Here is a 57,047-nt window from a genome sequence, read left to right on the forward strand (position 1 = left end):
GCGGGTCAGACCCGCCGCTCCTGAAGGTGTTTTTGATGCTGTCTTATTTTCAAAAAAAAATCATCATGTTTTTGCAGGGCGCTTAACGACGCCCAAACAGATGGCTTTGCGGGATGCCACGGTTGGCGGTTTGCGGGCGCTGCGCAGCGCTCAAGCGCAGGTGCAGGCGCAGCAGGTCGGCGGCGATCTCCATCTGTCCGCGTTCGATCTGCGCGATGATTTGCAGGTGTTCGCGCAGGGCTTCTTGCAGGCGGTGCACGCTGACCGATGGCAGCAGGTTCGGCAGGCGGCGCAGGCCTTGATGCTGGAGCAGGGCGTCGCTGATGAAGCGGTTGCCGCAGCTCTGGGCCAGTAGTTCGTGGAAGCTGATGTCCAGTTCGCGAAACTGTTGGATATCGAAGTCTTCCACGGGGCGGGCGAGCAGGGTTTGCATGGCGCTACGCAACAGCGCCAGGCGCTGCGGGTCGGCGTTGAAGCTCGGGCTGAGCAAGGCTTCGGGCTCGAGGATCAAGCGGAATTTCAGGCTTTCTTCGAGGGCGGCCAGGCTGTTCAGCGACGGGCGAAACAGCCACGACTGGCCGGGGCCGCGCTCGATGGCCTGGCTTTCGCTCAATTGCTGCAGGGCTTTTTGCGCCGCAGGCCGGCCGATGTCGTAGCGGCGCATCAGTTCGCTGATGCTGATGCTGTCGCCCAGACGCCCGGCCATGCGGTCGCGCAGTACCGAAGCGGCCAGCTCTTCTTCCTCGGCCTGGGGCAGGGCGGCGTTGAACGCCTGGCCCGACGGCGAGGCCAGCAATCGGTAGCCCTTGCCGGCTTCATGGCTCAGCAGGTTCTCTTCCAGCAGCACTTTCAGCGCGCCGCGAATCAGCGTGCGCGAAACCTGGAACGTGCGGGCCAGGGCTTGTTCAGCCACCGGGTCGCCGGCCACCAGTCCGCTTTCCTGGGTGTGCTCGAGGATGCGGCGGGCCAGTTCCAGGTGATTGGTGCGCGGTTTTTTTTCGGCTGTCGTGCTCAAGCGTCTTTTCTCGTGGTGATCCGCTGTCGGACTCAGTTGCCCATCTTATGTCATGCGCTGGCCAGTCGTCAGGCCGGAAAAAAGCGTTGACATCTTTTGATACTGGTCCTAATTTCTAAAAAAAAACACCAGCAATCGTTTCTCGTTTTGCCGTACTGCCTTCGAACACAACAATAAACAATCGTCGGGTGAGTATTTATGAGCAAGCTGAATGATCTTCTGTGCGTGGGATTGGCCGTTTCCCTGGCGATCGCTTCACAGGCTGCAAGTGCGAAAGACATGGTGATTTCCATCTGGGACGGCTACATGGCCCCGGATGCACTGGAGAAGTTCAAGGCTGCCAGCGGTGTGGACGTCGACAAGGCGCTGCACGCCACCAACGAAGAAATCATGGGCAAGTTGATGGCGTCCGGCGGTGAAGGCTACGACGTAGTGTTCGTTTCCTCGCCCTTCGCCGAAGTCCTGCACAAACAGGGGCTGCTGGCGGACATCGATCCGGTCAAAGTCCCCAATCTGAAAAACCTCTACCCCGAAGCCACCCACCTGGAATATGACCAGGGCAACCAGTTTTCCGTGCCTTACACCTGGGGCACCACGGGCATCTGCTATCGCTCCGACAAGGTGACGCCGGTGCCGCAGAGCTGGAACGAGCTGCTTAATCCAAGCGATGCCCTCAAAGGCAAAGTGACGATGCTGGCCACCGACCGCTGGATGCTCGGTGCCGGTTTCCTCGCCAAGGGCTGGTCGGTCAACGATAGCGACCCCGCGCAAATCGCCGCAGTACGCGATCAATTGATCGCCACCAAAAAACGCATTCTCTCCTTCGACGACACCACGTTCTATTCCAAGCTGGCCTCCGGCGAATCGCTGATGGCCCACGCCTGGGACGGTTGGTGCAACTACGGCACACAAGCCAACGCGGCGATCAAGTTCGTGGTGCCCAAGGAAGGTTCCGACCTGTGGGTGGACACCATGGTGGTGCTGAAGAGCTCAAAGCACCAGGACGAAGCCTTCAAGTTCATCAATTTCATGCTGGCCAGGGAAAACCATGCCTGGGTCGCTGAAAACATCCTCTACAAAGTCCCCAACCAGGCGGCCATGGCCGGGTTGTCCGCGGACCTGCTCAAGCAATACCCCAACCTGACCATCGCCCCCGCCGAGCTGCTGAAAATGGAGCAATTGCGCGACCTGGGCGGCACCACGCAAAAGGCCTACACCCGCGCCGTCACCGAAATCATGGCGGCGCAGAACTAACGCCACGTCGATCCGAGGCATGCCCGGCATGCCTCGCCACGCTCGCAAGCCGCCTCTGTCCTGAGGCGGGAGGATAGGGTTAATGAGTGCTTTGCATGCTGACAGGCGTCTGTCGGCCTGGCTTCTTGCGCCCGGCTTTGGCTGGCTGCTGATGTTCCTGGTGATTCCGTGCCTGCTGGTGCTGGTCTACAGCTTCGTCGAACGCGGTGCCTACGGTGGCATCGACTGGTTGTTCACCTGGGAAAACTATCAGCGCGCGTTCGATCCGCTGTACCTGGGCATCCTGCTCAAATCGGCGAAAATCGCCGGGCTGGCCACAGTGTTTGCGGTGTTGATCGGCTACCCGGCGGCCTATGCGATTGCCCGGGCGCCACGGCGGCGCCAGGCGGTGTATCTGTTTCTGGTGATGCTGCCGTTCTGGAGCAACTACCTGATTCGCACCTACGCCTGGATCGTCCTGCTCAACCGCGAAGGCCTGATCAACCGCGTGCTGCAACTGTTCGGTTATAGCGGCGAACCCATCAGCCTGCTGTACACCGAAGCCTCGGTGGTACTGGGGCTGGTCTACAACTACATCCCCTTTGTGATCCTGGCGATTTTCTCTTCGTTGTCGCGGATCAACAACGAACTGTGGGACGCCTCGAAAGACCTTGGCGCCTCGGGCTGGATGACCTTTCGCCGGATCATTCTGCCGTTGAGCGTGCCGGGTATCGCCGCCGGAGCGGTGTTTGTCTTCGTGCTGAGCATCGGCAACTTCATCACCGCCGACCTGCTGGGCGGCAAGCAGGTGCAGATGGTCGGCAACCTGATCTATTCGCAATTCCTCACGGCGCGGGACTGGCCGTTCGGTGCGGCGCTGAGCTTCTTCCTGATCGCGATCATGTTGATCCTGTTGTTCATCCAGGCCCTGGTGGCCCGTCGTGCAGAAGGGGCGCGCTCATGAGTCAGCCACGTTCTCTCAGCGCCACCGTGCTGGGTTCGCACCTGGGCCTGGTGTACGCCTTCCTTTATATACCGATCCTGGTGCTGATCCTGCTGTCGTTCAACAAGTCCGGGTTGCCCACCGCCTGGGGCGGCGTGTCGCTGAAGTGGTACGCGGCACTGGCGCACAACACGGCGATCCTGTCGGCGGCGCTCAACACCTTGATCGTCGCCATGTCGGCCACCTTCATTGCCTGCGTGCTCGGTACGTTCCTCGCGCTGGGCATCGAGTTGCGCCGCAAGGGCAATGACAAGGGGCAGGTGGTCGACACCTTGCTGATGGCGCCGATGATCATTCCCGACATCGTGCTGGCGATTGCGCTGCTGAGTTTTTTCAACCTGCTCAAGGTTGGCCTGGGGCTGCACTCGATCATCATCAGCCACGCGGTGTTCAACATTGCCTTCGTCTGCGCGGTGGTGCGCACGCGGCTCAAGCACTTCGACTATTCGATCCTCGAAGCCTCGATCGACCTGGGCGCGAGCTGGTTCACCACCTTCCGCCGAGTGCTGTTGCCGGTGATTTTTCCTGGTGTACTGGCCGGTGGATTGCTCTCGTTCACCCTGTCGGTGGACGAATTCATCATTGCCTTTTTCAACTCCGGCTCCGGCCAGGCTTCGACCACGTTGCCTATGCAGATCTACGCCATGATCCGCTTCGGCGTCACTCCGGAAATCAACGCTCTGGCGACGCTGGTGATGCTGGTCAGCATCACCGCGCTGCTGGCTTCGCAGCGTCTCAACAAGGCTCCTCGCACCCATGAATAATTCATCTGCGGTACTGATCCTGGATAAGGTCAGCAAGTCTTATGGCAACGGTCTGGCGGTCAACGAGGTGTCGCTGAGCATCCGCGAGAACGAGTTCTTCGCGTTGCTCGGGCCGTCCGGTTGCGGCAAGACCACGCTGTTGCGCATGCTCGCCGGGTTCGAGACGCCCAGCGGTGGCTGCATCTACCTGGACGGCAATGACATCTCGCCGTTGCCGGCCAACAAGCGTCCGCTGAACCTGATGTTCCAGTCCTATGCGCTGTTCCCCAACATGACCGTGCGCAAGAACATTGCTTACGGCCTGGAAATGGAGCGCCTGCCCGAAAGCGAAATCCGCCGCCGGGTCGATGAAGTGCTGAGCACTGCGCAGCTGGGTGAGCTGGCCGAGCGCAAGCCCGATCAGCTTTCCGGCGGCCAGCGTCAGCGCGTGGCACTGGCCCGGGCGTTGGTCAAGCGCCCGCGGGTGTTGCTGCTTGACGAGCCCTTGGGCGCCCTCGACAAAAAGCTGCGGGAAAAGATGCAGCTGGAACTCAAGCGCCTGCAACACGAGAGCGGCATCACCTTCATCATCGTCACCCACGACCAGGAAGAAGCGCTGGTGATGTCCGACCGCATGGCGGTGCTCGACAGCGGCAAGGTGTGCCAGTGCGGCAGCCCGACCGAACTCTACGAAAACCCCAACAGCCGTTTTGTCGCCAACTTCATCGGCGTCAGCAACCTGCTCGAAGGCGTGCGCTCGGGCCAGCACTCGGTGCGCGTGAATGGCCAGGAGTTGAGCGTGGAAACCGACGCACCGCTGGTGTCCGGCCAGTCCGTCGCCGTGGTGGTGCGCCCCGAGCGCCTGCAAGTGCTGACGGAGCAGGGCAGGATTTGCCCCAATCAGGTCAGCGGAAAAATCGTCGAAGTCGCCTACCACGGCCTCGACACCAACCTGCACGTGCAGACAGCCCTCAGCGATAAACCGCTGATCGTGCGCGTGCCGTCTTCACAGTTTGAATTCGCCCATTTTGCAATCGACACGACCATCCGGCTGGGCTGGCAAGCCCGGCATGCCCGCGTATTGACACGCTGAACAATAAAAAGACCAGGCAGGAGCAGCACTCGATGAAACAGAAAGTGATCGCATTCTTTCCGGAAGCCGCCTACGGCCCGGCGCTGAACTCAGTCGGTATCGCCCAGGCGTGTGAAGCCCTGGGTCATAAAGCGGTGTTCCTCACCGACCCGGGCATGAGCGGTGTGTACGCCGGTTATGGTTTTGAAGAACACATGGTGAACATGTCGGCGCCGATGCCGGCCGAAGAGATGGCCCGTTACTGGGTCGACTTCATCAACGGGCACATCCCGAACTTCCGCAAGTCGCCACTGGATCAGATCGACAACTACGTCAAGGAATGCTGGGCGGCCATTGTCGAAACCGCCAAGTGGGCGCAAAAGGACCTGCCGGCGGTGCTGGACAAGGTCAAGCCCGACCTGATCTGTGTCGACAACGTGATCCTGTTCCCGGCGATCAAGCAATACGGCAAGCCGTGGGTGCGGATCATTTCCTGCTCGGAAAACGAGATCGAAGACCCGGATATCCCGCCACACCTGTCGGGCATGAGCATCGACGACAAGGCGGGCCACGCGCAATTCCGCGAGCGCTTCGAAGAAGTGGTCGGGCCGATCCATGAGGACTTCAACCAGTTCCTGCAGGCCCACGGTGAAGAGCCCTATCCGTTGGGGACGTTCTTTGAAGCGTCGCCGTTCATGAACCTGCTGTTGTACCCGGATGCGGTCAAGTTCGACCGCCGCCATCCGCTGCCGGCCGAGCGTTTCCATTACCTGCAAGGCTGTGTGCGCCACGACACGCCCTACGAGATTCCGCAGTTTCTCGCCCACAACGACAAGCCGCTGCTGTACGCCAGCTTCGGCAGCCTGGGTTCCGGTGATGTCGAGTTGCTCAAGCGCCTGATCGAGGCGGTGGGCAAGCTGCCTTACCGGGCGCTGTTCAACGTCGGCGAGCACCTCGACGAATACACCGATCTGCCGGACAACGTGCAGATTTCCAACTGGTTCCCGCAGCCGTCGGTGATTGCCCAGGTCGATGCGGTGATCCACCACGGCGGCAACAACAGCTTCACCGAGTGCCTGTTCTTCGGCAAACCGGCCATCGTCATGTCCTACGTCTGGGACGGTCACGACAACGCCATGCGCGCCGAAGAAAGCGGTCACGGCTTCAAGCTCGACCGCTACGAATGGAGCGAAGAGCAGCTCGCGGAAAAACTCCACGCCTGCCTCAACGATGAGGCGATGCGCCAACGCTTGCAGCGCACCAGCGCGCACATGCAATCACGCAAAGGGCCGCAAGACGCGGCCGCGATTCTCGACAAGGTGCTTAACCATGCCTGACTCATCCACCACGGCGGGTATCACGCCGTACCTCGAAGCCGTCAGCAGCCGCACCGACCTGGTGGACTGGGGCGTTCAGAGCGACGCCGTCGAAGGCGTCTCGCATTCCAGCGGCCGTCTGCTGTTCAAAGGCCCGAACAACAGCCCGGAAAGCGGATTGTGGGTCTGTACCCCCGGTCGCTGGCGGCTGTCGATTCCCCGGGACGAGTTGTGCCACTTCATCGCGGGTCACGCCACTTACCGTAACGATAACGGTGAAGTGATTGAAGTGCGCCCCAACACCCTGGTGCTGTTTCCGGCCGGCTGGACCGGTGAATGCGACGTCCGGGAAACCCTGCGCAACGTGTACATGCTGGCTTGAGCCTGCCCTTTGTAGGAGCGAGCTTGCTCGCGAAAAACGTCAGGACAACGCGATCATCCAGACAGCACGCGTCATCGTTGACGTCCATCGCGAGCAAGCTCGCTCCTACACACACAACCTGGAGAACAACACATGACTACCCCGTTTCTGTACGACCCGCTGAGCATCACCGACGTCAAGGATTGGGGCGTGATCCCGACCATGCTTGAAGGCCAGTCCCGTGTCTCTGGCGTGGTGCTGCACAAAGGCCCCGAAGGCCAGTCCGAATGCGGCATCTGGATCTGCACCCCGGGCAAGTGGTTTTGCCATGTCACCAGCGACGAGTTCTGCCACTTCCTCGAGGGCCGCTGCACGTACGTCCACGAGTCCGGCGAAGTGATCGAGATCAAGCCAGACACCGCCGCCTTCTTCGGCAAGGACTGGAAGGGTGTGTGCACCGTCCACGAGACCATCAAAAAGGTCTACATGATCCGGTGATCGCCATGACAGATGTACTGGCGTCATTGCCAACCCGTGAAGACCAGCGCACCGCCTTTCTGGCACGCGCCGGTTTCGCCGGGGCCTTGCTGGTCGCCTTGCCGGCGGATGCTTCGACCCGGCGTTACTTCCGCCTGGACGGCGCCGGCCTGTTGCTGATGGATTCGCCGCCCCATAGCGAACCCATCGGCCCGTTTGTGCGGATCGCCCGGCAATTGCAAGGGTTGGGCCTGTCCGCGCCGGCCTTGCTGCAAGTGGATGAAGAGGCGGGGCTGGCGCTGATCGAGGATTTCGGTCACGACACCTACACCCGGTTGCTGGCGGCCGGGCATCCGGAGTCGGAGCTGTATCACCTGGCGGTCGATACGCTGGTGGCGTTGCATCGTGCAGCGCCAGCCGCGGAGCTGGCGCCTTACGACGAGCAGCGACTGGCGGACGAGTACAGGTTGTTTATCGACTGGTACGTGCCTTTGCTTGTCGGCAAAGAGACGGCGCAGGCCCTGCGCGACGAGTATCTGGCGTTGTTTGCCGACGCCTGCCGCGATGTCGCAAAACGCCGCGAAGCCTTGGTGCTGCGCGACTTCCACGTCGACAACCTGATGCTGCTGCAAGGCCGCGAAGGTGTCGCCGCCTGCGGCTTGCTGGATTTTCAGGACGCCTTGGTCGGGGCGGCGGCCTATGACTTGATGTCGCTGCTCGAAGACGCCCGGCGCGATGTGCCCGAGGCGTTGCGGGTGGCACTGATCAATCATTACCTGTTGCAGCGCCCGGAGCTCGATGCGCGGCGTTTTCTCGAAGATTACCGGCGCCTGGCGGCCCAGCGTCACGCCAAGGTGCTGGGGATTTTTGTGCGCCTGGCCGGCCGTGACGGCAAGCACGGATACCTGGCGCATCTACCGCGCACCCTTGGTTTGTTTGTTCGGGCACTGGACGCCGAGGCCTTTGCGCCCCTGCGTGAATGGCTCGACCGGCATGTGCCGGGCTGGCGCGATGAGTTGCCCACCAAGACCCTGGCGACATTGCGTGAAACCCCTTATCGATTGGTTCAAGGATCATCCCATGGCCACGTTTAACAGCGATTCTGCCTTGCGTTTCATCAATCCCGAGTTCCTGCCGCTGAGCGATGGCCGCGTGCGCCAGGTGCTCGACCCTGCGACCCTGCAACCGGTCGGGCAGGTTGGTTTGTGTGGCGAAGCAGACGTACAAGCCGCCATCGATGCCGCCACCGCCGCGCAAAAACAATGGCGCGTGGTCGATGCGAAAAGCCGCGCCGCGCGCCTGCATCAACTGGCCAATGCCATAGAGCAGAACGTGGCCTGCAACCGCGAAGTCGCACGCCTGATGACCCTGGAAATGGGCAAGCCGTTTCCCGAGGCCATGGGCGAGTTGGCCAACTGTGCGCCGATCTTTCGCTACTACGCGGAAATGGCCCGGGACGATGCCGGCAAGGTCGCCGGCACCACGCAGATCGGCTCCTTCCAGCATGTGCGTTATGAGCCGTATGGCGTCAGCGTGCACATCATGCCGTTCAACTTTCCGATCCTGTTGATGTGCTGGACGGTCGCTGCGTCGCTGGCGGCGGGCAACGCCTGCATCATCAAACCGGCGGAAGCCACGACCCTGTGCACCCTCAAGTTCATGGAGCATTTCACCGCGTTGTTGCCGGGACTGGTGTCTTGTGTGCCGGGTGATGCTGCGACCGCGCAGTTACTGGTGCAGTCAGCGCAAACCCACGCCGTGGCCTTCACCGGCAGTGTCGCGGCGGGCAAAGCCGTGGCCGTGGCCTGCGCCGAACGGATGAAACCTTGCGTCATCGAGGCCGGTGGCAGCGATCCATTGATCATCTCCAGACATGCACCGCTGGATGTCGCGGCGGCGGGTGCCGTGACGGCTGCATTCCATCTCAGCGGGCAGATCTGCACGTCGGCCGAGCGCTTCTATGTCGTTGACGAGATCCATGACGAATTTGTCGCGAAGTTCGCCGAGCGTACCCGGGCCTTGCGCATTGGCCATGGCCTGGAGCGTTCGGAGATCGGGCCGATGGTCAGCGAAGCAGCGCGCAATAAGGTCATGCGCCTGGTCGATGACGCTGTGGCCAAGGGTGCGAAAGTGGTCTGTGGCGGGCGGATTCCACCCGGACACAGCGTGGGTTGGTTCTATGAGCCGACCATCCTCACCGGGGTGACTGGCGACATGGCCATACTTCAGGAAGAGTGCTTCGGCCCGGTGGCGGCGATCTGTCGTGTCAGCGATTTCGACGAGGCGGTGCGGCTGGCCAATGATTCGCCGTTCGGCCTTGGCGCCTCACTGTTTTCCACGGATCTGGCCGAAGCCATGGAAGCCGCCGAGCGTCTGGAGGCGGGGATGGTCTGGGTCAACAATCCGTTGATCGATAACGATGCGCTGCCGTTCGGCGGCTGGAAGATGTCAGGCCTTGGGCGCGAACTCGGGCGTCAGGGGCTGGAAGCGTTCCGCCGCTCGAAAATGGTCATCATCGACCATCAGCCAAAGATTCAGGACTGGTGGTACCCGTATGCCGACGACGTGTTCTTTCGCGATCCGGCCTGAAGCCGGGATGCACACAGGAGGATCGTGATGAGCGACAACTTTGGCTGGCCGACGCTGGCGGTGATTCTGGCGGCCGGGCAGGGCACGCGGATGCGTTCGCCGCTGCCCAAGGTCTTGCATCCGGTGGGCAATCGGCCGCTGCTCGGCCATGTGCTGGCGGCGGTGGAGGCGGCGGGTATCGAGCAACGGGCGGTGGTGGTGGGCGCTGGCGGCGGGCAGGTGGCCGAGTACCTGCAACAGGTCGCACCGACGGCGCAGGTCTTTACCCAACACGAACAACTGGGCACGGCCCACGCGGTGCTCGCGGCCCGACCGGTATTGCAGGCGCACGAACAGCAACAGCAACAGGGCTGTGTGTTGGTGCTGTTTGGTGACTCACCCTTGATTACCCCGCAGACCCTGGCCCGTTTACGCAGGGCATTGATCGATGGAGCGGCCGTGGCGGTGGCGGGTTTCCACACCCAACGACCGGGGCCGTACGGACGGCTGGTGATGGAGCAGGGGCGTTTGCGTGCAATCCGCGAAGCCAAAGATGCAAGCCCACAGGAGCTGGACATCGACTTCTGCAATGGCGGTGTCATGGGCCTGCGCGCCGATACCTGCCTGTGGCTGCTGGAGCGTATCGGCAACCGGAACGCCCAGGGTGAGTTCTACCTCACCGATGCGGTGGCGGTGGCCAACGAGGCGGGGCTGACGGTTACTGCGGTGGAAGTGGATGAAAACGACGTACTCGGGGTCAATGACCGCGAGCAATTGCAGGTCGCCGAACAGCTGTACCAACAGCGTCGACACCGGCGGATCAAGGAGTGTCCCATGGGTGACTATCAGCGGTTGTACATCGACGGTGAATGGGTCGCCCCGGTTCAACGCGGTGTTTTCGACACGCTCGATCCGAGTGACGAGTCGGTTCTGGCGCGGGTCGCTTCTGCCACGTTCGAGGACGTCGACCGGGCGGTTGCGGCTGCGCGTTCGGCGTTTGATGAAGGGGACTGGCCGCGCTGGTCCGGCGCACAACGGGCCGAGGTCTTGCGCCGGATCGCCGAGGGTATCCGCAACCGTCAGGATGAGTTGGCGGCCATCGAAGTGCGCGACAACGGTAAGCCGTTGCCGGAAGCATTGTGGGACATCGCCGACACCGCCGGTTGCTTCGACTTTTATGCCGGGCTGGCCGAGCAGTCGGATCAACAGAGTGAACAGTCGATCGATCTGCCGGATGCGCGCTTCACGTCATCGGTGATCAAGGAACCGCTCGGTGTGGTTGCGGCGATCATCCCGTGGAACTTCCCGATGCTGATGGCCTCCTGGAAAGTCGCCCCGGCGCTGGCGGCAGGTTGCACCGTAGTGCTCAAACCTTCCGAACTGACGCCGTTGACTGCTCTCGAACTGGCGGGCATCGCCGACAAGGCAGGATTGCCGGCCGGGGTGCTGAACGTGATCACTGGCCTGGGGCGCGAGGCGGGAGCGCCGCTGGCCAAACACCCGTATGTCGACAAAGTCGCCTTCACCGGGAGTGTGCCGACCGGACGCAAGATCATGCAGGCGGCTGCGAACGATATCAAAAACATCAGCCTGGAACTGGGCGGCAAATCACCCTTCGTGATCTTCGCCGACAGCGACATTGAAGCCGCCGTGGAGTGGATTCTGTTCGGGATCTTCTGGAACCAGGGCCAGGTCTGTTCAGCCACTTCGCGGGTGCTGGTGGAGCGCGCGTTATACCCGGCACTGCTGGAGCGTCTGATTACTGCTACCAAGCAGATTCAGATTGGCCAGGGCTTCGAGGACGGGGTGAAGCTCGGGCCGCTGGTCAGCCAGGGGCAACTGGACAAGGTGCTGGCGGCGATTGCAGCCGGTCAGCAAGAGGGGGCGCGGCTGGTTTCGGGCGGTGTGCGACCGGATTATCCGGAAAAGGGTTATTACCTGACGCCAGCGATTTTCGCGGATGTTCCCGAAGACAGTTCGGTATGGCGTGAGGAAATTTTCGGCCCGGTGGTGTGCTTGCGCGCATTCGACACGGAAGCGGAAGCGGTCAGACTGGCCAATGACTCGCCGTTCGGGTTGGCGGCGGCTGTCATGTCTCGGGATATCCCGCGCTGCGAACGGGTCGCTCGCGGTTTTCGCGCAGGCATCGTGTGGGTCAACTGCTCGCAACCAACCTTCGTCGAGGCACCCTGGGGCGGTTACAAGCAGAGCGGCATTGGTCGCGAATTAGGGGAGTGGGGCTACAACAACTACCTGGAAACCAAGCAGATCACCCGCTACAACGGCGAACCCTGGGGGTGGTATCTGAAGTGAATCGAACGCAAACCGGCCTGCCTCAGAACAGGGGCAGGTCATTTATCCCGATCTGTGTGCCATCACTCCCTGTTCAGCGCATCGATGATTGGGCAAACGGCCCCGCCGTCGCCTGCACCGCACTCTTGCACCAGTCCACTCAGCACCTGCCGCATGGCGGCAAGATCGGCTATCTTTTGCTCGATCAGGGCCAGTCCGCCCAGCACCTGCCGCATGGCGGCAAGATCGGCCATCTTTTGCTCGATCAGGGCCAGCTTGTGCACGGCCAGTGCCCGAGTCTCACTACAAGTGCAGGCCGCATCCAGTGTCAGTAGTGCGTCCACCTCATCCAGCGTAAATCCCAGCACCAGCGCCCTCTTGATGAAGCGCAGACGTTTGACCTGTTCCGGTAGATAGCATCGATAACCGCTGAACGGCTCTGGCGGCTCAACCAGCAAGCCACGTCGCTGGTAATAGCGAATAGTCTCGACGTTCACCCCGGCAGCTTCCGCCAACATGCCAATACTCAGCCCTGTCTCCATCGCACGCCCCTTGATTCTGTACCTAGGTACGGAGTGTAAAGTGATTCTAGGTTAGATCAGTTCAATGGAGAGAGCGATCCGTGGTTATAGGAGGTGTGTCATGTGGAGTCAGCCTCTGATGCTAGTGTTGATCTACCTGATTATCACCCTCAGCATCGGCTTGTTGTATACCATTGCGCTCATGTATTGGCTTTGATCCAATTGGTGACGATCGGTCAGTCTGCATTTGATACCGTTTTCGGCAGGCAGCTTAGTCCCGATCACAGTCGTTGGGGAGTGCCTGAAATGGGGCGGTTTCAGCCGGTCGTGGCAAGCAGAAATCGGCCAGGAGCAGTCACTGTGGATTTCCAGGGCAGTGCGAGCAATGGCCCCTGATCGTCCTTCTGCAGATACGATCAACTGCCAGTCCTGATCTTGCTCCAGAGACGGGTACGTACACGCTCCATTTTCAGCGATATCGGCTCCAGCGGGAACAGAGTATCCAAAACCTGCTTCGACGGATAAACGTCAGGGTTATTGCGAATATTCTCCTCGACCAGCGCGGTGGCGTCCTTGTTGGCGTTCGGATATGCCAAATAGTTGGAGGACTTAGCGATGACCTCAGGGCGAAGCATGTAATTGATGAAGGCCATTCCTTCCGCCGGATTCGGGGAATCGTTAAGCAGCACAAGGTTTTCCACCCAAACCGGAGCACCTTCGCGAGGAATGCTATAGATGATCTTGCGGCCGTTACCAGCAAGTCTGGAACTCTCTTGTGCCCCGAAAACTCCGCCAGCCCAGCCGAGCACAACACAGACGTCACCATTGGCCAGGTCAGCGCTGAATTTAGATGAGTCGAAGTAACGGATGTACGGGCGCAGCTTCAGCAACAGCGCCTCAGCTTTGCGGAAGTCCTCAGGATTCTGACTGTTATAGGGCAGGCCAAGGTAATGCATTACTATCGGAAAAATCTCGCCCGGTGCGTCCAGCATGGCCACGCCGCATTGGCTTAACTTGGCGAGGTTCTCCTCTTTTAAAATCAGATCCCATGAATTGACCGGAGCATCCGGACCAAGGATCGACTTGACCTTGTCCGCATCATAACCAATCCCGGTGGTAGCCCACATATATGGAACTGCGTATCGATTACCTGGATCGTTAGCTTGTAACTTGGCAAGGATATCCGGGTTGAGATGGTGATAATTGGACAATTGCGCGCGGTCTATTTCCTTGAGGACACCGGCCTTTATCAGGTTCGGCAACAGCCCATCAGTAGCAATCACCACGTCATACCCGCTACGACCGGCCATGACTTTACTTTGCATGACATCGGCGTTATCGAACGAGTCATACGTCGCTTTGATGCCGGTTTCTTTGTGAAAATCTTTCGTCGCATCCGGTGCGATAAAGTCGTACCAGCTGTAGATATTCATCTGGGGCTCAGCAGCCTCAGTGCAGAGGATACTTGTACTCAACAGTGAGGCAAGGACTAGCTGTAAACCGACTTTCGGGTTCATCTGGAGACTCCGGAGCGGTAGCGCTGTTTAAAAAAACAGCGCTGCGTCTGCTGATTGTTAGATTTATATGGCAGGGCCGACATCGGCAAGATCAACAACGTATTACTGGGGAAAAGATTTCGAGCGACTCAAGGAATCAGCAGCTCGCGACGACCGTCCGTATGCTCAAGTTGTACACCTGTCAGATGCAGGCGACGGTCGTTGAGATAGTCGTAATTCCGACGGGACTCCTTGAGCTGGTCAAGGTCAAGTGTGACCACCTGCTGACACTCCTCGCGGCCGGCCTCAAACATTACTTGTCCGAACGGATTGACCACTGCGCTGGCCCCCGCGAACACCAGGCCGTCATCCCCTTCTCCCACCCGATTCACCATGACAGCAAACGCCTGGTTTTCCTGGGCGCGAGCCATGATTGCCGTGCGATGGACCGGGCCGTAGGGATCCATGTTGCCGTTAGTGACCAGTATCAGCTCGGCGCCGAGCTGTCCGAGGGCGCGGGCGCTTTCCGGGAGTTCGATGTCGTAGCAAATCAGGATGCCTACACGCACGCCTTTCCACAATGCCGTGACATAGCGGTCACCCGGCTGGAACAGACCACGCTCCGATGGCCACAGGTGGGTCTTGCGGTAGCGCAAGGCGATACCTTCGGGCGTCATCAGTACCGAGGTGTTGTAAAAGATGCCGCCATCATTCTCCGCAATGCCGACGACGACCGAGACATTACGCTTGCGCACCAACTGCTCGACGGCCTGCAAGGTGGGGCCATCCAAGGGTTCGGCCACACTCGCCAATTGCTCGGCATCGACAAATCCCGTCAGGTGGGTTTCCGGGAAGATCAACAGATCCGTGTCAGCCGCGCAGGTAGCGATGGCCTCCAAGGTACGTCCGAGGTTGTGAACGACATCGCCGTCACGGCCAGCCAGTTGCACCAACTCAATCTTCATCTCTGTTCCTTGCACAGTTAAGTAAGGGCCCAATCCGCCAGGGTTGGCCAGAGTATGGAGCGCGGTAGAGCGACACGTAATTACCCCCCTGGGGTAACCACAAATGAGTAGTGACGTGAAAGCGACATTGCAGGATGGGGTCGAAATCAAGTGAGCGCCCGCTAATCCGGACGGGGATCGCCCCAGTTTCTGATTGGTTCAATCGCACTGCTGGACTCTACGTCCACATTAGGAATGGCAGCTATGGGATAGCGGACATTCACGAAGGTCTGCTTTCGGCTATCAGCGGCAGTACAGTGTTTGCCCTGCGCTCGCTGGACGCTGCCAACCTCGCCACCCGCGAAGAGCATCTGGCGAGCGAGGCGCGGTTACTGGCCGATCAACTGAGCACTTTTCACGGCACGTTGCGTGAAAGTACCCAGCGCCTTAGCGGTCTGCTCGCGATGGCATCGACTCAATTTTCCGGTTTGTCCCAAATCTTTCTTGGCATTTGCCGGCGTTGTGTCGCTTTTAAGCTTGCTGAAACGTTTCATCAAGTCTATAAAAATGGCACAACTCCAAGAAAGGCTGCTGCCATGACCCCGCTCAAACTCTTTGTTGCCCTCAGCGCACTGTCCGCTGCCTCCCACGCCATGGCCTGGGATTACGTTCTGCTCGACACCGACAAAGCCGCCCGGAACTGGCAGATCACCAGCCAGCAACTCGGCATAAAAACCGACAAACCCTTCAGCGTTACCCTGCGTACCTTGCACGGCGGTCGGCAGGAGGGCGTCAGCATCGTCGACATCGATAACGGCACGATGAAACTCTCGGTAGTGCCGACTCGCGGAATGAACGTCTTGCAGGCCTCGGTCGGCAATGTGCGCATGGGCTGGGATTCGCCGGTCAAGGAAGTGGTCAATCCGTCCTTCATCGAACTCAATGGCCGCGGTGGTCTGGGCTGGCTGGAAGGTTTCAATGAGCTGGTCACCCGCTGTGGTTACGAATGGGTCGGCCACCCCGGCGTCGACAATGGCGAACTGCTGACCCTGCACGGTCGGGCCGCCAACATTCCTGCGAACAAAGTCACCCTGCACATCGATGAAAAACCACCGTACGCCATCACCCTGCACGGCGAACTGAAAGAGCAGGCGTTCAAGAAGGTCGACTTCTCCGTCGCGACCGAATTGGTCACCGAACCCGGCAGCGTAGTGTTCGCCCTCAACGACACCCTGACCAACAACGGCGACTATCCGAAGGAATACCAGGCGCTGTATCACAGTAACTTCAGCACCCCGTTCCTGGAGCAGGGCGCTCGTTTCGCTGCGCCGGTGAAACAGGTGTCGCCGTTCAACGACAAGGCCAAGGGCGATCTGCCCGGCTGGCAAACCTACCGCGCACCGACCAAGGACTACGACGAAACGGTTTACAACGTGGTGCCGTATGCCGATGCCAAGGGCGATACGTTGACCGTGTTGCATAACAAGGCCGGCAGCCTGGGCGTTTCGGTCGGCTTCAACACTCAGACACTGCCCGTGTTTTCCCTGTGGAAAAACACCGATACCCAAGGCCAGGGCTATGTCACGGGGCTGGAGCCGGGGACAAGTTTTTCCTACAACCGCCGTTATCAGCGGCCACTGAACCTGGTACCGACAATTGGGCCGAAGGAACACAAGCAGTTCCGCATCAGCTACAGCTTGTTGGCGGATAAGGCGGCTGTGGATAAGGCCTTGAAGCAGGTAAGCGAGATTCAGGGTGGGCGGGAGACTGAGGTGCGGCAGACGCCGCTGGTTGATCTGACCAAGGGGTGACACCGGCTAGAGCATTGTCGACCGATCTCGATCAGTCGCTGCAACTGCGCGATCAGGTCGGTTCACTGAATCGGCAACTGACCCAATCCAAGGATTGAGCCAGTTGCTATCGTTGCAGGGTTAGTGGAACGGAAAGATGTAGTTCATCCATGCAGCCATGCGCAGCAGGATCTTGCGCATCATCGCGATGTGATGGAAATGCTGGCTGTACAGCGCCGCCTGGCCGTAGGCCCCGCCGGGCATCTGGTCGGCGTACTGGGCATAGTCGGGATCGGTGATTTCAATGATCACCGGAACCCGGCCGGCCGGTGGTGAACCGGTGAAGCCGATCAGCGTGCCCGACGGTTGAACCTGGCCTTCGGCGATGACCGAAATCACGTTTTTGACCTTGCCTTCGAACACCTTCCCGGGAATGCCGTCGAAAGCGACTTCGGCCTCGTCGCCCTCTGTCAGGCGCAACAGGCTGTTCTGCCGCATCCACGCGGCGAAGTAATGCCCTTCGGCGGGAATGAAGACCATCGAAGGGCGCAGCGGCAACTTGGTCGCCATCATGCCTGGACGCAACGAAACGTGGGTGACGAAGCCTTTGCTCGGCGCGCGGACCGTGGTGTTGTCGAGTTCGTACTGCACGTTGTCCAGTTGTGCCTTCAGGTCATCACTGCGAGCGACCACGACGTCCAGTTCCCGTTGGGTGGCGAAATTACGCTTGATCAGTTCGGTGATCCGGGCGCGATCGGCCTGGGCGACAACCAGTTGTGCCCTGAGGGATTTCAGACGGTATTCGAAAGGCGTGGGATCGATGCGAAACAGCACATCGCCTTTTTCCAGGGGCTGGTTGGTCTTGACCGGCACGTCGATCACCTGGCCGCTGACCACGGGTATTACCGGAACCGATACGAAATAGGAGCGTGCCACCTCGGAGTAAGGGTGGTTGTAGTTCATCGTGAAAATCAGCGCGCCAATAATCACGATCCCGCCCAGCACCGCCGTGGGCACCGTCCATTTGTTCAGGGGGATGCGGAAGATCTTGAAGATGGCAACGCAGAGTGCGGCATACGTCAGAATGAGTAAAAGATCCATGGCTCAGAGGCCCTCGCCGAGATTGTCCGTTGGCAGTCTGCTCTGTGCAGTGCCGGTTGCCGCCTCGAGGCGCTCGATCCGCCCTTGCAGTTCGGCAACCTGTTGTTCGAGGTGAACCACATGACTTTTTGCTGAATGTCCGTCACTGAAACCCCAACCCCGGTCCTCCCGATAGGCCATCGCCCAGATCCACAGGAACGGCCAGAGTGCGTGCAAGGTGAACAGGCTGACCCAGCCGGTGGCGTGGATCGCATCCTGGTGAGGGTGGTTGCGGTGGACGGCAATTTCATAGGGGATGTCGTGGAGCAGGATGATCCCGTAGAACAAGACGAGCCCGACAAATATCAGTATGCCCAGCGCGAAGTAATCAAGCATGAATCACTCCTTTTGAAACAGGTGACGTGTGCGCATGAGTGTAGCCGTTCAATCTACACTTGACGGGAACGCGGATATCCAGCCTGAGCGACCGGTGCCTGGCCGAAGCGTCGACCGGTATCGTGCAGGCAGACCCCAGCGAGGTGAAATCATGCCAGGCAATAGTCAATTCGAAAGGGTGCCTGTACTTGACCCTGTCGAGCGCATTACCGAGGTGATCTTCGGCCTGCTGATGGCCATGACGTTCACCGGCACCATCAGTGTGGCCACGGCAGACCAGGCCGCCGAGCGCACGATGATGATTGCCGCACTCGGTTGCAATCTCGCCTGGGGGCTGGCCGATGCGGTCATGTACCTGTTGCGCGCACTGGTCGAACGCACGCGCAGGATCAAGCTGTACCTCGCCCTGCGCAATGGCACGGACGCCGCGGCCGGTCAGGCGCTCATTGCCCAAGTGTTGCCGTTGCAATTCGCGGTGGCGGCCGGCAGCGAGGGCCTGGAATTGTTGCGCCGTCGCCTGCTCGAGCAGCCTCCCTTGCCAACCAGGGCCGGCCTCGGCTGGAACGACTTCAAGGGTGCTCTCGGTGTTTTCCTGTTGGTCGTGTGCTCGACATTCCCGCTGGTGGTGCCGTTCATATTGCTCGATCAGACGGCACTCGCCATCCGCTTGTCCAACCTGGTCGGCCTCGTGGTGCTGTTCATCGCCGGCTGGATGCTCGCCAAATACGCTGGTGCCACGCAATGGCAGGGGGGGGTGATCATGGCCGTCGTGGGGGCCGTACTGATCCTGGCAATTATTGCGCTGGGTGGATAACGACTTGGCATAATTCAACACACTAAAGACTCATTCTCATTTACAATTGCCCTTCCATTTACGTCGGGCAGCCCGGTATGGATGTTCTTGCCGTTATCCATCTTTATTTATCCCAGTGGGTGATCGAGCCGGTCACCCGGCAGTTCCTGGGCATTTTCGACTTCAACGGCAGACTCGGTCTATCCTTTCTCTGCATGTCTTACAGCGTCGCTTATTGCCTGTTCCGCTTGCGCAAATCCCGGGGCCTGACCGACGCACGCTCGTTCGGACAGTTCATCGGCGGCCGCCGGGTTTACCTGCACCGCTCGGCGTTGCTCGACTATCGCTATTACTTCGTACTCGCGATTCTCAAGGTTGCCCTGGTGCTGCCCATCGTCGGCCTGGTCGATCCGTATGTCTTGCGTTCAGCGGACTACATCGCGTTCTTCACCCACCTGTGGGGCGCGCGCACGCAAGTGGAGGAGCACCTGGCGCTGACCCTGCTCTATGGGCTGGGCGTGTTTCTGGTCAAGGATTTCAGCCACTACTGGGGTCATCGCGCTTTTCATTCGCGGTATTTGTGGGCCTTCCACAAAGTCCATCATTCGGCGCCCGTGCTGGTGCCGGCGACGGCCAGCCGTGTGCATTTTCTGGAAGAGGTAGTCGAGAAACTGACGGATACCGTCTGCGTCGGCGCGTTTGCCGGGGTCTTCTGGTACGCCTGCGGTGGGGAGATCAGCCGCTATACCTTGTTTGGCGTGACCTACATGGTGTTCATCTTCAATGCCCTGGCGGCCAACCTGCGTCACAGCCATGTGTGGTTCTCCTTCGGACCGGTGCTTGAGCGGGTACTGAGCAGCCCGGCGCAACACCAGATTCATCACAGCGATGCGCCGCGACACTTCAACAAGAACTTCGGCATCAATCTGTCGCTGTGGGACTGGATGTTCGGCACCCTCTACGTCACCCGGTCCACACCCGAGGCCATCCATTTCGGCACCGGGGAACAGGATCACGAGCGTTACCTGACGATGAAGGGGTTGATCGTCACGCCGTTTGTGGACATCGCCCGCAAGATCCTCTGTGCAATACGCCCGAAAGCACAGCGTAAAAGCGGATCTGATCCGTATTTTTCAGCGCAATCTGCCTCTGTAACGGATACAGCCGCCAGCCCACAATAAATCTCCGGTACGGCAGCGCTCGGCGCCTCTGTACCGCCAATTCATAGCGTGGGAGGCCGCATGGCCAAGATGACGATTTTTCTCGGCGGTTTTCTGCTGTTGACCATTCTGATCGGTGTGCTGGCGACGATTCCGCCGACGTGATTACCCCCGCCGGTGTTCGTCGACGGCCAGCCGCAGTTCACGGTAAGCCGTTACCAGTTGCTCGAGGCTGAACCCACGATTTCTCCCGCTGGGGTTGGGCAGGATCCAGACCGAGGCATTGCCGAAGGTTTTGGTTTGCAGGCCCCAGGCAATGTCGCGCTGACCGGACAGCGCGCAATACGCCGCCTTGCCCAGAAACGCCACGAAACGCGGCGCATGGCGGGCGATTTTCTGTTCGAACTCCGCAGCTGCAGCGGTGAACTCGTGCAAGGACAACTGATCCGCACTGGCCGTCGGCCGCTGGACCACCGCGGTCAACCCGCAGTGGTAGCGCAATATCGCCCGATCGTCTTCCGGTTGCACTTGCTCGGGGGTAAACCCGGCGAGATGGAGCGTGCGCCAGAAGCGATTGCCGCGTCCGGCAAAATGGTGCCCTTGGGCAGCGGCAGTCATTCCGGGATTGATCCCGCAAAAGATCACGGCCAACTGCCCGGCAAGAATATCTTCGACTTTTTCACTCACCGCAGATCACTCTGATCGCCTGCCGTGCGAGTTCCGTCAGCTCGGCCCGGGATTTACCGGCCCGCGCACGGATCGAAATGCTATGCAGCAGGGAGGAGGCGAGTACGGCAAGGGCGGTCGGGTCTGCATCGCCTTTCAACTCACCCGCATTGATGGCCGCTTGCAGCCGAATTTCCAGATCGGCATCCAGCCGGCTCAAGCGGTCGGAAAGCACCGCGCGAATCTGCGGGTCCTCAACGGCTTCGGTGGTTGCTGTGCCGATGGCGAAGCAACCGCGGGGCTGGCCGTCTCCCGAGAAGTAAATCGATAACTGCCCCTCGTAGAAACGCTGCAAGGCCTCGGCCAACGGCAGATCCAGGTCCGTCAGCGCCTCGTGCATGGCCGCCGCGGCAAACTCCCAATACTGCTCCAGTGCTTTGATATAGAGCGCGTGCTTGTCGCCGAATGCCGCATAGAGGCTGGGGCGATTCATGCCGGCGGCGGTGGCGATGCTGTCCAGCGACGCGCCGGAATAGCCGGTGTTCCAGAACACACCGAGTGCCTGCCGCAAGGCTGTCTGCGGGTCGTAGGCCCGAGGGCGGCCGCGGCCTTTGCCCTCTGTCGATTTATTTTGTGCCATGTCGTACAAAAACCTTGTGGGAAGGTGGGTCGAGGGATATTCTTACACCATCGCACAAAATTAAGGAATCAGAAATTCCTTGATCCAGGGTTTGTTGTAGCCGGGCTCGAACTGAGTGTTGCGGCGACGAAACCGACGCGGTGGGAGCGATCCTCCTGACCGCGCACGGGCTTGCTTCATTCCAGCATTTATTGACATCCGGGCCGCCGGCGCTTGTTGCCGACGCCGGCCCGATTACCCGGCTAAAGGCGTACTCGATCATGACCAAATCGTTCGATATCCCGGCTTCACAAACCTTCGGGCAGCCTGGCCCGAACCCGCTCGGCGCACCCACCTCAAAACCGCTGAAACAGAGGTTGCGTCCCTGGCTGATGGTGGGTGTTCCCATCCTGTTCGCGGCGCTGGGCTATGCCCACCATGTGTCGGGGCAGGCGTATGTGTCGACCGATAACGCGTATGCCCGGGTGGCGAAGGCATCGATCAATGCGCGGATCTCCGGGCAGGTGGTGGACATCGCTGTCGAAGACAATCAGCAGGTCCACAAGGGCCAGGTGTTGTTCCGGATCGACCCGAAACCGTTCCAGATCGCCGTCGACCGTGCGCAAGCGCAACTGAGCGTGGCGCGGCTGCGTATCGACGGGCTCAAGGCCAGCTATCGCCAACAACAGGCTGAACTGCAATCGGCGAAAGAATCGGCTGACTTCGACCAGAAGGATTTTGCCCGCAAGAAAGCACTGGTCGCGACCGAGTTCGTTTCGAAGTCGATTTACGAGCGGGCCGACACCGACGTGAAGGTGGCGCGGCAACGGATCGCGTCCATCGAGCAACAGATCGCCAGCACCGTGGTGGCCTTGAACGGCAATCCGGACATCGATGCCGACAGCCACCCGACGGTGCGTGAGGCCAGGGCGCAGCTCGACGAGGCGCAGTTGTACCTCTCGTACACCACGGTGTATGCGCCGCAGGATGGCATCGTGGCCAAGGTCGACGACTTGCAAGTGGGCAACCATCTCAACAACGGCGCGCCGGCTTTTGCCTTGTTGTCCGGTCACGAGATCTGGATCGAGGCCAATTTCCGCGAAACCGACGTGACCCACATGCGCCCGGGCCAGGAGGCCACCATCCGTATCGACACCTACCCGGATCGCGTGTTCAAGGCCCACGTTACCAGTATGAGCCCGGGGGCCGGGTCGGATTTCGCGCTGCTGCCGCCGGAGAATGCGACCGGCAATTGGGTCAAGGTGACGCAGCGGGTGCCGGTACGGCTCGAGCTCGACGAAGTGGACCCGGCGTTGCCGCTGTTCTCCGGGACCAGCGCCACGGTGAGGATCGACACCCGATTCAGCAGCCCCTGGTGGCATCCGCTCAAGGCGTTGTTGACCGCAGGTAACTTCTGATGAACGCCCAATCGATGGTAAGCCCCGGTGGGGAGGGGGCGCGCTCGCTCAGGCTGGCCGCCTTGCTGGCGACCTATATGCAGTCGGCGAACCTGCCGCTGCCGAACTCGGCACTCAGGTTGATTCAGGGCAGCCTGTCGATGAGCGACGATCAGGCGGGGTGGATTTTCACTGCGTACCTGGCCGCGAGTGCGATCAGCATGCCGCTCGCGCAGTGGCTGGCCGGGCGCTTTGGCTTGAAGTTGGTGTATCAGGCGGCGCTGGCAGTGTTCGTCCTTGGCTTGTTGCTCGCCACGGCAGCGACGACACCGCTGGAATTCGTGGGTGCGCGCATCGTTCAAGGCATCGCCAGTGGCGTGCTGGCACCGCTGTCGATGGCAATTGCCACGGAAACCTTGCCACTGGAAAAACGCGCAAAGTTTGGCGCGAGCTGGACCGCCATTGTGCTGTTCGGCATCGTCAGCGGCCCGAGTATCGGTGGCTGGATCGCCGAACATTTTGGCTGGCGGCCGATGTTCTACCTCAGCGTGCCACTGTCGGCGTTTATCTTCCTGGTGGTAGCGCTGTTGCTGGCGCAGAAGAAGGCCGAGAAACCTCCGGCGTTCGATTTCTTCGGTTTTGGCACTTTCACCCTTGGCATGATCAGCCTGCAAATGCTGCTCGACCGTGGTGAGCGCCTGGACTGGTTCGCCTCGCCCGAAATATGGCTGGAAGCCGTGGCGTCTGCGCTGGGAACCTACCTGTTCGTGGTGCATGTGCTGACCTCGAACGTGCATTTCCTCAACAAACGCTTGCTCAAGGACCGCAACTTCGTGTTGTCGACGGTGATCTTTTTCGCCCTCGGTTTTGTGCTGTTGTCGACCATGGCCCTGACCTCGCCGATGCTGGACGAGATTCTCGGCTACCCGCCTGACACCACCGGTGCCCTGACGATTCCCCGTGGCATGGGACTGGTCGGCGCCTTTCTGCTGATGAGCCGGGTTCCCGAGCGCTTCGACCGTCGTCCCTTCGTGGCGGCAGGCGTGGCGGTGGTGGTTTACGCCAACTGGTTGATGCTCGGCTATTCGCCGCTGATGGACGAGTGGCCCGTGGCCGTCGCCGGTGCGATCCAGGGCGCGGGCCTGGGCATGCTGATGCCGGCGGTGACCAAGGTCGCGTTCAGTACGCTCGACCCGACACTGCGCCCCGAAGGCACTGGCCTGTTCAATCTGGCCCGGGTCTACGGCAGCACGCTGGGGGTGGCGATCGTCCAACTGTTCTTCTTCAACAACACCCAGGCGATGCACATGGCGCTGGCCAGCAACCTGACGCCGTACCGTGCCGCCGCGCATTCGCTGGCTGCGGCGCCCTTGCAGGTGCTTGGCGGGCTCAACGAAATGATCACCGGCCAGGCCGCGTTCATCGCCGTGATCGACCAGTTCAAGATTTTGCTGGTGGTGATGCTGGTGGTGAGCCCGCTGGTGTTGTTTCTTCGCAAGCCCGTTGCGGCCAATTAGTTTTCGTGGAGTTTGCCAAATGAATGCTTATGCGCTGGTCATCAACAGATATCTGCTGCAAACGAAGATCGCGGGGTTGTCGCTGCTTGCATTCCTGACGGCCTGCACCGTTGGCCCCGACTATCAAACACCGACGGCGAGTTCGTCGCAGCACTATGACCCTCAAGCCGAGCAGCGTCTTGCCCGCGGCGCTGACCCACGCATCGACCTGGGCAAGAAAGTCAGTGGCGACTGGTGGACGGCCTTTCGCTCGCAGAAACTCGACCACGTGGTTCGTCGAGCCATCGACGGCAACCTGGACCTGGTGGCCGCCGATGCCACGATCCGGCAAGCGGCGTCTTCTGTTGCGGCGGCGCAGGGGGCGCTGTATCCGCAGGTCGATTTCGGCGCCGTGGCTGGTCGTCAACGGGTGCACAACACCAAGGAGCCCACCATCTCCAATTTCTATGCGATTGGACCGCGGGTGGGTTTCGACCTTGATGTGTTCGGCGGCAACCAGCGATTGGTTGAACAGCAGCAGGCGTTTGCCGAGCTGCAAAAACACCGCTACGAAGCGGCGTACCTGACCCTGACTGGCAATGTCGCCAGCCAGGCGTTGCTGGTGGCCTCCGCCAGCGCGCAGATGCAAGCCGTGGAAAAGCTGCTGGCCAATGACGCGAGGAACCTTGAGCTGGTGCGCATGGCCCACCTCAATGGTTCCACCACGCAGATCGATGTGTCGCTGGCCGAGACCCGTCTCGCCCAGGACCGCACGCTGTTGCCGCCCCTCGCTCAGCAGCGCGATGCGGCGCGCCATGCGCTGTCGATTCTGACGGGGAAGGGGCCGGCGGACTGGATCGCTCCCGACTTCGACTTGAGTGAGTTTGCCTTGCCGTCGAACATGCCGGTGAGCCTGCCTTCGGAAATGGCCCACGACCGCCCGGATGTGCTGCAAGCCGAGGCTCAACTGCACATGGCCAGCGCGGCGGTGGGTGTGGCGACGGCCAACCTCTATCCCCACGTTACGTTGTCGGCGTCCCTGGCGCAGGCGGCTTCGGGCAATGGCGGCGCGGCACTCTGGGGTTTCGCTGCCGGGTTGGCCGGGCCGCTGTTCGATGGCGGTACGCTCAAGGCACAGCAGCAGGCCGCCGTCGACGGTTACAAGGCGACGCTCGCCGGTTACCGGCAAACGGTCATTACCTCGTTCGGGCAGGTCGCCGACACCTTGCAGGCGATCAACCATGACGCCGAGGAACACCAGGCCCAGACCGATGCCTTGCGAGCGGCCGAGTCCAGTTTGCAGTTGAACCGGCAAGCCTTTGCGCAAGGCGAGAACAGCATCCTCCAGGTCCTGGAAGCGGAGCGTGCCTATGAGCAGGCGCTGCTGGGACAGATCCGCGTGAACACCGCGCAGTACCTCGACACCGTGCAGTTGTTTGTTGCGCTGGGCGGCAACGCCGTCGGTGCGTTCGAGCAACGCGTGGCGTCCGGCGATGGGCAGAAACCTTCGTATCAATAATGGCTGCGGCCTGGAGTAAAGACATGACCTATGAAGCCTTTCACGACGGACTGCGCGATACCGGGTTTGTGCTCAACCATGGGGCGGTCGAGATGCCGGCGGTTGGATTCGGTACCTTGTTCCGCGATCTCGCCACCACGACCCAAGCGGTCAAGGAAGCGCTGGCCGCCGGTTTCCGCCATTTCGATTGTGCCGAGCGCTATCGCAACGAAGCACAGGTTGGCGTTGCGCTGAAGGAGGTGCTGGAAACGGGCAAGATCCGCCGCGAGGAGCTGTTCATCACCACCAAGCTGTGGAACACCAACCATCGTCCGGAGCGCGTCGAGCCCGCGTTCGAAGCCAGTTGCCAACGTCTGCAAGTGGACTACATCGACTGCTACCTGATCCACACGCCGTTTGCCTTTCGACCCGGCGAAAACCAGGACCCGAGGGACGAGCAGGGCAACGTCATCTACGACAACGGCGTGACGTTGATCGAGACGTGGCGGGCGCTGGAGCGACTGGTGGATGAGGGACGGGCCAGGTCCATCGGTGTGTCCGATATCACGCTGGAGGCGCTGAAGGCGCTGGTCGCCGTCGCCCGGATAAAACCCGCCGTGGTGCAGGTCGAATCCCACCCTTATTTGCCGGAGTGGGAGTTGCTTGAATTCTGCAAGGTGCACGGAATCATCGTGCTGGCGTTTGCGCCACTGGGGCATGGCATGCAACCGAATGTGCTGGAAGACCCGGTGATCACCGGCATCGCCCGGCGCGTGCAGAAAACCCCGGCCCAGGTCGCACTGGCCTGGTCGGTGCAACGTGGGGTGGCGTTCCTGACCACCTCGGCAACGCCGAGCCATATCCGGGAAAATATCGATATCTCGACCTTGCCGCTCAGGGCCATGGTTGAAATTCAACAAGACATCACAACCCGTATACGCTTCAACTCGGTGGTTGAAACCGGTGTCCCCGGATTCATTCCGCGCAAGCAGTAGTTGCTGATGCCAGGGCGGTCCGTCACAGGACCGTCCTGCTTGCCTATCCCTTGAGGTGAAAACGATGGATGTTTTCCAGACCCTGCGCTGTTTCACGGCGGTCGCCCAAAGCGGCAGCTTCACGGCAGCGGCCGCGATGCTGGACACCACCACGACCAACGTTTCAAAAGCCGTTTCCAGCCTGGAGGCCAGGTTGCAGACGCGGCTGATCAACCGGACCACCCGGCGCCTGGCGTTGACCGAAGCCGGTGTGCGCTATTTGCAGCGCTGCGAGCGGATTCTGCAGGACATGCGCGAAGCCGACGAAGAGGCGGGCACGGCGCAGGTCATGCCCGCAGGCCGGCTGAAAATCCATGCCATGTCAGCCATTGGCAACCATTACGTGATCGGTGCCATTGCCCGCTACCGAGAAATCTGGCCTTCAGTGTTGTTCGATCTGACCGTGACCAATCGGTTGCCGGATTTGCTGGAGGAGGGCTATGACATGTCGATCGTGCTGGCGCGGGACCTGCCCGACTCCGGATTCGTCGCCCAGCGGCTGGGCATCACCTACAGCATTCTCTGCGCCTCGCCTGAGTACCTGAGCCAACGCGGGATTCCCGAGTCGCCGAGTGATCTTGGCGGCCATGATTGCCTGCGGATCGTCAACACGGTCATGCCGGTCGAGCACTGGGTATTTGAAGGTCCGCAGGGGATAGAAACATTCAGCACGCCGGTGTCGCCCTTTCACGTCAACACGGCCGACGCCATGACCTTCGCGATCAAGAACGGGATGGGGATTGGCATTCAACCGATTGCTTCGGCCGTCGAGGGTCTGCGGGCGGGGACATTGGTGCGCGTATTGCCGGGGTATCGGCTTGAAGAGTTGAACCTGTTTGCGATCTATCCGTCACGCAAGTTCGTGGATGCAAAAATAAAAACCTGGGTGGAATTTCTGAAGCATTCCATTCCGGGTGTGCTGGCGTCTGATGAAAAAATTGTCGGTGGATCTGTGTAGCGTTGTGGCTGGCGCTGTACGCATGGAGTGTCGACCCTCCATCGTCCGTACAGTGCTCACCCGTTCGAGCAACCGGTGCCCATCACTTGATACTCAACGGTGCGGCGTTGGCCCCGGGAATCTTCATAGGTCATGCGCGCCGGAACCGGTCCGCATTCGTTGGCGATTTCCGATACTTCGATGACGCGCTTGATATCAAGCCTGGTGCCGTATGTGTAGGTTTCAACCGGCGGTTGGCTGGTGGCGGCAGTCGAGTGGCTGTCGTCTGCAAAGGCCTGGGTGCCGGCGCTGCCAAGCGCAAGCAAGAGTGCGATGTTCAACAGTTTCATGATCTTCACCTCGTGGTTAAAGCGTTATCCCTTGAACGATTTCTCCCGCGTGAGTGGATAGCGCCTGCTTGGCTTTACTCACTTGGGTAGAACCGATGGTAGGCGTTTGGCAAGGGCGCAAATATCGGTCGGCGGGATAAACACTGTTGCCGGATTGATCATGAATAGAGGGGGCATTGGGGCTTTGGCGGGGAGTCGGTCTCAAGACTTCTCCCCAGGCACATCAGGAACTCTGCCGATCGATATCGCGCCGCAGAACGACAGCGGTGGTGATGTCTTCAACGGATTCGTGACTGGCGACTGCATCTCTGACCCGGTTCAGATCATCGATGGTTCGCGATTCGACCTCAATGACCAGGTCGAGCTGGCCACTGACCGAGGAGATGCGTCGTACCTGCGAGTTTTGCGCCAGAAGGTCCAGCAGGCCCATTGCAGGTGTGCGTTTGAGGCATACAAGAAGGATTGCGCGAATCACGTTGGCATCGATTTCGCCGATATCGGCCCGGTAGCCTCTGATCACGCCATTGCGTTCAAGGTTGATGACCCGCTCGCTTCATTCGCCTAGGGACCCTCCTTGAGCGGGCGCTGTGTCAGTCATTCAATATCTCTGTTTGCGCTATTCCCAGTGAGAGGCTGTTTTTGGCCGATGTCTGCCTGTCACCACCGTCAGCTCTGGGTTGTGGATTCAACCGGTCGATGCAACAGATTGGGCAAATCGTTCAGCGGGCGTTCCGTAGTTTAGTGTTTTCCGAGGGCGGCTGTTTAGCTGCCTTGCCACTTGATTGAGCGTGGCTTGCGAGTGATCCGCAAAGTCGGTCGAAGCCAGGCGCAGCCTGCACGTTGTGAAAGGAGCGCTCCGAATGTGCAGATCGAATAACGCCCCATGCTGTGGCGCATAGCCGGGTATCGGTGCCGACGCTTTCGGCGACTTCGAGACGATAGTCAGGGCAGTGGTTGGAGACTGGTTTTGATGGTGGTGACCACACGGTTACGGCCTTCGTGTTTAGCGTGATACAGGCGTTGATCGGCTGTATGCAGAATTGCCCCGATGGTGTCGCCGTCGCTGCCGGATTGCGATACGCCGATGCTCACTGTGACCGCGGTTGACCGCTGCAGGCCATGAAAAGAATTATTAGCAACGGTGCCTCGCAGACGCTCAGCGATTACGTGCGCGCCTTCAAGTGAAGTTTGAGGTAGCAGTATCATGAATTCTTCCCCGCCCACTCGGGCTACGCCGTCATACGGCCGGATCGAATCGAGGCATATCTCCACGAAACTCTTCAGGATGTCATCGCCAACCTGATGCCCGAAGCGATCGTTGATGGACTTGAAATTATCCAGATCGAGTGCCAACACGGAGAACGGCGCACCGCCGCGTAGGGTCCGGCCAATTTCGACTTCGACCCGCTCCATGAACCGACGCCGATTATCAGCGCCTGTCAGTGGATCGGTCGCTGCAAGGTGTCCGAGTTCTTGATTGGCGCGCTGGAGTTCCTGCAGGGCGCTCTCGGTATACGCCATCGATTCGGCAAGACGCACCATCAACTCCTCTTGGCTGTAAATTTTCGAGAACGACCGTGTGGTGAGGAACGCTTGCACTACCCCATAGCTCAACATGAAGAATCCACCGGCGAAGATTGCATGAGCGAGCCACCACATATGGTTCCACGGACGTGCAAGGATGAAGGCAAGAGATGACAGCGCGAACGCGGTGACCGAGATGACAAAAATCATCATCAGCGGCGAACGGATACGGCGCAGCAAGAGCATTATCACGGTCAATGTGGAAAGAACCAGGGCACCACCTTCCATCGAGAGGCGCACCGCGAGATTGCCGGCGATCGGCGAATTCGCGACGTACGCCACTGCCACGTCAACCAGCAGGAACAGTCCTATCCAGATCAACCAAAAGCGGGCCTTCATCCGTTGGTCCGCGGCATCAGGTGGGCGGTGGTACGACAGCATTCCGACTAACAGCAGAATCGACATGACCAGTCGAGAGGCCGGTCCATAAAGCAGGAAGAGCCAGATATTGTGGTGTGCAAGCCCGGTGAACGCACCGTGCAACGCGTAGATCAGGACAAAACCGAGAAAACCAAGCGTCATCCATCGCAGTAGCGGATCTCCCGATGACTGATAGCAGCGCCACGTTACGTAAGTAACAAACGAGCCTGCCAAGGTGGCTGCCGTGATCGCAACTATATGGAACAGGTGATTCTCGAATGTAAGCGAGGGGTCCTGAAAGAAGTATAAGTAGCCAATCAGATAGGCCGGAACAAGCGCAAAACCTGCAAGCAGCAAGAAGGCGTAAACCTTGGCCATGAGGCGAACGGCTTCAGGTGGCTCGCCAGTGGCGATGAGATTGCTCATGGTTCCCTCCAGGGTTGAATCCATCAAGCCAGCACCGGTCCGCTGTTGGAACCGCCTGCATGCCAACGGTCCCTCGCTGCATTACGCAAACATGGGATGGAGCGATCTTTGGCATTTCAATATTAGACTCCTTACCAATTTCTGCTGCAGAAGCAGATAAAAATGCTCACGCGAACGCAGTTCGCTAATGACGAATGTCTCGTTGTTTTCATCGGCCAAGGGCTAGCTGTCCTTCCTCCAAATCAGGTGGACACCATGCCTGGACGAGTCAGCCAGATGACTTTGCCGGATGCATACAGATAACCGGCCTTCAATGTGTCCACCGGACGGCTGTCTATGACTGATTCCATTTTTAATGCAAAGAATTCTAATAGAAGTGAAAAGTCATCAGTTCGTTCTCATTTCCAATGAACCGTAACGGTTAGGCTGAAGCACAACTGCCTCTTCGTGTAGGCCCGAACACTGATGGACGTTTCGCTTGATCCATGTGTAACGGCGTTTCCTGGCAGGTTTGATTTTTCTTTTGAGCGAGGCGGTAGGAATTTGTCCAGAGGGTGCCGGACCAGGCTGTTCACTGCCATGGCGCAGTAGTGAATATCTCAGGCAACTGCGCCGTCACCGGCGATACATTGAGTCAGCGCGGAAAAAACATAATGGTCACCTTCCGACAAGAGAATGCGACCTCTCTCCTGTCGGTCCCTGCCATACATTTGAGCTTTTCCGCGCTTGGCAAAACTGTGCCCGAATGAGCGCGCCCTGTAATTCACGATGGTGGCGGGATTACTTCTCGACCAGTATTTTCGGGTTGGCGCTGCCCCAGACGGTATAGAGGTCGGCCAGAAGCGCGCCGTTGATCTCTTCGACTTCAGCCTGGCTGACTTCGCTTGCGCCTTGCTTGCCAAACAGCACTACTTCATCACCTGCCTTGACGTCGGGTGCATCCGAGACATCGACCATCACGGTGTTCATCGAAACCTTGCCCACCACCGGCACGCGATGACCATTGATCAATACCACGCCTTTATTGGTGAACACGCGGCGATACCCATCGGAGTAACCGACCGTGATGTTGGCAAGTTTCGAATCGCGTGTCAGGGTGAAGGTGCGGTCGTAACCCACTGTGTTTCCAGCGGGATAGTTATTGACCGAGGCCACATGTGACTTGAATTGCATCACGCGCCGATATTCAGTGCGCGAAATGACGGTATCGCCAAACAACGCGCCGCCCGTGCGCACCATGTCCAGGCGCGATTCGGGTACTTCCAGGGTGGCGAAGGAGTTGGCCGCGTGCAGGGTTATTTTCTTGCGATCGAGCTGGGCCACGTCCATCAGCCAGGCCGCTTGTTCGTTGAAGGTTGCCAGGCCCTTGCGTACGTCGTCCTTATCCTCCACCGCGAAGTGGGTCATGATTGCGACCACTTCCAGATTCGGTACCTTTGTGATTGCCACGGCGTCTTTCTTGCCCTGTTCGGTGGCCATTTCCACGCCGTTACGGCTCATGCCGCTTGAGTTAAGGCCGATGTGAACCTGCAGTTTGCGACCGTGCTTATGTGCAAGATCGGACGCCTGGCGGGCGAAATCGAGGTTGCCAACCAGTTCCTCGACGTTGTACTGCAGAGCATTTTCCAGCTCCCCCAGGGAAGCGGTGCGAACACGGATTAACTGGCCTTTAAAGCCGCTTTCGCGAACCACTCGCGCCTCTTCGTTACTGGCGACCGCCACACACGGTACACCCAGCGCGATCACCGAAGGCATCACCAACCCGATACCATGACCATAAGCGTCGGCCTTCAGTACCGCACAGAGTTTCGACTTGCCGGCCAACTCGGCTTGCAGGGCACGGATATTGTGCTCTAACGCGGTCTTGTCGATTTCAATCCAGGCATTACTGATTTGCGCAGTCAGCTCGGAGTTGCCGTTAGTGAGCGACAGCGGCGGCGCCGCCTGGGCCTGGCTCTGCAAAAAAAGCAGGCCGAGGGACAACGCTAGAACAGTACGGGTAAAGGGCATTTGAAACTCTCCATGTAATCGGTCTTTTTATTATTCCGATACCGATTATTGGAAGGCGATGTAAGTTGCCGTTGTACGCCGCGTTCGAAGATGTAAAAACATGTAAGGAATTTGTTCGCGGCCGTTGTGGGTGCCGGTGTCTGCAATGTGCAAGTCGGGGATCGCTTCGCCTGTAGCTACATTAGTCAGATCAGGCGACCCAGCGCATCACCTTCTCAAGGTGGCCAGTGTGCGCGTCCAGTTGTTCATTGAGAACTACAAAGCCCTGGTTCTCATAGAAATGGATACTACGCGCATTCGCCGAATACACAGTCAGCTGTAGAGTTGACTTGGATGCCATGGCGTCCGCGAGAAGCTGCGTACCTATACCGTCCCCCTGACGTTCAGGCGATACGAATAGCGCGGCAAGTGTGTCTCCATATACAGAGCAGAATCCTGCTACCGTCCCGTCTGCCTCAAACACTCGGGACATGGCGCCGGGTAGGTAGACGTCACGCATAGCATCAAGCTGGCTATGCCAGAATTCGGGGGCTATGAAGTGATGGGCCTGGATTGACGCTCGTAGCCAAATGTCCAATACGGGCTCCAGGTCAACGTTTCGAAAGTCGCGGATCATGAGGCCTCAACGATTGAGTCAGGAAGAAAACATTGTGTCATATGCGTGCTCCGCGCAACGGTCCTCCGTTTGCAGATCTGCCTGGCACTGATTCTGATCAAACAGCAATACTTGGCGCTGGAACTGTGACCGTCAACGCCAGCACCGGTTTGCTCTGGGCGTTGACAGTCTGTTTGGGCCGCTGGCATGAGTATCGCCCCGTACGGCCTGTCGATTCCGTTGACGGTCATGGTCGCACTGATCGTTTTTTTGCTCGGCACGCCACTATCGGCTGATCAAGCCTGGGCCAGGCGTCCTACGCGTAACCAGCCAACGACCACTGCGCCAATCAGTAAAAAGCCCAGGTAGCCAAAGAGTGGATAGACCTGACCCACCAGGCTGACAAACCCGACCAGGCTGCCGGCGAAAGCCAGCACGCCAGCGGCCGCAGAGCCGATGCGGAATTTGCGAGTGCCTGCCGGCAGTAGCCGGGCCGAAAAGGAATACAAGGTACCGACGGCCGTGTTGACGATCATCAGGAAAATGATCACCGCCATCAGCAGGCCGAGGACCGGCGAAACCTCCGTGGCGATGGACAGCATGGGCATTGGCAAATCCGCCACGCTGTCCAGGCGTGACAGCAATCCCAGGCTCATCACCAGCATCAGCAGCCCCAGCAACGCGCCACCGAAGATGCCACCCCAGATGGCCTGCTTCTCGGATTTCGCGGCACCGCCCATGATCGCCAGAAACGGCACCCCGGCCACGATGTTGTAAGACACGTACAACAACGCTCCCAGCAGCCAATGGTTTGCGCCAGCGTCTTGCTGGCTGGCCAGTTGATTGAGTTCACCGAAACTCAAGCCTCGGGTTGCAACGCCATACAGGGCTACCGCTACCGCCGTCAGGATCAGCAGCGGAGTGACGGCGCCGATCATGCCAATGACTTTCTGCACATCCAGGCACACGATGGCGACCACGATCAGGGTCACCGCCACGCTGCCGAACATGGCGGGAATGCCGAACTGTTGTTCCAGCAAGGCGCCGCCGCCGGCCAACATGACCACGGTGACCGCAAACATGAAGAAGGTGATCATCAGGTCGACAAAGGTGCCCAGGTAGCGTCCGCACAGTGCATACACTACGTCCTTATGGGAACTTGCCCGCAGTCGGCTACCCATGCCCGCCAATGCCATCCCGAGAAAAGTGAAGAGCGCGGCGCTGACCACCGCCCCGAGCAGTCCCCATACGCCGAAATCCACGAACATCAGCAGCAGCTCCCGACCAGAAGCGAACCCGGCGCCGACAATCACTCCGACAAATGCTCCGGCTATTTTCAGACTTTCTTTCATGACGATTTCCCTCGAATTGTTTTTGTTATGGCTTATGGGGACGACCACTGTTCATGGCCATCCCGGGGCATCGCACTGGCAAACAGCAGAGGTGGGTCAGCAGGCGCCGACCCAGGCCTGGACTTCGATCTCCACATCGACCCCGAGCGCCAACTGGGCGCCGCCGACGGTGGAGCGCACCGGGAAACCATTCTCGAAGTGGCGCTTGTACACCTCGTTGAAACCGGCGAAATGTTGCATGTCCGTCAGCCACACCGTGGCCTTCACCACCTGGTCAAAACCCACGCCGCATTCGGCCAGGGTCTCGCCGATGCGGGCCATGGCGGCTTCGGTTTGCTCGCGGATATCACCGAGCACCACCTCGCCCAGAGGGTTCATCGGTACTTGCCCTGAAAGGAATAGAAAGTCGCCGACCCGAATGGCCTTGGAGAACGGATAGGGCAGGTGGCTGGGGTAACGCTGGAGATTGTCAGACATGGTAAGGAACCTCGTTGGGATAAATGATCAGCGCAAGCGGCCAGGGGCCAGGCGATGTGGCTCGACGCCCTGGCGGCGCAGTGTTTCGGGGAGGGGTTGATCGAGCAATTGCGCGCAGGCCAGTTGCGATACGCCGGCCGCGGACTGAATGCCATAACCGCCTTGGGCCGCCAGCCAGAAGAAGCCTTCGCAGTGATCATCCCAGCCGACCACCAGATCGCCGTCGGCGACGAACGAGCGCAGGCCGGCCCAGCTGTGGCGTGGGCGGCGGATGGTCAAGGAGGTGGCGGCTTCGATGTGGTAGATCCCGGTGGCGATATCCAGCTCTTCGGGCATCACGTCCTGTGGCGGGACGGGATCGGCGTTGGCCGGCGAGCCAAGCAGTTGGCCGGCGTCCGGTTTGAAGTAAAAACTTTCGTCGATGCCGATCACCGCAGGCCAGCGTGAGAAGTCCATGCCCTCAGGGCCGTCGAAGGTAAAGGCGGTGCGTCGGCAGGGCTGCATCCCAATGGGCTTCACGCCGCATTGCTGCGCCACCTCGTCGGCCCAGGCACCTGCGGCGTTCACCAGATTGCGTGCGCGCAACTGGCGGCCGTCGGCCAGTGTCAGGTGCCAATGACGGCCCTCGCGGGTGGCGACACTCAGTTGGGCGTCGCACTGCAGTACGCCACCGGCTCGGCGCATGGCCCGCAAAAAACCTTGGTGCAATGCGTGGACGTCCAGGTCGCGGGCGTCGGTTTCGAGCATCGCCCCGACAATCGCCTCCGGGCGCAGGCACGGCACCAACGCAAGGGCGTGCTCGGTATCAATCAATGAAACATTGCCAGCCTGTGCCCGGCTGTCTTCGAAGGTTTGTTTCAGCAGGGATTGCTGCCCCTCGCCTGCGACGTACAGGCAGCCGCGAGGTTCCAGCAGCGCATGCTCGGTGAAGTCCGTTGGCGGTTGCTCATAGAAGTCCCGGCTGGCGCGGGTCAATGCCTGGATCTGCGGTGTGCCATAGCTTTCCATGAACATCGCGGCGGAGCGTCCGGTGGCGTGATAACCCGGCTGGCTCTCACGCTCGAGCACCACAACGCTGGCTTGCCCGGCCAAGCGATAGGCCAGGGAGGCCCCCGCAATACCACCGCCGATGATGGCGAAATCGAAACATTCGCTGCCGTGCATATCGAAGTACCTCCTGTCTCTGGGGATGGGGAAGAAATGTTCTTCCCTCTATTTTTATAATTCTCAGATAAGAGAAATGTAAGATATGAGAATTTCCCAGTCAACCCATTACCTTGAGGTATTATTCCAACCCTTGCCTTGGCTCAGCCCCAGGCACCGTTTTTCGTACGACAGAGAAGTTTGCATGAGTTCCGATCGAGTCTCGTGTCCCACGGACCATCCCCTGATAGATCGCGCCCAGGTCGGGGCGCGCCTGCGTGTCATCCGCAAAAACCAGAAGTTGACGCTCAAGCAACTGTCGCAGCGTTCAGGCGTGGCGCTGTCGACCTTGTCGAAGATGGAGCTGGCGCAAGTGTCGGTGAGTTACGAAAAACTCGCAGCCGCAGCTCGGGCCCTGAGTGTGGACATTTCCCAGCTTTTCAGTCCGGCCAAGGCGAGCGTCAGTGCTGTACAGCCCACGGTGGTCAGCACCGCCATCGACAGTGCGGCGGGTTACAGCACGGGCAATTACGAATATCACCCGATGGCGGGGGATTTCCCCGGGCGCAGTATGACGCCCATGTACGCGCGGATCTGTGCGCGCGAACTGAATCAGTTCGAAGACTACATCCGTCACCCCGGACAGGAGTTCGCCATCGTCCTTTCAGGTCGAGTGCGAATTCAATTCGAAACGGGTGAATCCCTCAGCATCGGCTGCCGCGAAACAGCGTATTTCAACAGCTCAATTGGTCATGTCTATCTGGCTGAAAGCGAGGATGGCGTCGACGCTGAAGTGATGGTGGTGATGTCGGAGTACTGACACCTATTGAGCTGGCTCCAGACTCGCTCCGCCGACAGCCTTGTACAGTGCGACCACAGCCAGTGCCTGCTGCTCGACAACGTCCACAGTGCTCAGTTGAGCGTCGCGCAAGGCCGTCGCCGCGTCGAGACGATTGAGCAGATCGGTGATGCCGCGTTGGTAAAGCGTATCGGCATGGCTGGCCGTGCGCTGGGCGGCCGCGAGACGAATCTCTTCCTCCATGGCTTTGCGGCGCCCGACATCAATGGCTGTGAGTGCATTTTCGGTATCCTCGATGCCTTCAAGCACTGCCAGGCGGTACGCAAAGATTGCTTCCGTCAAACCCGCTTCGCGCGCACTCACGACCGCGCGGCGTGCACCCCAGTCCAGCAATGGGATGTGGATTGATAGCCCTGCGGATGCGTTCGTCGCGCGTTCGGCCAGAGGTGTGCCGAGCAGGCTGCCATTGGCTGTGATGTCTCCAACTAGCGTCATGCGCGGGTAGAGATCGGCGACAGCGATACCCAGCTCCGCGCCGGCTAGTGCAATCAAGCGTTCTGCACGCTGGATTTCCGGGCGTACGCGCACAAGATCGGCAGGTAGAACACGCAGTGCCAAGCGTTCGGCCACGGGTTGTGGCATCGGCTTCAGTAAGTACGAGTCGATGGTGGCTTTACCGGTCAACACGGCGATGCGCTGGGCGGACTGCTGTATGGATTGTTCGAGCAACGGCAGTTGCGCCGCTGTTTGCGAGGCTGACGTCAGGCTGCGATCAATGTCGAGATTGCCCACGATGCCAGCGGCGCGGCGGTCACGCGTCATCGCTACGAGACGGTTTTGATCTTTGAGATTTTCTCTCTGAAGAGCCAGGCGGCGCTGCGCGCTGCGTAATTCAATGTAGCTGCGCACCACTTCGGCGACCACGGAGACACGCGCCATTCGCGACTCGGCCAGCGCGCTACCTGCTGTCGCGCGGGCGGCTTCTTCGGTAGCCGCAAGGCGCCCGAACAGATCAAGCTCCCAGGACGCATCAAATCCCGCTTGAAAGTAACTGCTGGTTCGCGACCCGGCAGGAGGCTGTAGATCATCTTCCAAGGTGCGCTCGAAGTCACTTTCGGCGGGGCCGGACAAGCGCTTCTGGCGACGGCCTTCAGCGGTTGCGTCCACCTGAGGCAAGCGTTGAGCCTCGGTCGTTCGCACCAGCGCCCGGGCGGCTTGCAAGCGATTGCTGGCCTGCAACAGCGTCAGATTCTGTTCAAGCGTCTCTGCAACCACTGCATCAAGCACCGGTTCATCAAACGCTCTCCACCACTGAGCCGGGTCGACGCTCGGTACGCGGGGCACGGTGCCACGGTTCACCCAATCGGTCGCAACGGGCTGTACGCTTTCTGATTGCGGGCCAAGCTTTGCGCATCCCGCAAGCGCGGTGGCCATGACCATGGCCGCGAATAAATGCGGCCTTTGCCTGGCATGAGAGGTTGCCTGTCGGTTCATGGAAAGATCCTTTCGTATCGTTGCTTGACTGTGCCTGGGGTTTTCTCAATACTAGACTAAGTAGTCGATCTAATGAAGGGGGGGTGCAGTTCAGCACCTGCCTCTATGGAGAAGAAATGAGAAAAGTTGATCCTGAGAAACACCAGGCCAAGCTGCACCAGATCCTCGAAGCAGCTGTCATGTGCTTTGCCGAAAAAGGCTTTCGCGGCACTTCGACCAACGAGATCTGTGCTGCTGCGGGCATGAGCCCTGGCAACCTGTTTCACTATTTCCCCAATAAGCAGGCAGTGATTGAGGCCATTGCGGAGGAAGACCGACGCGAAATGAGCGGGCGCTTTGCCCAACTGGCCGATGAACCCGATGCCATTGTGGCTGTTGAGCGATTGGCAAAGGGTCTCTTGAAGCAATGCGCCGATCCTGTCTACGCCAAGATCGGGGTAGAGGTCGTTGCCGAGTCCATGCGCAACCCTGAAATGGCCACGTTATTCGCTGCCAGCGAGGCTTCGATCAAGGGCGATCTGGTAACGCTGCTCCAGCGGGGGATCACCCAAGGTCAGATTGACGCGACCCTGGATCCGAAGATCGCTGCTACCTGGCTCATCGCTCTTATTGACGGCGCGGTCTCTCGCTCTGTGCTGGATCGGGATTTCAAGCTCAAAGCCTATACGCCAACGCTGATGCGCATGATCCGTCGATTTCTTGAATAGATCGCTTCACTAAGTCCATTGCCTATGCGCCGTCCCTTCTCCAGTGAAAGCTGGAGCCGCATGGGTGCGCGCCAAGCTCAGGGTTCTCCTTCGTTCCGACACGCTTTTTCGGACTACCTCAATGAAAACTCCGATGAACCCCACCCCCGCCATTCCTGGTGTGCCAAGACCCGGCAACCTGAAGCTTTGGGCGGGTGTCTTCCTGCTGCCGGTCAGCTTGGGCGCATGGTTGCTTTGGCCTTCCAGCGAGCCCGTAGCCTCCGTAGCGCCCCCACTGCGTGTCAGCACTGTCGCTGCTGGCCCGGCGATGCTCGATCATTCTGTGCAGGTGAATGGAACACTGGTTGCCCGCGAGGAAATCGCGATCAGTTCATCCGTGCCGGAACAGCGTGTGGCAGAGGTGAAGGTGGAGGAGGGCGACAGTGTCCAGGCTGGACAGTTGCTGGCTCGACTGGAAACGCAAGGGCTGGACGCGCAAGTTCGCCAGGCGCAAGCGACATGGGCTCGTGCGCGTGCGGCAGTCGACCAACAGGAAGCTGTCACAGTTGAAGCACAAGCCAGCTTTAAGCGCATCGAGCCGCTGGGGGGAAGTGGGACGGTCAGTGAGCAGCAGGTAGATGAGCGTCGCGCCCAGGCGGACTCAGCAGCGGCCAGTCTGCGTGCTGCACGCGCAGAAGTTGACCAAGCGCTCGCGCAACTTGCCGACGCTCGCCACCAGCGGAGCAAGGCTGACATCCAGGCGCCCTTTGCAGGTGTCATCGCGGAGCGCGCGGCACGTGCCGGCTCGCTGAGCGGTGGTGACCCCATGTTCCGGCTTGTTCGAGAGGGGCTCATCGAACTCGAAGGGGAAGTGGCGGAAACCGATCTGATCGACATCGCGCCAGGACAAACGCTTCGCGTCCAGATTGCCGGGATTTCTTCTCCCATGGAGGGCACGATTCGACTGGTGGTCCCCAAGGTTGATGCTCGATCCCGACTCGGTCGCGTACGCATTGCGTTGGGCTCTTCCCCTCTGCTTCGCGCCGGCACCTATGCCCAGGCGACGCTGGGTCTGGAGCGGCGCAAGCTCGACGTGACGCTGCCGGCTCGGGCGCTTTCTATCATCGATGCCAGTCGGGCTTCCGTGATGCATGTCAATGACCAGGGGATCATCGCTCGGCGAATGGTGACAGCCGGTCGGCGCAGCGGCGACTTGCTGGAGATCACCTCGGGCTTGCAGGCCGGTGAGCGCGTAGTCGCGAATGCATCCGCTTTTGTGCGCGAAGGCGATGTTGTAGTTACCTCCGCCGCTGATGCGCCTCTGACCCAGGAGACGCCATGAGCTTCCAGATTTCATCCTGGGCGATTCGACGGCCCATTCCCACGCTGGTTCTATTCTTCCTGCTGGCTGTCGTAGGCACCAGCGCTTTCTTGCGCCTGCCCATCAACGCGAATCCACGCGTGGACTTTCCCGTCGTCACCGTTGCTGTCACTCTGCCGGGAGCCGCGTCGAGTGAATTGGAAAACGCTGTCACCCGTCGCGTGGAAAATGCCATCGCCGGGCTCGCCGGTATCCGGCACATGAGTTCAACGCTGAGCGACGGCACCTCGCTGACCACGGTTGAATTTCAACTCGGCGTTGATCCCGACCGCGCAACGAATGATGTGCGTGAAGTCGTCACCGAGGCGCGCACAGAGTTGCCGCAATCGGTGCTTGAACCACGCGTTTCACGGGTGGATGTGGAAGGGGGCGCGATCCTCTATTACGCGGTCGATTCCACTGAGCGCAATACCATAGAACTTTCGTGGTTCGTGGACGAGACCGTCAGCCGAGCCTTGCTCGCGACGCCCGGCGTACAGCGTGTGCAGCGTATGGGCGGCGTGAATCGGGAAATCCGGATTGAACTCAAACCTGATCGGCTTGCCGCACTTGGCATCAGTGCCGAACAGGTCAACACACAATTGGTGCAGAGCAACGTGGATGTGCCTGGCGGACGCATCATTCTTTACGGCCGCGAACAAGCTATCCGCACGCTAGGGAGTGCCGCAAGCGTTGAAGAACTCGCGGCCCGTCCGATCGCGCTTTCAGGAGGGCGGTGGGCCACGCTGGCCGACCTGGCGACCGTCCGCGATGCCAGTAGCGAGAGTCGGGAACTTGCCCGGTTGAATGATCGGGAAGTGGTGGGGTTTGCCGTTTACCGCGCCAAGGGCTCCAGTGATACTGTGGTTGCGAAGGGCGTCGAAGACACCATCGCCGGACTCCAACGCAGCTATGGCGATCTCAAGATCCAACAGTTCGCCTCCTCGGTGGACTACACCCGCTCCAGCTACACAATGTCCATGATGACATTGTTGGAGGGCGCGGGCTTGACCGTCATCGTGGTGTTTTTCTTCCTGCGCAACTGGCGCGCCACCCTGGTCGCGTCCATCGCGCTTCCGTTGTCGATCCTGCCGACATTCGCCGCCATGGCATTGCTGGGCTACACCCTGAACAGCATCACCTTATTGGCCTTGACCCTGGTGATCGGCATTCTGGTCGACGACGCGATTGTCGAAATCGAGAACATCGAGCGCCATCTGGACATGGGCAAGCGTCCGTTCCGTGCCGCGATTGATGCCTGCGATGCGATCGGCTTCGCTGTCGTTGCGATCACCGCGACCATTGTGGCCGTGTTTCTGCCGGTCAGTTTCATTGGTGGCTACATCGGACAGTACTTCACGCAGTTCGGCATCACGGTTTCCGTCGCCGTGCTGGCCTCCATGCTGGTCGCACGGCTGGCAACGCCGCTGCTTGCTGCCTATTTGATGCAGCCCAAGCCTGGAGTGGGTTCAGGTGGACATGGCACGCACGCCCAACCGGGCAAGCTTATGGGACGCTACCTGAGCGTGTTGGAATGGTCGCTTCGCCATCGCCGGACAGCACTGGGAGTCGGGGCCGCGTTTCTCATCAGTTCGCTTCTCTTGATTCCCTTGCTCCCCACGGGGTTCCTGCCCGTCAGCGACCTGAGCCTTACGCAGGTCAATGTCGCGCTGACACCGGGCACACCACTCGCTCAGACCGACGAGAAGCTGCGAGAAGTCGGTAACCGGATCGCCCGGCGCAAGGAAGTGAGTGCCGTGTTCACGCTGGCTGGAGGCCAGGATGCGGCTGGCGCCAATGATGTCACCAAAGGCATGCTTCTGGTCCGCCTCAAGTCACCGAGTGACCGCGAACTGGATCAAAAAGGGTTCGAGCAATCGTTGCAGCAAGATCTCAATCAGTTCGATGACATACGCTTCACATTCCAGGGGGGAAGCGATGGACGTGATGTTTCCATCATCCTGCTGAGTGCGGATCCCGCACAGTTGTCAGAGACCGCGAACGAACTTCAGCGACAAATGCGAGGCGTCGCAGGCATTGCCAACGTTCAGGTCACCGAACCGCTTGCCCGCCCGGAGTTGTTGATCCAGCCGCGTCTGCACGAGGCAGCACTGGCGGGCATCTCTGCCTCCAGTATCGGCAACGTCATGCGCATCGCCACACTCGGTGAAGTCGATGCAAGCTCTGCGCGATTCAACCTGACGGATCGACAGATACCCATTCGTGTCGCACTTGATGAGCGCTCACGCGGTGATCTGGATATTCTTCGAAACCTGAGCATTCCAACCGACGACGGCAATAGCGTTCCGCTGCATGCCGTCGCCACTCTCGGCTTCGCAGATGGGCCAGCCCGCATCGAGCGCTTCGACCGTCTTCGCCGGGTATCGGTAGATGCGGACCTGAGTTCTGGCGCCACCCTGGGCGATGCCCTCGACAGCATCAACACTTTGCCTGTACTGCAAGCGTTTCCTGACGGCGTGCGCCGTGTTGAATATGGTGATGCCGAGTACATGAACGAGATGTTCGACAAGTTTGGCGTGGCCATGGGGTTTGGCATCCTGATGGTGTATGCCGTCCTCGTGCTGCTGTTCAAGGATTTTCTGCAGCCCATCACGATCCTGGTCGCGCTTCCTCTGTCCATCGGTGGTGCCATTGCGGGCCTGCTGCTCTATGGCGCAGCACTCGACCTTCCCGCGATGATCGGTATCTTGATGTTGATGGGCATCGTCACGAAGAACTCTATTCTTCTGGTCGAGTTTGCCAATGAAAAGCGCCGGGAAGGGGTTTCACGCCGGGACGCACTTCTGCGTTCGGGAGCAGAGCGTGCCCGCCCGATCATCATGACGACCATCGCCATGGCCGCCGGAATGGTGCCCGCTGTACTCAGCAGCGGTGCCGACAGTGGCTTTCGGGCGCCCATGGCGGTTGCTGTGATCGGAGGGTTGATCACGTCTACCGTCCTGAGCCTGGTTTTCGTTCCGGTGGTGTTCACCTATATGGACGATTTGCGCAGGTATCTCGCCCAAAAACTGACGCGATTGACCTCGGTCACCGAGCGGGATCGAAAGGAGGGGGATTCATTGGTGTGATGATGGACGAACGGCAGAAGGACCTGCTGTCGAACGCTTGCCCCGCTTAAAGGCCCCAGCCGCCGCGATTTTGAGTAACCGGCGAAAATTCGGGCATTCAGCGTGGCTAGGGGCAGGGCATGCAGCCGCATGCCGCAATCCCCGACTCATTGCCTGCAGTTGCTTGACTGTCGCATCAATCTCATCGGCCTTGGCCAGAAGCACGTCTCTATCAACAACGGCCTGACCACTCGGGGAAAGCATGGCATGTATCTCGTCCAGCGAGAGACCTCCAGCCTGTCCGAGTGCGATAACAGCCAACTGCTCAACTACAGCCGACGCAAACTGGCGGCGAGCCCCGCGCGGGCTGACTGACGCGATCAACCCTTTTTTTTCGTAGAAACGCAATGTGTGGGCAGGAATTCCCGTGCGTTTGACGACCTCAGTGATATCCATTTTCAGCCCATTGACTTGAAGTTGACTTCAACTTCTATCATGCATTGGCAAGATTAATTGGTCCATGAAAAAGAGGTAGCTATGGCATCGCTGGAAGTGGTTGCACACGTTTTTCTGTTGGGGGTTGGCGCTACCGTCGTCATGGATTTGTGGATGTTCCTCATGAAGTTTTTTGGCGTCCCAACGCTGAATTTCGCCTTCGTCGGGCGCTGGGTAGGTCATGTGTGCCAAGGCAAATTCGCTCATGCCAGCATTGGAAAAACGACACCTGTCCGAGGTGAAGTGGCTCTGGGTTGGGTGGCGCACTACGCCACGGGCATTGCTTTCGCGGTGTTACTGGCATGCATTGAAGGTGTTGCCTGGCTGCAGGAACCAACCTTCCTGCCAGCAATCGCTTTGGGAGTCGCAACAGTGGCAGTCCCGCTCTTTGTTATACAGCCCGCCATGGGGGCAGGATTTGCATCCTCGAAGACGCCGACGCCAGCCACGAACTGCATGCGCAGTTTAATTAACCATGCCGTCTTTGGAGTTGGCCTCTACCTGTCTGCTGTGGTGATTGCCTGAGCGTCGAAGTGAATGGAGGGCGCTGGTACCAGCATCGAATGCATTTAGATCTTCCCGGCCCGGCGAGGGTGAGCGTGCAGTCGAAATTTGGCGAGGCGCGGTTGACGCTACGCATGACTTTCTGTCGCTGCAGGATCGCCTTGCCATCGACGAGATCGTGTGCGGCTTTCTGCCCCAAGCACCGCTCTGGTTTGCCGTGGATGCTAATGATTACCCGCTGGCTTTCATGTTCATCGACAACGGACACATGGAGGCACTGTTCGTCGATCCAGCTTGTCGCGGAACAGGTGTTGGCTCCGCGCTCGTGCGCCACGGCCTTGCACTTCATCCAAAAATGACAACCGACGTCAATGAACAGAGCGGTCAAGCAGTTGGCTTCTATGAAAAAATCGGATTCAGGCGCACAGGCCGTTTGCCACTCGACGGGCAAGGAAGGCCTTATCCGCTCATCCACTTGGAATGTATGAACTAATTGATCGGCCGCTAAGTTCTGATCACGGGTGACTCACAACGAACTCTGCTTTCTCGCTTCATGCGCCGCAACGCGCTTTCGCTTGCGGCGTTTTTATTACCAACGTTTCGTAAGCGCCAGGGCATTCGTTAAACCTGGCGAACCTCCCCAGCTTTCGAGTGAAATCGGATCACACGCAGGGCAGTAAAAACGGCAAAGATGGGCGCGAGCGCGAACACTCCAAACAACCAGCCCGCGGCGCTCGCCATGCCGGCAATACCTCCGGGATCAGTGAGGCCGGCAAGGTTTGCCACCATTCCCGCGAGAGCAGCGCCAAGCGCGGTGGCGAATAACTGTACGGTCGTAATAGACGCAGCGGCCAGGTCCTGTTCGCCAGCCGGCGCGACCTGAAATACACGGGTCAGCAGATGCGGCCAAGCCAGCCCTACGCCCAATCCAATTGCGACGAGCGCAAGGCAGATCGGCGTGACCATCAGCCAGCTGCCTGCACTTTCGGTTCGAATCAAAATGGCAAGCGCTACCATGCCGGCCAATCCAAGGACCGGGCCGGCGAGGATCGAGCGCCTGATGCCTTTGCCGCTCGCTCCAGAACTTGCAATTGACCCTAGCGTCCATCCAGCAGCCATGAGCGCTGCGAGATAGCCGGCGAAGAGCGGGGATTGATGGTGGAGGACTTGGAGGAAAAGCGGCACGAAAATCTCGCCACTGGTAACGGCGACTGCAAGCAGCGACATAGTTGCATACAGCGCTCCCAGTGCCGATGTGATTCTGAATGCCCCTGCTGGTAGCAGCCTATGGCGGGCGCGGCTTTCCGTCGCTATCAGCAGGGCCGTCAGGATGGCGGCGGCGGCAAGGCCCAAGATGTTCCAGAAGAAGATTGGCGAGACGCTACCAGCGGAAACGGCGAGAACTGCCGATGTCAGAAAAACGAGCTGGGTGAGTGGAAGCGGCGAGCGTTCCGATTTTTCAGCGTTGCGTTTGGGCAATACGACCGCAGCCAGCAGGGCGAACAATGCTGCGACGGGGATTAGGGACCAAAAAGCCGCTCGCCATACACCGAGTTCAGCGAAGATGCCGCCGACCGCAGGACCGATCAGCGTTGCCACCCCCCACATGCCGGAGACCAACGCCATCGCACGCGGCCACAAGGCTTCATTGAAAACCAGCCGTATCATGGCGTAGGAGAGGGCGAATAGAAAACCGCCGCCCAGCCCCTGAATAAGGCGGCCGGCCAGCATTGCGGGCATTGACGGGGCAAACGCACATATGAGGGAGCCGCTCGCAAACACCACCGTGGCGATGATGTATGCGCCGCGCGGCCCAGCGCCGATCAGCAACCTCGCTGATAGTGCCGAACCGAGGATGGAGGCCGCGACGAACAGCGTGGTGTTCCAGGCGTAATAGTCGATGCCACTGATGTCCCTGACTACTGACGGTAGAATCGTGGTCGCAATGTAGACGTTGATCGCATGGAGGACGACGCCCCCTGCCAGCGCTAGCGAGCGCATGCCATTCGAACCGGACAGCAGGGCGGTCCAGCCTGCATTTGAAGGATGGCCATCCAGAGGCGCCCCCACCTCTGGCACGGATTGTTGATCAGATGAGGCGTGATGCATGTTCATGTCGGCTCCATTTCAAGATTACACACGCGGCTGCGAATGAGGCTTGCGAAGGCAAACCGACATCCCTTATAAAACCTCATGTAAAGATGAGGTCAAGAGGCGTTTGGAATCCATGATCGATGTGCACTTGCCACTTTCGGTAGGAGAGCTGGCCCGCCGATGCGGCGTCACTGTCGCGACAGTCCACTTTTATGAGGCGAAAGGCCTCATTCAAGGTCAAAGGAGTGCGGGCAATCAGCGTCGCTACACCCGGGAGGTACTTCGCAGGATTGCCGTCATCAAGGTCGCACAGCGCGCAGGTATTCCTTTGGCGACCATCAAGGCCGCGCTGGACGAACTCCCATCCGGGCGTCCGTTAACGGCGAAAGACTGGACACACCTCTCCACAGTCTGGAGGGATATGCTGAGTGAACGGATTAGCAGTCTTACTCGGCTTCGCGATCAGCTCGACGGGTGTATCGGCTGCGGGTGTCTTTCCATGGACGAATGCCCGCTGCGCAATCCAGGTGATCATTTGAGCAAACTCGGGACCGGTGCCGTTTTGATCGAGGAAGGCATTACGGCGACAGGTGTGTGACGCAAGAAAGCGGGGCTCAAGGCCCCGACTTTACAAGCGCAGCATAAACACCATTGAGGTTCGTCAATTCGGTATGCGTTCCCTTTTCAACGACGCGACCACGCTGCAGAACAACGATTTGATCTGCATGGCGAATGGTGGAGAGGCGGTGTGCAATCGTGATTGTGGTTCGGCCTTTTGACAGGGCCGCAAGGGCAACCTCCATGGCGCGTTCGGTCCGTGTATCCAACGCACTGGTCGCTTCATCAAGAAGAAGAACCGGAGGGTTGCGCAAAATCGTGCGTGCGAGCGCAAGACGCTGTTTTTCTCCTCCAGAAAACCTGTATCCCCGATCTCCAACCAGCGTGTCATACCCTTCGGGTAAGGCCGACAAACTGTCGTGGATTTGCGCAATCCTGGCGGCCGCGATCAGCTCTTCGTCGGTCGCGTCTGGCTTCGCAAAGCGCAGGTTCTCTGCCACAGAGGCGTAGAGAAGATAAGGTTCCTGCGTCACTACACCAAGCAGACCGGTAACGGTTTCAAAACTGAGTGTACGGACATCCACGTTGTCATAACGGATTTCACCGGCATTGACATCGTACAGACGAGCCAGCAGATAACCCAACGTGGTCTTACCTGACCCTGTGGCACCCACGATGGCGACACTGGACCCGGCAGGAATGTCGATTGATACATCCGACAGTGTAGGTTCCTGGCTGCCGGGATAAGAGAATCCAACATTCTCCAGCCGAACCGCGCCTTGCATTTGCAGCCGATCTAAAGTGACGGCATCAGGCTTTTCGGTGATCTCTACGGGCTTGTCGAGGTACTCGAAAACCCGGGTGAACAAGGCTCGGGTGGTGCGCAACTCTCTTCCGATCTCCAGCAACCCTTCCAGCGGCCAAAGTAATTGCTCCTGCAAGGCAATCATCGCCACCAGCGTTCCGATAGTGGCCGGAACGCCGGCGTTCATCAACAAGCCGCCCAGCAGAAGGGTGAGTGCCGGGAACATCGACAACATCAGCAAAATCAATTGCCACTGCCATTCTCCTGCGGTGTGAGAACGGACCTCCAGCCTTGCGACATCCTTGGACGTGCGTGTGAAACCTTGGGTCAAATGCGCACCACGCCCCATGGTACGGGCCAGGATGACACCAGAAATCGAAAGAGACTCTTGGACCGCTGCGGACATATCGCCAAGGCGAACCTGCTGTTCGTGCGTAATGGCTTCCCGCATCTTGCCGACGCGGTCACTCAGGATGATAGAAACAGGCACCGCAATCATCGAAAACAGGGCGAGGCGCCAGTCGAGTAGAAACATGGCGATGGTTGTCATCACCACGATGCTGAAATTGCGCGCCAACTCGTTGGCCGTATTGGTGACGAGCGTTTGCAGGCCCCCGATGTCGCTGGCTATGCGTGATTGGATTTCCCCAGAACGTGTCGCTGAAAAGAAGGAGAGCGAGAGCGATTGCAGGTGCGAATACAACCTTACGCGCAGGTCATGCATGATCGATTGGCCGATCTTCGTAGACATGACAATCTGGAGTGTATTGAGCCCGGCAGTGAGGGCGGCAACGCCAATCAGTCCTCCCGCGAGATAGGCAAGAAGGCTCATATCTGCATTAGGTAATGCCTCGTCAATAATCTCCCTCAGCAGGAAAGGGGAGGCCATTCCGACGGCCGAACATACCAGGATCAGGCAGATGACCCGTGCGATTTGCAGTTTATAGGGCGTGAACAGCGCAATGATCCGCTTTGCCGAGACATGCCTGGCTGCAAGGTCATGGTAGGTAGTGCCTCTTGTTACTTCAGGTCCAGTCATTTTCTGTTCCAGCCCAATAGGCTCCGAATTGTTTGCCCACCGTCGGCAGGCGTTCCAAACACCGATATTCCAAGGCCGGTAACACCGGGATGCGCGTTACGCGTGGTCTACCGGATCCCGGTTTTTCTCATGGACGGGTGATTTGGCATTAGCGTATATTAGACTAAGTGTTCAGTCTAATAATCTTTGTGAAGCATTGCGAAGGATGACGAACGCAAATACCTGTCATGAGCCACGGCAGGTCGGGGGCAGGCTGACGTGAGGATGCTGTGACCTTCAGGGGCGCTGGAAGCCTAAAGTTTGCAATGTCGACCAGACAGGGCGAGTTTGCCTGGGATGCCGGCATTGCCACTGGGAATTCGTTCAGGACTTACCTGACAGTTAAGGGGGTTACCGTTAATGAACCAGAGCTACAGTTATGATCTTGTTATCGTGGGCGCCGGAATTCATGGTGCTTCCTTAGCCTATTACTCTGCCCAAGCAGGGCAACGAGTGATCCTCATTGAAGAATCCCGGCCAGCCAGCGGCGCAAGCGGCCACGCATTCGGATGGATTAATGCCAGTGCATTGACTGAACCCGTCCAGCATTTAGCGCAAAGGGTGATTGATGATTACAATCGCCTCCATACAGAGTTGCCGTCATTCCCTTTGCGTTGGTGTGGAGAACTTACCTATGGCGCCTGTCAAGAAAAGCAAGACCTCTGCGAAGTTGGTCTGAATCTTTCTCCCCTCCAACCCCTCACGATTTCGCAGGATGAAATAAGGGCGCTTGAACCAAATCTTGCTCATCCGCCCATTCGAGCTCGCTATATGGGTGCGGCGGGTGTCACCTCGCCGGTCGAAGCCATTGAATGCCTGATTCAGGCTGCTAAAGGTTTTGGCGCAAACATTATTTCCAATTGCGCAGCAAACGAACTACTCGTTGAGAATGGGCTGGTTGTAGGCGTCAGTACGCAGGCGGGAAATATTCATGGCAGTAAAACGGTACTGACTGCTGGCTTGGGAACGCTTGATCTTTTATCTCGCCAAGGCATGCATCTGCCCATTCGGTCATCCCCAGCGATTATTATTAAGTTTGATGTATCTAATGATCTTTTAAACGGCATTGTTTCAAGTTCTGAAATGGAAGCTCGTCAAGCAGGCGCTCGCACATTAATTGCAGCTGAAGACTATATAGACGATACGCAAGAAAATGGACCCGTTGCCATCGGGCTCAGGGCCCTCAAAGCAATTCGTGCCGAATTGAACGGTGCGGAGTCAATAGAACTACGATCCGTGGCTGTAGGGTGGCGACCGATACCCGACGATCGCCTTCCTATAGTGGGGCCTATGAGTCAGTACGGCGGGTTATATATCATGAGTGCACATCCAGGATTAACGCTGGCGCCCACGTTGGCGCGGCTCTTTAGCCAAGAGCTGATAACAAACATCGCTACGCCGTTGCTGAGTGACTTTCGGCCTTCGCGCTTTCAAGTGTGAGCGCTACCCGCAAAATCCGCTCAGGTCGCAAATCCAGTCGCCCGGTATCGTCAGCCTGCCGATTTCGATACCAGGCTTTCTCACGGTTAGCTCAGCCTGAATTGTGTAATTGCATGCTCGCGCAGTCGGCCCTTTTGAATTTTGCTTGATCCTGTCATGCCGATGCTCTCGAACTCTTCGACGATGCACAGATAGCGCGGCACCTTGAAGTTGGCGCAGCGTGCCTTGCAGAACGCGATCAACTCTTCGCTGCTGGCGCAGTTTCCCTGCTTGAGGGTGACATAGGCGGCGGGGACCTCTCCCAGTCGCGGATCTGGCACGCCGACCACTTGTGCCAGCTCTACAGCGGGGTGTTTCAGCAGTACCTGCTCGACTTCCAGCGGCGAGACATTCTCTCCACCGACCCGGAACATGTCCTTGAGTCGACCGATAAACTGCAGGCGGCCATCTTCGGAGAGTGTTCCGAGGTCCCCTGTTTGCAGCCAGCCTTCGCTCAGGGTGACTGCGGTTTGTTCAGGCAGCTTGTAGTAACCCTTCATCAGGCTCCAGCCGCGAGCACAGATTTCACCCGGTTGGCCGGGCGGCATTGGTTGACCGGTGGCAGGGTCGCGGACCTGGATTTCCAGCCCCGCGTGGGTGGTCATGGAGCCGTTGAGACGCAACTCCAGCGGCTCGCGGTAATCAGAGCAGACCAGGTTCGGTGAGGCTTCGGAGAGACCGTACGCATTGCATATGTCCTTCGCGCCCATCTTCTCGACGACCTCATGAAGGATCTGCGGACTGGCCGCCGCCCAACCGCCACGCAGAGACAGTCGATAAGCGTTGAAACCAGGCTCGGCCAACATCATCAGAAACATGGTGTCATTGCCTGAGGTCAGTGTGCACTGCTCGCGCTCCATGATAGCCAGTGCCTGAGCCGGGTCGAAAGTCGCGGCAGTGACCAGGGTGGCGCCATGAACCAGTGCGACCAGCAACGACATGGTGCTACCTGCCACATGGTAGAACGGTCTTGGACTGAAATAACGATCCTCTGATCGCACGCCCATGCGGACGGCCACGCACTTGGCTATTCCGAGCATCGACGCGTGGCTGAGCATCACCCCTTTAGGGAAGGCTGTGGTTCCCGAAGTGAACTGGATCAACAGCGTATCGTCGGGCTCCACTTGTGCGCGCGCTACTGCCAATTCGGTAGGCTGGAGATCGGCGCCGAGTTCAAGAAAGTCGGCGTTGCCAAGCGCTGCGGCAGGCACCCTTTGACCAAAGACCACCAGATGCCGCAACAGCGGCAGATTGCTCCCGGGTAGTGTGGTGTTTATGGCTGGCTCGACCTCCCCGAGCATGGCGACAAAGTCGATCTTGTCGAGAAAAGTATCGACGCAGAACAGCGCCCGTACATCTTCGTGGGCCAAGCCATAACTGAGTTCTTCGCTACGGAAACGGGTGTTGAAAGGTACGCAGACCAGACCGAGTGAAGCAGCCGCGTACCAAAGCACCGCCCATTGCACGGAGTTGCCCATAAGCAGGCCAATGTGCTCGCCCCTTTGCAGGCCAAGGCCGAGCATGGCACGAGCGGTGCTATCCACCTGTTCGAGCAATTGGCGATAACTCAGGCGGCCGTCTTCGGCAATTAACGCGTCGTTGTCGGGGTGTTGCCGGGCAATGTCATTCAATACTGTCCACAGGGGACCGGGCAGCGGGGAAGTCGATACGGTCATGGGGGGTCCTCAGACGAAAGATGTCATGCCGGCACGCCAGGTGCCTTCAGTCAGGTTGTCCTCGATGGCGAGGATCTCGTGGGCCAGAGCACCAAAACGGCTGTCATCGGCGCCTTTGTCGATGGTGCGTTTGGCACTACGGATGGCATGAGTCGGCGCCGAGGCGATCTCTCGTGCCAGTCTCTCGACATAGCTATCGAACTCAGCGTGAGGTAACACTTGATTGACCAAACCGATGGATTTGGCTTCCACGGCGCTGACTTCACGCCCCGTGAACATCAGTTCCTTGGCTATTCTCCTACCAACAATGCGTGGCAGCCGCTGAGTAGCGCCGACCGTGCCCCAACGTGCCTCCGGGTAACGGAAGCTGGCCAGGTCACTGGCGACGATGAAGTCACAGGCGCTGGCAATTTCGCAGCCGGAACCCACTGCTGGGCCCTGGATTGCTGCAATCACCGGTATTGGCAGGTCTTCCAGTGCGGCATACAAGGCGAAGGCCTTGATGCGTCGAGCGCGTATCTGGTCTTCATCCATATCCTTGCGCTCCTTGAGATCGGCGCCAGCACAGAATACTGGCCCGTTGGCGCGCACCAGCAAAACATGGATATCGTCGCGTTTGCTGACTTCACGGACCGCCAGGTGGAGCTCAAGGCACAGTTGAGTATTCAAGGCGTTGCGTGCCTGCGGGCGGTTCAGGGTCAGGGTGGCGATGTTTTCTTCCACGGTGAGACTGACAACAGAGGACAGATCAGGCTGATTCATGGTTATACCGCTCCTGAACGGTGCAAGGCGTAGATGTCTTGCGAGTTGTAGCCGAGGTCTTGCAGCACCCGGTCGGTGTGTTCACCCAAAAGGGGCGGGCGGTTTGCCGTGGGGTTGTCGTAACCGCTGAACTGAAACGGCAACTGAATGGCTGGGAAACGTCCGCTCTCTGGATGTTCGAAGTCAGCAAACACGCCGCGAGCGCGCAAGTGCGGGTCGACCACCACCTCGTCCAGCGTTTTCAGCGGCCCGGCGGGTACACCCGCAGCGTCGCAGGCCGCGCAGAGCTGATCTCGGGTCAATAGGGCGATGGCGCTCGACAAGGCCGCCATCACTTCATCGCGGTGCAATACGCGGCCACTGTTGTGTTGCAGACGCGGATCCGCTCCCAGCGATTCCAGGCCGAGGACGGAGCAGAGCGGATGCCAGTGCTGATCGGCGCCGGTGATGTGTACGTAACCGCCATCAGCACAAAGGAAGCTGGCTGAAGGCACGCGGCCAGGATGTTCGGTGCCCAGGCGCTCGGGTACTTCATCCAAAGCAAAGTAGCGGGCAGCGGCCAAGGCCAGCAGACTGATTTGTCCGTCGAGCATGGAGAAGTCGAGGTAGGCTCCCGTGCCTTCTTTTTGTCTACCCTGGAGCATGGAAACGATACCCAGGGCGATCCACAAACCAGAGCTCAGGTCCGAGACAGGGATACCTGGTTTCACCGGGCCACCATCTTTCTCTCCGGTGAGACTCATGATGCCGCTCATGGCCTGGAATACAGTGTCGTAACCCTTGCGACTGGCATAGGGGCCGGTCTGACCAAACCCGGTGCAGGAGACGTAGAGTAAGCGCGGATTGATCTCCTTGAGCACCGGCCAGTCCAGGCCGTAACGTTTCAGGGTGCCGACCGGGAAATTTTCCAGTACAACGTCGGCATCGCGCGTCAGTTTCCGGACGATTTCCTGGCCCTCGACGGTGCGTAAGTTCACCGTGATCGATTCTTTGCTGCGATTGAAGGCATAGAAATAGGCACTGCGTTCGCGTCCCAATGCTTCGGCCTGGGCATCCTCGTCCAGGAGGTCGACGTTCTTGTCAGCCTGGGGCACAAAAGGCTCATAACCACGGGTTTCGTCACCGTCGACAGGCTGCTCGACTTTGATCACGCGGGCGCCAAGCTCAGCGAGAATCATGCCGGCAAAGGGGCATGCCAGAACTCGAGCCAGCTCCACAACCGTCACACCTTCCAGGGGTTTCATGCTGGCGACTCCGTTTGGCGAAAGGCACGCATTTGGGCATTCAATTGCTGACCAATCTTCAGGCCTTCGCTGAAGGGCAATTCAGTGACCCGGTGGAAAATTCCCTTGGTGGCCTGCATCGCCTGTAACGGATGGGCGGCGATCTGCTGCGCCAGCGTTTGGGCCTCGCCAAGCAGATCGGCGTCGGCCACGACTCGGTTGATCATGCCCAACTGCCGAGCCTCATGAGCATCCAGGGTACGACCAGTAGCGACCAGATCGAAGGCTGCCTTGCGCCCGACATGCTCGACCAGCCCTGCCATGACTATCGCGGCGACGATCCCGTGCTTGACCTCTGGATAACCGAAGCGTGCGCTTTCGCCAGCCAGCGCGAGATCGCAGGAGAGTGCCAGCCCGCTACCGCCACCCATCGCGTAGCCGTTCACGGCGGCGATCACGGGTTTGCTCATCTGCTTGACCAGTCCTTGCAACTCTGTGGTCAGCGCGGCGCGACGTTCTACCAGCGATTGATTGTCTGGGGTCAGCACCTTGAACTCGCGGGTGTCGGCTCCCGCGCAGAAGCCGCGACCGGCACCGGTGACGATAACCACCCGAACCGACGGGTCGGCATCGGCATCCTTCAGGGCCTGCACCAGCCCTTCAGTGAGTGCGAAGTTCAATGCATTGAGTTTGTCCGGGCGATTGAGTGTCAGCGTCTGTACGCCATCCCGGGTTTCGCGCAAAACGACCTGTTGTTCGGTCATGTAAAGTGCTCCTGTCAGGGTTGCATGGCGCGCAGGCGGGCGAGGGCCTGTTCGAGTTCTTCGATGAGTGATTGCATGATTGCGGCGGCGGGCAGCAGTTGATGGATCAGACCGGCACTTTGCCCTGCCTCCACTTTGCCGTTGCTGACATCGCCGTCGAATGAAGCTTGTTTCAAGCTGGCCGAAGCCAGCAGTGAGGCGTAGGCGTCGGGGGCAGCCTGTGGCATGCCGTCGCGCTCGGCCTGTTCAACGCGTTCGGTAAAAGCGTTGCGCACGCTGCGCACCGGCAACGCTCCACGTCCGACCAGGACGGTGTCGCCAATGTCGGCGTCGAGTACTTTTTGCTTATAGGCAGGATGCAGGAACGCTTCCTCGGACAGCATGAAGCGTGTGCCTAATTGCACGGCGTCAGCTCCCAGGGCGAGCAGCGCAGCAATGCCATAGCCATCGGCGATTCCACCGCCTGCCACGAGCGGGCAGTCGACTTCCTGCAACACGCGTCGCACGTTGACCAGCGTGCTCACTTCATTGGCCGGCGGGTGACCGCCTGCTTCGCTGCCGACCACTACCAGTCCATCGACCCCCGCGGCGGCTGCCTTGCGTGCGTGCTCGACAAAGGCGACAACGTGGAGCCAAGTCGCACCGTAATCCTTGAAGCGTTTCAAGTGAGCCTTGGGCGAGCCCTGGCTGGCAATGATGACCGGTACTTGTTCGGCCACCAGCAAGTCCAGGACTTCATCGGCGCCCTTGCGGTACAGGGGAATGTTCACCGCATAGGGTTTGTCGGTCAGTTCGCGCACCTGGCGCAGCGTTGTGGCGAGATCGGCCAGGCGCATCGGTCCTGCGGCGATCACTCCCAAACCACCGGCATTGGAGACGGCGGCGGGGAGCGCGGCGCAGCTGGATGCCCAGCTCATGCCTGCCTGGATGATCGGGTAGCGGATGCCCAGCAAGCGGGTCAGGCGGGTGTCGAGCGACATGCTTCAATCCTCATCGTCATTCTCCGGACTCAGGCTGTACGGATTGTTTTTCTTGAGTTCGCCGTAGTACTCGAGGCTGTTGGTATAGACGCGCTGCATCAGTTCGCGCAGTTGCTTGAGCTCGTTGGCCGATAACCCGCAAAGCATGCGTTCGTTCCGCTCCTGGGAGTCATCGAGGATCCGATGGACCATCGCCCTGCCTTCTGCCGTGAGGCAGAGCAATGCGCTGCGCCCGTCCTCAGGGTTGGGCTGACGTTCGATCAACTCGCGCTTGGTCAGGTTGGTAACGATTCTGCTCATCTGGCTTTTCAGAACGCTGGCATGTTTGGCTACTTGAACCAGAGGCGCCTGATTGAGGTAATCGAGAATCGCCAGGGTTCGCCATTCAAGTACGGTAATGGCGAAATGCTGGGGAATGGTCATCGCAGCGATACGACTCGACAGGCCGGCCAGGCGTTGAAGCTGGACAGAGAACAGGTCGCGCATATCCATGGCGATTTCGGGTTCTCCAACGACTGCTTTTGTAGCTTTTTTCATAAGGCACCGAAGGGCTATCTAGGGAAAGGAATTAGCCTCTCATTGTTCGTGAGTGCATACCTGAGCTCAACCGTTGAAGCGCGATTGCTCGCGCAGTAGCGCCAAACTGGCATCCAGCCCTTTGGTAAAGGCCTCGAGAACCAGATCGACTTCCGCGTCGGTGATGATCAATGGTGGCGCGAACACCACACTGTCGTTCAGCGAACGGGCAGTCACGCCGTTGGCTTCGGTTTGCTGAGACACGCTCAGGCCGACTTTCCACTCTTTTGGGAAAGCGGCTTTAGTGGCTTTGTCGGCCACCACCTCGACACCCCACATCAGGCCGGCACCGCGTACTTCGCCCACCAGCGGATGGTCGGACAATTTGCGCAAGCCGGCCCCCAGACGCGCGCCGACCTGCCGGGCGTGTGTCGGAAGTTGGCGTTCCTCGTAGATGTTCAGGCATTCCAGCGCAACGGCAGCCGGGACCGGATGGCCGCCA

The 57,047-nt window shown here is 59.3% G+C and carries 52 protein-coding genes and 4 pseudogenes; 28 read left to right on the forward strand and 28 right to left on the reverse strand.

The window, feature by feature from the left end:
* Positions 1-82: 82 nt before the first annotated feature.
* Positions 83-1,015, reverse strand: coding sequence for a GntR family transcriptional regulator (locus PMI29_RS12945; protein WP_007987084.1), 933 nt, complete (start codon positions 1,013-1,015; stop codon positions 83-85).
* A gap of 198 nt (positions 1,016-1,213) precedes the next feature.
* Here PMI29_RS12945 and PMI29_RS12940 point away from each other — a divergent pair, with 198 nt between their 5' ends.
* The 11 genes and pseudogenes from PMI29_RS12940 to PMI29_RS0130205 all read left to right on the forward strand — a co-directional run bounded on the left by PMI29_RS12940 (position 1,214) and on the right by PMI29_RS0130205 (position 12,101).
* Complete coding sequence (locus PMI29_RS12940; protein WP_007999012.1) at positions 1,214-2,269, forward strand: polyamine ABC transporter substrate-binding protein; 1,056 nt, start codon at positions 1,214-1,216, stop codon at positions 2,267-2,269.
* An 82-nt stretch (positions 2,270-2,351) separates the two neighbouring features.
* The gene (locus tag PMI29_RS12935) at positions 2,352-3,212 is read left to right on the forward strand and encodes an ABC transporter permease (protein WP_007999014.1); all 861 of its coding nucleotides are present in this window, start codon (positions 2,352-2,354) and stop codon (positions 3,210-3,212) included.
* Complete coding sequence (locus tag PMI29_RS12930; RefSeq protein ID WP_007999016.1) at positions 3,209-4,015, forward strand: ABC transporter permease; 807 nt, start codon at positions 3,209-3,211, stop codon at positions 4,013-4,015. The genes PMI29_RS12935 and PMI29_RS12930 overlap by 4 nt, the downstream gene beginning before the upstream one ends.
* A complete protein-coding gene (locus PMI29_RS12925) occupies positions 4,008-5,087 on the forward strand; it encodes an ABC transporter ATP-binding protein (protein ID WP_007999018.1) in 1,080 nt (359 codons plus the stop codon). The genes PMI29_RS12930 and PMI29_RS12925 overlap by 8 nt, the downstream gene beginning before the upstream one ends.
* Before the next feature lie 32 nt (positions 5,088-5,119).
* Positions 5,120-6,403 (forward strand): nucleotide disphospho-sugar-binding domain-containing protein, encoded by a 1,284-nt coding sequence (locus PMI29_RS12920; protein WP_007999020.1) that lies wholly within the window; start codon positions 5,120-5,122, stop codon positions 6,401-6,403.
* The gene (locus PMI29_RS12915) at positions 6,396-6,764 is read left to right on the forward strand and encodes a cupin domain-containing protein (RefSeq protein WP_007999022.1); all 369 of its coding nucleotides are present in this window, start codon (positions 6,396-6,398) and stop codon (positions 6,762-6,764) included. The genes PMI29_RS12920 and PMI29_RS12915 overlap by 8 nt, the downstream gene beginning before the upstream one ends.
* A 132-nt stretch (positions 6,765-6,896) precedes the next feature.
* Positions 6,897-7,241 (forward strand): cupin domain-containing protein, encoded by a 345-nt coding sequence (locus PMI29_RS12910; RefSeq protein ID WP_007999023.1) that lies wholly within the window; start codon positions 6,897-6,899, stop codon positions 7,239-7,241.
* Positions 7,242-7,246: 5 nt separating this feature from the next.
* Positions 7,247-8,314 (forward strand): aminoglycoside phosphotransferase family protein, encoded by a 1,068-nt coding sequence (locus tag PMI29_RS12905; protein WP_007999025.1) that lies wholly within the window; start codon positions 7,247-7,249, stop codon positions 8,312-8,314.
* Positions 8,301-9,809 carry an aldehyde dehydrogenase family protein gene (locus tag PMI29_RS12900; protein ID WP_007999027.1) on the forward strand — a complete coding sequence of 503 codons (1,509 nt, stop codon included), beginning with the start codon at positions 8,301-8,303 and terminating at the stop codon, positions 9,807-9,809. The genes PMI29_RS12905 and PMI29_RS12900 overlap by 14 nt, the downstream gene beginning before the upstream one ends.
* 27 nt (positions 9,810-9,836) lie before the next feature.
* A pseudogene (locus PMI29_RS32640) lies at positions 9,837-10,328 on the forward strand (NTP transferase domain-containing protein); the annotation flags it as partial.
* A 294-nt stretch (positions 10,329-10,622) separates the two neighbouring features.
* Positions 10,623-12,101, forward strand: a complete 1,479-nt coding sequence (locus tag PMI29_RS0130205; protein WP_033052452.1) for an aldehyde dehydrogenase family protein — start codon at positions 10,623-10,625, stop codon at positions 12,099-12,101.
* A gap of 62 nt (positions 12,102-12,163) precedes the next feature.
* Here PMI29_RS0130205 and PMI29_RS12895 read toward each other — a convergent pair whose 3' ends face one another.
* The 3 genes from PMI29_RS12895 to PMI29_RS12885 form a co-directional block, all read right to left on the reverse strand.
* Positions 12,164-12,622, reverse strand: coding sequence for a MerR family transcriptional regulator (locus PMI29_RS12895; RefSeq protein WP_007999030.1), 459 nt, complete (start codon positions 12,620-12,622; stop codon positions 12,164-12,166).
* 395 nt (positions 12,623-13,017) lie between these two features.
* Complete coding sequence (locus PMI29_RS12890; protein WP_007999035.1) at positions 13,018-14,118, reverse strand: polyamine ABC transporter substrate-binding protein; 1,101 nt, start codon at positions 14,116-14,118, stop codon at positions 13,018-13,020.
* Positions 14,119-14,246: 128 nt separating this feature from the next.
* Entirely contained in the window at positions 14,247-15,062 is an 816-nt protein-coding gene (locus PMI29_RS12885) for a carbon-nitrogen hydrolase family protein (protein WP_007999037.1), read from the reverse strand.
* 227 nt (positions 15,063-15,289) lie between these two features.
* Here PMI29_RS12885 and PMI29_RS32645 point away from each other — a divergent pair.
* Together PMI29_RS32645 and PMI29_RS0130210 are read left to right on the forward strand one after the other, a co-directional pair.
* Positions 15,290-15,499: pseudogene (locus PMI29_RS32645) on the forward strand (hypothetical protein); the annotation flags it as partial.
* A 138-nt stretch (positions 15,500-15,637) separates the two neighbouring features.
* Entirely contained in the window at positions 15,638-16,852 is a 1,215-nt protein-coding gene (locus tag PMI29_RS0130210; protein ID WP_033052453.1) for an aldose 1-epimerase family protein, read from the forward strand.
* Between the two features lie 120 nt (positions 16,853-16,972).
* Here PMI29_RS0130210 and PMI29_RS12880 read toward each other — a convergent pair whose 3' ends face one another.
* Together PMI29_RS12880 and PMI29_RS12875 are read right to left on the reverse strand one after the other, a co-directional pair.
* The gene (locus PMI29_RS12880; RefSeq protein WP_007999040.1) at positions 16,973-17,932 is read right to left on the reverse strand and encodes an HlyD family secretion protein; all 960 of its coding nucleotides are present in this window, start codon (positions 17,930-17,932) and stop codon (positions 16,973-16,975) included.
* A gap of 3 nt (positions 17,933-17,935) precedes the next feature.
* A complete protein-coding gene (locus PMI29_RS12875) occupies positions 17,936-18,307 on the reverse strand; it encodes a DUF3302 domain-containing protein (protein ID WP_007999042.1) in 372 nt (123 codons plus the stop codon).
* Positions 18,308-18,458: 151 nt separating this feature from the next.
* Between PMI29_RS12875 and PMI29_RS12870 the strand changes: the two genes are divergently transcribed.
* On the forward strand, positions 18,459-19,121 hold the full coding sequence (locus PMI29_RS12870; RefSeq protein ID WP_007999045.1) for a hypothetical protein: 663 nt from the start codon (positions 18,459-18,461) through the stop codon (positions 19,119-19,121).
* A 77-nt stretch (positions 19,122-19,198) separates the two neighbouring features.
* A complete protein-coding gene (locus PMI29_RS12865) occupies positions 19,199-20,281 on the forward strand; it encodes a sterol desaturase family protein (RefSeq protein WP_007999047.1) in 1,083 nt (360 codons plus the stop codon).
* A gap of 144 nt (positions 20,282-20,425) precedes the next feature.
* Here PMI29_RS12865 and mug read toward each other — a convergent pair whose 3' ends face one another.
* A complete protein-coding gene (gene mug / locus PMI29_RS12860) occupies positions 20,426-20,947 on the reverse strand; it encodes a G/U mismatch-specific DNA glycosylase (protein ID WP_007999062.1) in 522 nt (173 codons plus the stop codon).
* Positions 20,940-21,566: a TetR/AcrR family transcriptional regulator gene (locus PMI29_RS12855; protein ID WP_007999064.1), complete on the reverse strand. Its 627-nt coding sequence runs from the start codon at positions 21,564-21,566 to the stop codon at positions 20,940-20,942. The genes mug and PMI29_RS12855 overlap by 8 nt, the downstream gene beginning before the upstream one ends.
* A 260-nt stretch (positions 21,567-21,826) precedes the next feature.
* Between PMI29_RS12855 and PMI29_RS12850 the strand changes: the two genes are divergently transcribed.
* The 5 genes from PMI29_RS12850 to PMI29_RS12830 all read left to right on the forward strand — a co-directional run bounded on the left by PMI29_RS12850 (position 21,827) and on the right by PMI29_RS12830 (position 27,928).
* Positions 21,827-22,963 (forward strand): HlyD family secretion protein, encoded by a 1,137-nt coding sequence (locus tag PMI29_RS12850; protein WP_007999066.1) that lies wholly within the window; start codon positions 21,827-21,829, stop codon positions 22,961-22,963.
* A complete protein-coding gene (locus PMI29_RS12845) occupies positions 22,963-24,459 on the forward strand; it encodes a DHA2 family efflux MFS transporter permease subunit (protein WP_007999068.1) in 1,497 nt (498 codons plus the stop codon). The genes PMI29_RS12850 and PMI29_RS12845 overlap by 1 nt, the downstream gene beginning before the upstream one ends.
* Positions 24,460-24,478: 19 nt before the next feature.
* Positions 24,479-25,957 (forward strand): efflux transporter outer membrane subunit, encoded by a 1,479-nt coding sequence (locus PMI29_RS12840; protein WP_007999071.1) that lies wholly within the window; start codon positions 24,479-24,481, stop codon positions 25,955-25,957.
* A gap of 23 nt (positions 25,958-25,980) precedes the next feature.
* Positions 25,981-26,931 (forward strand): aldo/keto reductase, encoded by a 951-nt coding sequence (locus PMI29_RS12835; protein WP_007999073.1) that lies wholly within the window; start codon positions 25,981-25,983, stop codon positions 26,929-26,931.
* Between the two features lie 64 nt (positions 26,932-26,995).
* On the forward strand, positions 26,996-27,928 hold the full coding sequence (locus PMI29_RS12830) for a LysR family transcriptional regulator (protein WP_007999075.1): 933 nt from the start codon (positions 26,996-26,998) through the stop codon (positions 27,926-27,928).
* Between the two features lie 56 nt (positions 27,929-27,984).
* On the opposite strand, the gene PMI29_RS12825 is transcribed toward PMI29_RS12830, so the two are convergent.
* The 9 genes and pseudogenes from PMI29_RS12825 to PMI29_RS12795 form a co-directional block, all read right to left on the reverse strand.
* A complete protein-coding gene (locus PMI29_RS12825; RefSeq protein WP_007999077.1) occupies positions 27,985-28,257 on the reverse strand; it encodes a DUF2790 domain-containing protein in 273 nt (90 codons plus the stop codon).
* Positions 28,258-28,480: 223 nt separating this feature from the next.
* A pseudogene (locus tag PMI29_RS0130215) lies at positions 28,481-28,810 on the reverse strand (Lrp/AsnC ligand binding domain-containing protein); the annotation flags it as partial.
* A 132-nt stretch (positions 28,811-28,942) separates the two neighbouring features.
* Positions 28,943-29,071, reverse strand: a pseudogene (locus PMI29_RS32015) (IS30 family transposase); the annotation flags it as partial.
* Positions 29,072-29,199: 128 nt separating this feature from the next.
* The gene (locus tag PMI29_RS12820; RefSeq protein ID WP_007999081.1) at positions 29,200-30,627 is read right to left on the reverse strand and encodes a GGDEF domain-containing protein; all 1,428 of its coding nucleotides are present in this window, start codon (positions 30,625-30,627) and stop codon (positions 29,200-29,202) included.
* Between the two features lie 780 nt (positions 30,628-31,407).
* Positions 31,408-32,637, reverse strand: a complete 1,230-nt coding sequence (gene alr, locus PMI29_RS12815) for an alanine racemase (protein WP_007999083.1) — start codon at positions 32,635-32,637, stop codon at positions 31,408-31,410.
* Between the two features lie 190 nt (positions 32,638-32,827).
* Complete coding sequence (locus PMI29_RS12810) at positions 32,828-33,253, reverse strand: N-acetyltransferase (protein ID WP_007999085.1); 426 nt, start codon at positions 33,251-33,253, stop codon at positions 32,828-32,830.
* 275 nt (positions 33,254-33,528) lie between these two features.
* Positions 33,529-34,584, reverse strand: coding sequence for a YkvI family membrane protein (locus PMI29_RS12805; RefSeq protein WP_007999089.1), 1,056 nt, complete (start codon positions 34,582-34,584; stop codon positions 33,529-33,531).
* Positions 34,585-34,680: 96 nt separating this feature from the next.
* Positions 34,681-35,061 carry a RidA family protein gene (locus PMI29_RS12800; RefSeq protein WP_007999091.1) on the reverse strand — a complete coding sequence of 127 codons (381 nt, stop codon included), beginning with the start codon at positions 35,059-35,061 and terminating at the stop codon, positions 34,681-34,683.
* 27 nt (positions 35,062-35,088) lie between these two features.
* Positions 35,089-36,225 carry an NAD(P)/FAD-dependent oxidoreductase gene (locus tag PMI29_RS12795; RefSeq protein ID WP_007999093.1) on the reverse strand — a complete coding sequence of 379 codons (1,137 nt, stop codon included), beginning with the start codon at positions 36,223-36,225 and terminating at the stop codon, positions 35,089-35,091.
* Positions 36,226-36,409: 184 nt separating this feature from the next.
* Here PMI29_RS12795 and PMI29_RS12790 point away from each other — a divergent pair, with 184 nt between their 5' ends.
* A complete protein-coding gene (locus tag PMI29_RS12790; protein ID WP_007999094.1) occupies positions 36,410-37,024 on the forward strand; it encodes a helix-turn-helix domain-containing protein in 615 nt (204 codons plus the stop codon).
* A 3-nt stretch (positions 37,025-37,027) separates the two neighbouring features.
* Here PMI29_RS12790 and PMI29_RS0130220 read toward each other — a convergent pair whose 3' ends face one another.
* Positions 37,028-38,497, reverse strand: coding sequence for an efflux transporter outer membrane subunit (locus PMI29_RS0130220; protein ID WP_007999096.1), 1,470 nt, complete (start codon positions 38,495-38,497; stop codon positions 37,028-37,030).
* An 83-nt stretch (positions 38,498-38,580) separates the two neighbouring features.
* Here PMI29_RS0130220 and PMI29_RS12785 point away from each other — a divergent pair, with 83 nt between their 5' ends.
* From PMI29_RS12785 to PMI29_RS12775, 3 genes are all read left to right on the forward strand, one after another.
* On the forward strand, positions 38,581-39,204 hold the full coding sequence (locus PMI29_RS12785) for a TetR/AcrR family transcriptional regulator (RefSeq protein ID WP_238541665.1): 624 nt from the start codon (positions 38,581-38,583) through the stop codon (positions 39,202-39,204).
* A gap of 121 nt (positions 39,205-39,325) precedes the next feature.
* Complete coding sequence (locus PMI29_RS12780; RefSeq protein ID WP_007999100.1) at positions 39,326-40,525, forward strand: efflux RND transporter periplasmic adaptor subunit; 1,200 nt, start codon at positions 39,326-39,328, stop codon at positions 40,523-40,525.
* On the forward strand, positions 40,522-43,632 hold the full coding sequence (locus PMI29_RS12775; RefSeq protein WP_007999102.1) for an efflux RND transporter permease subunit: 3,111 nt from the start codon (positions 40,522-40,524) through the stop codon (positions 43,630-43,632). The genes PMI29_RS12780 and PMI29_RS12775 overlap by 4 nt, the downstream gene beginning before the upstream one ends.
* Here the strand turns inward: PMI29_RS12775 and PMI29_RS31195 are convergent.
* A complete protein-coding gene (locus PMI29_RS31195; protein WP_081501675.1) occupies positions 43,621-44,067 on the reverse strand; it encodes a helix-turn-helix domain-containing protein in 447 nt (148 codons plus the stop codon). The genes PMI29_RS12775 and PMI29_RS31195 overlap by 12 nt on opposite strands.
* An 81-nt stretch (positions 44,068-44,148) precedes the next feature.
* Between PMI29_RS31195 and PMI29_RS12765 the strand changes: the two genes are divergently transcribed.
* Together PMI29_RS12765 and PMI29_RS0130225 are read left to right on the forward strand one after the other, a co-directional pair.
* A complete protein-coding gene (locus tag PMI29_RS12765) occupies positions 44,149-44,631 on the forward strand; it encodes a DUF2938 domain-containing protein (protein ID WP_007999106.1) in 483 nt (160 codons plus the stop codon).
* The gene (locus PMI29_RS0130225; RefSeq protein WP_238541666.1) at positions 44,624-45,103 is read left to right on the forward strand and encodes an acetyltransferase; all 480 of its coding nucleotides are present in this window, start codon (positions 44,624-44,626) and stop codon (positions 45,101-45,103) included. Before PMI29_RS12765 ends, PMI29_RS0130225 begins: the two co-directional genes overlap by 8 nt.
* Positions 45,104-45,231: 128 nt before the next feature.
* Here PMI29_RS0130225 and PMI29_RS12760 read toward each other — a convergent pair whose 3' ends face one another.
* Positions 45,232-46,725, reverse strand: a complete 1,494-nt coding sequence (locus tag PMI29_RS12760; protein ID WP_007999108.1) for an MFS transporter — start codon at positions 46,723-46,725, stop codon at positions 45,232-45,234.
* 112 nt (positions 46,726-46,837) lie between these two features.
* Between PMI29_RS12760 and soxR the strand changes: the two genes are divergently transcribed.
* Complete coding sequence (gene soxR / locus PMI29_RS12755; RefSeq protein WP_007999110.1) at positions 46,838-47,302, forward strand: redox-sensitive transcriptional activator SoxR; 465 nt, start codon at positions 46,838-46,840, stop codon at positions 47,300-47,302.
* Positions 47,303-47,318: 16 nt separating this feature from the next.
* Here soxR and PMI29_RS12750 read toward each other — a convergent pair whose 3' ends face one another.
* Positions 47,319-49,106 carry an ABC transporter ATP-binding protein gene (locus tag PMI29_RS12750; protein ID WP_007999112.1) on the reverse strand — a complete coding sequence of 596 codons (1,788 nt, stop codon included), beginning with the start codon at positions 49,104-49,106 and terminating at the stop codon, positions 47,319-47,321.
* A 399-nt stretch (positions 49,107-49,505) separates the two neighbouring features.
* Here PMI29_RS12750 and PMI29_RS12745 point away from each other — a divergent pair, with 399 nt between their 5' ends.
* Positions 49,506-50,585, forward strand: a complete 1,080-nt coding sequence (locus PMI29_RS12745) for an NAD(P)/FAD-dependent oxidoreductase (protein ID WP_007999114.1) — start codon at positions 49,506-49,508, stop codon at positions 50,583-50,585.
* 86 nt (positions 50,586-50,671) lie between these two features.
* Here the strand turns inward: PMI29_RS12745 and PMI29_RS12740 are convergent, their stop codons facing one another.
* From PMI29_RS12740 to PMI29_RS12710, 7 genes are all read right to left on the reverse strand, one after another.
* Positions 50,672-52,300 carry an AMP-binding protein gene (locus PMI29_RS12740; RefSeq protein ID WP_007999116.1) on the reverse strand — a complete coding sequence of 543 codons (1,629 nt, stop codon included), beginning with the start codon at positions 52,298-52,300 and terminating at the stop codon, positions 50,672-50,674.
* A 9-nt stretch (positions 52,301-52,309) separates the two neighbouring features.
* Positions 52,310-53,062 carry an enoyl-CoA hydratase/isomerase family protein gene (locus tag PMI29_RS12735; RefSeq protein ID WP_007999118.1) on the reverse strand — a complete coding sequence of 251 codons (753 nt, stop codon included), beginning with the start codon at positions 53,060-53,062 and terminating at the stop codon, positions 52,310-52,312.
* Between the two features lie 2 nt (positions 53,063-53,064).
* Entirely contained in the window at positions 53,065-54,306 is a 1,242-nt protein-coding gene (locus tag PMI29_RS12730; protein WP_007999120.1) for a CaiB/BaiF CoA transferase family protein, read from the reverse strand.
* Entirely contained in the window at positions 54,303-55,049 is a 747-nt protein-coding gene (locus PMI29_RS12725) for an enoyl-CoA hydratase/isomerase family protein (protein ID WP_007999121.1), read from the reverse strand. The genes PMI29_RS12730 and PMI29_RS12725 overlap by 4 nt, the downstream gene beginning before the upstream one ends.
* A 14-nt stretch (positions 55,050-55,063) precedes the next feature.
* Positions 55,064-56,029, reverse strand: a complete 966-nt coding sequence (locus PMI29_RS12720) for an NAD(P)H-dependent flavin oxidoreductase (RefSeq protein WP_007999123.1) — start codon at positions 56,027-56,029, stop codon at positions 55,064-55,066.
* A gap of 3 nt (positions 56,030-56,032) precedes the next feature.
* Positions 56,033-56,521: a MarR family winged helix-turn-helix transcriptional regulator gene (locus PMI29_RS12715; RefSeq protein ID WP_033052450.1), complete on the reverse strand. Its 489-nt coding sequence runs from the start codon at positions 56,519-56,521 to the stop codon at positions 56,033-56,035.
* A gap of 111 nt (positions 56,522-56,632) precedes the next feature.
* The coding region (locus PMI29_RS12710) for an aminotransferase class III-fold pyridoxal phosphate-dependent enzyme (protein ID WP_007999126.1) at positions 56,633-57,047 on the reverse strand (415 nt) is incomplete at its 5' end.

The organism is Pseudomonas sp. GM49, from assembly GCF_000282355.1.
Taxonomy (GTDB): Bacteria; Pseudomonadota; Gammaproteobacteria; order Pseudomonadales; family Pseudomonadaceae; genus Aquipseudomonas.

Coding starts and splice junctions, on each gene's coding strand:
- PMI29_RS12940 (WP_007999012.1), top strand. CDS start 1,214: ATGAGCAAGCTGAATGATCTTCTGTGCGTGGGATTGGCCGTTTCCCTG.
- PMI29_RS12935 (WP_007999014.1), top strand. CDS start 2,352: ATGAGTGCTTTGCATGCTGACAGGCGTCTGTCGGCCTGGCTTCTTGCG.
- PMI29_RS12930 (WP_007999016.1), top strand. CDS start 3,209: ATGAGTCAGCCACGTTCTCTCAGCGCCACCGTGCTGGGTTCGCACCTG.
- PMI29_RS12925 (WP_007999018.1), top strand. CDS start 4,008: ATGAATAATTCATCTGCGGTACTGATCCTGGATAAGGTCAGCAAGTCT.
- PMI29_RS12920 (WP_007999020.1), top strand. CDS start 5,120: ATGAAACAGAAAGTGATCGCATTCTTTCCGGAAGCCGCCTACGGCCCG.
- PMI29_RS12915 (WP_007999022.1), top strand. CDS start 6,396: ATGCCTGACTCATCCACCACGGCGGGTATCACGCCGTACCTCGAAGCC.
- PMI29_RS12910 (WP_007999023.1), top strand. CDS start 6,897: ATGACTACCCCGTTTCTGTACGACCCGCTGAGCATCACCGACGTCAAG.
- PMI29_RS12905 (WP_007999025.1), top strand. CDS start 7,247: ATGACAGATGTACTGGCGTCATTGCCAACCCGTGAAGACCAGCGCACC.
- PMI29_RS12900 (WP_007999027.1), top strand. CDS start 8,301: ATGGCCACGTTTAACAGCGATTCTGCCTTGCGTTTCATCAATCCCGAG.
- PMI29_RS0130205 (WP_033052452.1), top strand. CDS start 10,623: ATGGGTGACTATCAGCGGTTGTACATCGACGGTGAATGGGTCGCCCCG.
- PMI29_RS12895 (WP_007999030.1), bottom strand. CDS start 12,622: ATGGAGACAGGGCTGAGTATTGGCATGTTGGCGGAAGCTGCCGGGGTG.
- PMI29_RS12890 (WP_007999035.1), bottom strand. CDS start 14,118: ATGAACCCGAAAGTCGGTTTACAGCTAGTCCTTGCCTCACTGTTGAGT.
- PMI29_RS12885 (WP_007999037.1), bottom strand. CDS start 15,062: ATGAAGATTGAGTTGGTGCAACTGGCTGGCCGTGACGGCGATGTCGTT.
- PMI29_RS0130210 (WP_033052453.1), top strand. CDS start 15,638: ATGACCCCGCTCAAACTCTTTGTTGCCCTCAGCGCACTGTCCGCTGCC.
- PMI29_RS12880 (WP_007999040.1), bottom strand. CDS start 17,932: ATGGATCTTTTACTCATTCTGACGTATGCCGCACTCTGCGTTGCCATC.
- PMI29_RS12875 (WP_007999042.1), bottom strand. CDS start 18,307: ATGCTTGATTACTTCGCGCTGGGCATACTGATATTTGTCGGGCTCGTC.
- PMI29_RS12870 (WP_007999045.1), top strand. CDS start 18,459: ATGCCAGGCAATAGTCAATTCGAAAGGGTGCCTGTACTTGACCCTGTC.
- PMI29_RS12865 (WP_007999047.1), top strand. CDS start 19,199: ATGGATGTTCTTGCCGTTATCCATCTTTATTTATCCCAGTGGGTGATC.
- PMI29_RS12855 (WP_007999064.1), bottom strand. CDS start 21,566: ATGGCACAAAATAAATCGACAGAGGGCAAAGGCCGCGGCCGCCCTCGG.
- PMI29_RS12850 (WP_007999066.1), top strand. CDS start 21,827: ATGACCAAATCGTTCGATATCCCGGCTTCACAAACCTTCGGGCAGCCT.
- PMI29_RS12845 (WP_007999068.1), top strand. CDS start 22,963: ATGAACGCCCAATCGATGGTAAGCCCCGGTGGGGAGGGGGCGCGCTCG.
- PMI29_RS12840 (WP_007999071.1), top strand. CDS start 24,479: ATGAATGCTTATGCGCTGGTCATCAACAGATATCTGCTGCAAACGAAG.
- PMI29_RS12835 (WP_007999073.1), top strand. CDS start 25,981: ATGACCTATGAAGCCTTTCACGACGGACTGCGCGATACCGGGTTTGTG.
- PMI29_RS12830 (WP_007999075.1), top strand. CDS start 26,996: ATGGATGTTTTCCAGACCCTGCGCTGTTTCACGGCGGTCGCCCAAAGC.
- PMI29_RS12825 (WP_007999077.1), bottom strand. CDS start 28,257: ATGAAACTGTTGAACATCGCACTCTTGCTTGCGCTTGGCAGCGCCGGC.
- PMI29_RS12820 (WP_007999081.1), bottom strand. CDS start 30,627: ATGAGCAATCTCATCGCCACTGGCGAGCCACCTGAAGCCGTTCGCCTC.
- alr (WP_007999083.1), bottom strand. CDS start 32,637: ATGCCCTTTACCCGTACTGTTCTAGCGTTGTCCCTCGGCCTGCTTTTT.
- PMI29_RS12810 (WP_007999085.1), bottom strand. CDS start 33,253: ATGATCCGCGACTTTCGAAACGTTGACCTGGAGCCCGTATTGGACATT.
- PMI29_RS12805 (WP_007999089.1), bottom strand. CDS start 34,584: ATGAAAGAAAGTCTGAAAATAGCCGGAGCATTTGTCGGAGTGATTGTC.
- PMI29_RS12800 (WP_007999091.1), bottom strand. CDS start 35,061: ATGTCTGACAATCTCCAGCGTTACCCCAGCCACCTGCCCTATCCGTTC.
- PMI29_RS12795 (WP_007999093.1), bottom strand. CDS start 36,225: ATGCACGGCAGCGAATGTTTCGATTTCGCCATCATCGGCGGTGGTATT.
- PMI29_RS12790 (WP_007999094.1), top strand. CDS start 36,410: ATGAGTTCCGATCGAGTCTCGTGTCCCACGGACCATCCCCTGATAGAT.
- PMI29_RS0130220 (WP_007999096.1), bottom strand. CDS start 38,497: ATGAACCGACAGGCAACCTCTCATGCCAGGCAAAGGCCGCATTTATTC.
- PMI29_RS12780 (WP_007999100.1), top strand. CDS start 39,326: ATGAAAACTCCGATGAACCCCACCCCCGCCATTCCTGGTGTGCCAAGA.
- PMI29_RS12775 (WP_007999102.1), top strand. CDS start 40,522: ATGAGCTTCCAGATTTCATCCTGGGCGATTCGACGGCCCATTCCCACG.
- PMI29_RS31195 (WP_081501675.1), bottom strand. CDS start 44,067: ATGGATATCACTGAGGTCGTCAAACGCACGGGAATTCCTGCCCACACA.
- PMI29_RS12765 (WP_007999106.1), top strand. CDS start 44,149: ATGGCATCGCTGGAAGTGGTTGCACACGTTTTTCTGTTGGGGGTTGGC.
- PMI29_RS12760 (WP_007999108.1), bottom strand. CDS start 46,725: ATGAACATGCATCACGCCTCATCTGATCAACAATCCGTGCCAGAGGTG.
- soxR (WP_007999110.1), top strand. CDS start 46,838: ATGATCGATGTGCACTTGCCACTTTCGGTAGGAGAGCTGGCCCGCCGA.
- PMI29_RS12750 (WP_007999112.1), bottom strand. CDS start 49,106: ATGACTGGACCTGAAGTAACAAGAGGCACTACCTACCATGACCTTGCA.
- PMI29_RS12745 (WP_007999114.1), top strand. CDS start 49,506: ATGAACCAGAGCTACAGTTATGATCTTGTTATCGTGGGCGCCGGAATT.
- PMI29_RS12740 (WP_007999116.1), bottom strand. CDS start 52,300: ATGACCGTATCGACTTCCCCGCTGCCCGGTCCCCTGTGGACAGTATTG.
- PMI29_RS12735 (WP_007999118.1), bottom strand. CDS start 53,062: ATGAATCAGCCTGATCTGTCCTCTGTTGTCAGTCTCACCGTGGAAGAA.
- PMI29_RS12730 (WP_007999120.1), bottom strand. CDS start 54,306: ATGAAACCCCTGGAAGGTGTGACGGTTGTGGAGCTGGCTCGAGTTCTG.
- PMI29_RS12725 (WP_007999121.1), bottom strand. CDS start 55,049: ATGACCGAACAACAGGTCGTTTTGCGCGAAACCCGGGATGGCGTACAG.
- PMI29_RS12720 (WP_007999123.1), bottom strand. CDS start 56,029: ATGTCGCTCGACACCCGCCTGACCCGCTTGCTGGGCATCCGCTACCCG.
- PMI29_RS12715 (WP_033052450.1), bottom strand. CDS start 56,521: ATGGATATGCGCGACCTGTTCTCTGTCCAGCTTCAACGCCTGGCCGGC.